Source organism: Granulicella pectinivorans (assembly GCF_900114625.1).
Lineage (GTDB): Bacteria > Acidobacteriota > Terriglobia > Terriglobales > Acidobacteriaceae > Edaphobacter > Edaphobacter pectinivorans.
Genome location: NZ_FOZL01000001.1, coordinates 114,283 through 171,953, shown reverse-complemented (window position 1 = coordinate 171,953; position 57,671 = coordinate 114,283). Strand labels below are relative to the sequence as shown.

The window sequence follows — 57,671 nt, the reverse complement described above, 5'->3', positions numbered from 1 at the left end:
AACCAGTCGCCCCCGTAGTCTTCAGCGGAGGCTCCCCCACGCTCCTCCACAACATCGTCGAACACAACGACCTCACCGCAGCCCAGCCCATCTCCGCCGGAATCGCCCTGACCGGCGCGCAAGCCACCCTCCAAAGCAACATCCTCCGCGAGAACCTCACCGGCAACGACGCCCCATCCGCGATCTTCACCAGCGGTACCCAACCCATCCACTTCGAGCAAAACCTCATCAACGCCAACTCCAGCCACTGCGGCCCCGCCGTCTCCATCGCATCCCCCGGCACATTCCTCAACAACACCGTGGCCGACAATGCCACCTGCGACTCCTCTGCCGAACTCACCCTCTCTTCCCCCCAACTCATGGTGGTCAACAACATCCTCGCCACCTCATCCAGCCACCCCGCCCTCGCCTGCTCGCTTGAACCAGCTGCCTTCCACCACAATCTCCTCCACAACGCCTCCGGCCCAGTCCTCGCCGGCGCCTGCCCCGATCCCGGCACCAACCTCTTCGCCGACCCCCTCTTCGCAAACCGGGTCCAGGCCGACTATCACCTCTCCCCCCACTCCCCGGCCCTCGCCGAAGGCACAACCGCCTTCGCCCTCGCGCAACACGATCTAGACGACATCCTCCGCATACAAGACGGCCGCATCGACCTCGGCCCCTACGAGCACGCTCTCCCAAAAATCCTCACCGCCAGCACCATCATCCTCAACGCAACGCCCAGCCCCGCCGAGGCCTTCCAGTCCATCACCCTCACCGCGCAGGTCACCGCCCAGAACGCCACGCCCACCGGCTCCATCGTCTTCACCGCCAACTCCCAACCCCTCGCCACCCTCCCCCTTGACACCACCGGCCGCGCATCCTTCACGACCACCGCCCTCCCCGCCGCAACCCTCCCCTTCAGCGCCACCTACAGCGGCTCCGCCACCATCGCGCCCTCATCCGACACCCTCACCCAGCGCATCGCCCCCGCCACCACCCTCCTCTCCTTCGCCGTTACCCCCTCCACCGCCGACGAAACCCAGTCCGTCACCCTCTCCGCGACCGTCGCAGCCCCACTCTCCACCCGTTCGCCCACCGGACAGGTTCAGTTCCTCGAACTCACCACCCACAACGTCCTCGCGACCCTTCCCTTGGACCCGACCGGCCACGCCTCCGCGACCCTCCCCACCCTGCCCAACGGCACCTGGCTCATCGACGCCATCTACCTCGGCTCCGCAAACTTTTCCCCCGTCACCCTGCCCGCCTCGAACGCCCTCACCCTCACCATCGCCAACCGGGGCTACGTCCTCTCCACAGCCAATCAGACCATAACGATCCAGTCCGGCCACCATGCCCCGGTACCCCTCACCTTAGCCAGCATCGGAACCTTCGCCGCTACCCTCATCCTCTCCTGCGCCAACCTTCCCGCCAACGCCACCTGTACCTTCTCCCCCGCATCCCCCAGCCTCACCGCCGGATCCACCCTCCCCGTCACCCTCACGCTCGACACCGATGCAATCCCCGGTTTCCTCGCCCTCACTCACCCCGCCGCCGGACCCACCCTTGCCTTCCTCCTCGTCCTCACCTTCAAACGCCGCCGCCAAGCCCTGTCATCCCTGTGTCTCCTCACCGCCCTCACCGGCTGTACGTCGCAGTATCCGGCTCAGGTTCCCAGCGGAACCTACCCCATTCAGGTAGTGTCCCAGGCCGTTGGGTCGTCTACAAAACAAACCCTTTCCCTCATTGTTGTCGTTACAAACTGAAGACAAGTTTCTCGCAACTTTATTTTCAGATACGCGTCTATTTGAGAACCAAGGGCCCCACGCACTCCCCATACCCTTGATGCGGCTTCAAGGGGCTCTGTTTAAAGTCGTCTTGTCGTATTCGAAAGACGAAGGCAAACGTTTCCGCCAGCAATGGCATCTCTTCATTCGCGAGGATCTGGATGAGTCTTAAAGCGCTCTACACCGCAGTTAACATCGCATTCTTCGTTGCACTGGCCGTCTTCTTTGAGCGCCCGGCCCACGCCTATACCGATCCCGGCACCGCCCTGCTTGTCTTCCAGAGCGCCTCGGCTGCAGTCACCGCCAGCCTCTTTTACTTCCGCCGCAAGATCAAGGCGCTCATCACCAAGCCGGCCCCGCAGCCTGCCGCCGCCAAGCTCGAACAGACCAACGGATAACTGGCATTGTTGAAGACCTTTCGCGACCCCGCCGGCACCCTCGAACTACGCGCCGACGCAGCCTACCGCACCGTCTATCCCCCGCATGATGCGGAGATCCTGGCCTTCCTCGACACGCCCCTGGCTCATCGGCTCGTCGAGGAGGGCAGTCTCGTCTCCAGCACCGTCATCCAGGCCCCCACCCCCGATCAGCCTCTCGTCCTCCGCCACCCCCGCATCCCCTTCGTCTCCTACCACTGGGAGTGGAGCCCAGGCATGTGGCTCGCTGCCGCAAAGCTCACCCTCTCGATCTGCGCCGATCTCCTCGCCGTGGGCTACATCCTCAAGGACGCCACCCCGTCGAACATCCTCTTCGTCGGCACCAGGCCCATCCTTGTCGACGTGCTCTCCGTCGCGAAGGTCGACCCCACCACACCCATCTGGTTCGCCTCCGGTCAGTTCATCCGCACCTTCCTGTTGCCTCTTCTCGCGTCCGAAAAACTAGGCTGGCCTCTCCAGGCGAGCATCACTCGCCGCGATGGATATGAGCCCGAAGAGATCGGCCGGCATCTCCCCTTCGCCACCCGCTGGAGCCAGCCAGCCCGCTCCGCCGTGACGCTTCCTCTCCTTCTCTCCGGCAAGCGCAAGAGCGGCCCAGCTACCGCACCCAAATCCCCCAAAGTCGACGCCGAAGCCGGAACCTACATCCTCGGCAAAACCATCGCCGGCCTCCGCAAACAGATGGAGCTCCTCACCCCGAAGCAGCACGCCTCCACCTGGTCCGACTACACCGAGACCGCTACCCACTACACCACCGCCGAACAGGCCGAAAAGCAGACCTTCGTCAGCCGCGTCCTTGGGGCCGTCAAGCCCAGCCGCGTCCTCGACATCGGCTCCAACACCGGAACCTTCTCCGAGATCGCCGCCAAGTCCGGCGCGCAGGTCGTAGCCCTCGACACCGACCAGCAGGCCGTCGACATCCTCTTCGCGCGCCTCTCGCAGTCGCCGTACGCCGCCGCGATCCTGCCCCTGCACATCGATCTCTCCCGCCCCACGCCCGCGGTCGGCTGGCACAACCAGGAGAACGCCTCCTTCATCGACCGAGCCGAGGCTCACTTCGACTTCGTGCTCATGCTCGCGGTCATCCACCACCTCTTGCTCCAGAGCCAGATTCCGCTCGAGCACATCGCCGGCCTCGCGGCCGAGATCACCACCTCCGGCCTCATTATCGAGTGGGTACCGCCCACCGACGAGAAGTTCCGCGAGGTCCTCCGCGGACGCGACGCCATCTACGCGCACCTCACCGAAGAGGCCTTCCTGGCCGCCTTCGCCCCCCACTTCGACATCGTCCAGCAGGTCACCCTCACCAACGCCCGCATCCTCTTCCACATGAAAAAGCGCGTCATCCTCCCGTCGGCCGGAGTCTAGTCTCCGAGCAACGCAAGGACCGGCAGAGTGTCAGCTGGCAACACCGGCACACGGGTCACGAAGTGCCCGCCGCCCGCGAAGGGCCCTCTACATCTCAGCCCAGCGCCGCATCAGGTTGTGATACACCCCCGTCAGCGCCACCGCCGCGCCGCTCCCCGGAGCCTCCGCCGACACTCGCTGAATCCCCTGATCCAGATCGAACAGCAGCGCCCGGTCCGCATCCGAGCGAATCATGCTTTGCAGCCAGAAGAAGCTCGAAACCCTCGCCCCGCGTGTCACCGGAGTCACCCGGTGCAGGCTCGTCGAGGGATACAGCACCATGTGCCCCGCTGGCAGCTTCACCGAGTGCGCCCCATACGTATCCTCGACCATCAACTCGCCGCCGTCATAGTCCTCCGGCGCCGTCAGAAAAAGCGTAGCTGAAATATCTGTCCGGATGCGCCCGCCCGTCCGCTCATCCTGCCGGATCGAGTTGTCCACATGCACCCCAAACGACTGCCCACCCGCGTACGAGTTGAACAGGGGAGGGAAGACCCGCAGCGGAAGCGCCGCCGAAACAAACAGCGGATTCGCCCCCAGCGCGCCCAGAATCATCTCTCCCAGCTCCAACGCCACCGGATGCCCCTCCGGCAACTGCATATTGTCCTTGGTCCGCGCCGACTGGTGTCCCGCCGTCACGCGTCCATCCACCCACTGCGCCGCGTCCAGCTTGGCCCGCGCATAGCTCACCTGCTCTGCTGTCAAAACATCCGGAATCGTAATCAACACGGCAACATCCTCCAAAACGGGGTAAGTCGCCAGTTCTGAGTTGCAAGGAGAACCAACCCAGAACTGGCAACTGAGCACTGACAACTTAGAACTTGTAGTTCACTCCGAACAGTGCGCTCCGTCCCGCTCCCGGTACGAGATGGCTCGGATGCGGCTGGTCGATATAGTACCGGTTCAGGATATTGTTCACATTCACCTGCAGCGAGATCTTCTCCGTAATCGGACGCGAAACCACACCATTGAACGCCCAGTACCCGGGGACCTGCTTGAGAGCCGTCGCGGTCACCACGGCATTCGCCGGGGTCGTTCCCGTCCAGGCCGTAGCCACGTAAGGAATCGTAGAACTCGCCGAACGCGAAGCCACATAGTTGCCGCCCAGTCCGCCTGTAAACCGCCATGCCAGCGCTCGGTTCAGCCACACGTTGAAAGTCTGCTTCGGTACGTTCGCCAGCGGTGCCCCAATCGCATTGGGGAAGTACTGCGACGAGATCACCTCGCTATGCAGATACGCATAGCCCGCCAGGATGTCGAACTGGTTCCGCAGCCGCCCGGTCACCGAGACCTGCGCCCCCTTCACCACCTGGTTACCCGCCAGCACCGTGATCGTCGAGTTCGCCGGAGACGTCTCGCGAGCATTGTCCTTCTCCGTCCGGAAGATCGCACCGGCTAACGAAAGCTTCTCGTTCAGGAACTCCCACTTCGATCCAATCTCGTACGTCTCGTTCTCTTCCGGAGGAAGAACGCTCGTCGTCGCCGATAGCGAAAGTGACTCTGCCGAGGGGTTGAAGCTCGTGCCGTAGTCGAAGTAAACACTTCCATGCGAGTTTGGCTTCACCACAAACGCTGCCCGGTACGAAGGCTTGCGATCGATACGCGAGTAGAACGGAGCCAGCCCCGTGCTCGCCGTGTATTGCCTCTGCTGCGTGTAGAAATAGTCGTATCGAATGCCGCCCGTCACATCGATGTACCGGCCCAGGTGAACCGTATCGACGAAGAAGAATCCAGCCGAATCCGCCGCCACATGCGTCACAGTGTTCAGAACCTTCGTGCCCATGAACGGAAGGTCCTCGTTCGGGTTCAGCAGCGTCGCGGGGGTCACGCCCGTAGAGGTATAACGAATCGGATTCGACATCTCCCGGCCACCCTCCAGACCAAACACCATCGAGTGACCGATGTTCAGGAACTTGAAGTGCAGAATCGCTTCATCCTGCTGCCACAGATCGCTCTCCACACTCTTCACGGAGATCTGGTTACGATTCACCAGGATCGTCGCCGGATCGCTCGCGACGCCGTTGTTATAAGGGCAGAGCTGCGCGGAATTCAGAATGTTCGTCGGTGCCAGAATCTTGCCGGTCGTCGGCGAAATCGCCCCGTTCGAGCAGATCTGCGGCTCCGTAATCTGCGTGTTGCGTGGATAGTTCGCAAAACGCGTAATGCTGCGCAGGCTCACATGCTCATTCACATCGTGGTCCAGCCGGAACGTAACGATGTCGTCATGCGTGTTCAGGAAGTTCGAATGCTTGAACCCGTAGTACGCGCTCCGCACCGCGGCAGAGGGCCTGTTCAGCAGCCACGGAATACCGTAGTCCGGAATATCGTTCTCGCCCAGGTGAACATAGCTCAGCGTGCCCCGCGTCCTCGTGCCCATTCCGAAGCTCAAGGATGGGGCCACACCGAACCGGCGGTTCACCACCACATCGCGCCCCGCCACGTTGGAGAGGTTGCCCATCAGGTTCAACCGGAACGCTGTGCCTCCGCCCATCACCTCGCCCAGCGGCTTGTTCACATCCAGCGTAAACCGGCGCGTCACATCCGTGCCCAACTGCACCGTGCCTGCGACGAACTTCGTGTCCGTGGGACGCTTGCTCTCCTGGTTAATCACGCCACCCGTCGAACCGCGGCCGAACTCGATGCCTGCCGGCCCTTCCAGTACCTCGACCTGCCCATAGTTGAACGAGTCGCGGTAGTAGCTGCCAAAGTCGCGAATCCCGTCCAGGAAGATGTCGTTGCGTGCCGTAAACCCGCGAATCGTCAGGCTGTCTCCCTGCGCACCACCCTCACCCGCCGCCAGACTGATCCCCGGAACGTTTCGCAGCGAATCGCGCAGCGTCGTCACCGCTTGCTCCTGCATGATGAACTGCGGCACCACCGCAATCGTCTGCGGCGTATCCTTCAGCTCTTCCGTAAACTGCGACAGCGGCATCGAGGCCTTCGCCGTCACGGTAATGTCTTCCTGCGCGGCCAGACCGACGACGATCGTCGCCTCATCTTCCATGCGCGACTGCAGACCGGTCCCCTCGAGCAGAAGCTTCAATGCCTCACCCGACGGAAGCGTACCCGTCACACCCTTGGTGGTGAAGCCGGCCATCACGCCAGGCGTCAGTTGCGTCTTCACATGGATCCCGGACTGCGCTTCAAACTGCTTGATCGCCGCATCCAGCGGACCCTCCGGAATCGCAAAGGTCTTCGCTGGCAAACCCGCCTCGAGCGAGGACGGTGCGGCGGCGGTACCCGGCTTCGCCGAAAGAGACCCCATCGCTAACGCGTCATGCGCGGTGCCCACCATCGAGAACGCCAGCGCACCCGCCATCAGCGTCCGCCCGCCCACCGAACTCACGCCCGACACCCGCTCCACACGTGCAGTCGTCTTGGCGACCGTCTCCGTGCTCTTTACTCCCTGATGCTGATAGCCCCGAGCCTCAAACCGCGTCTTCGTACGCTTCATGTCGTTCTCTCCTCCATCCTGCCGCCGCGCTAGGAAACAGGCGCGGGTTCTGGCAAGCGGGCCGTCTCACCATTCACGCGCCAGAAAAACACGCAGAAGGGCTCCCGAACCGCTCAACCCGCCAACGCGGGCTTCCTTGGAAAATGTGCAAGTTGAAAGAGCCGCGGACGCGACCCTATACTAGGAGGCGTCGTCGCTTCAAAGCGCTTCGTCCCAGGTCCTCGTGGTCTCTGCCAGGAGATTCATCCACGGGGATCTGAGCTTTCAACTCGATCCAGCCTCGCGAAATCTACCGCGAGCATCGTGCAAATCCGATAGATTGAATATACGACAAGACTAGTCCGAGTTCAATCGAAAATGACAACTTCGTCATAAACGTCATGCACATCCCGGATTCTCCACGCAAAAAAGAAGCCCTCCAAGACGGAGGGCTTTTACGAGAGATCGAAACCTCGTTCCGCGCGGCTAGAAGATAGCCCGCAGCGAAAGCTGAATCTGCCGGTTTGCGCCGATCCCCACCTGGTTCCCCACGGTCGAGGTCAACGCACCGAACGCGCCCGCGTTCGATAGCGTAAACGGCGTCCCCGGCTGCGAGCCGTTGCCCGGAGCCGTCGCCAGCGTCTGGGTCAACCGCACCGTACCCGGATTGGCGTAGTTCGGATGATTCATGATGTTGTACACATCCGCGTGGAAGTCGAACGACATCCGCTCCGCCACATGGATCGACTTCGCCAGCGTCAGGTCGAGCTGCGCCAGCACCGGTCCCGTATAGTCGTTGCGGCGCGAGTTGCCGAACGTCCCCGGAGCCGGAGTCGAAAACGCCGCCGGATTCAGGAACTGACGACCCGTCTTCAGGTACGGGCTCACACCCGCCACCACGTTCGGCCGGCGAATGTTCCGCGTGTTGCCGCCGCCCGGAACGTTCGCCACCGCGGTCGTCTGCACCACGCCCCCAACCAGCACCGGGCTCGAGAACGTCTGCCCCGCATACGCCGTGCCCACCTTGCCCACGTACGCCACATCCGGACGCGTAATCAGCACATCGATCGGCAGCCCTGCGCGGAAGTTCACAATCCCGCCCATCTGCCATCCGCCCGCAATCGCATCCAGAGGACCCGAAAGCGAGAACTGCCGACCCCGTCCGAACGGAAGGTCATACAGCACCGTCGCGTTCAGCGAGTGGCGAATATCGAAGGTGCCGCGACCATATTCCGTATTGAAGTCATACGGATTCTGCGCCGTCGTCGCCTCATTCGAACCGCTCGAATTGCCCAGCTCCTTCGCCCACGTGTACTGCGCACCCAGCGAGAGTCCGCGCGCAAACCGCCTCTGCAGGCTCGACTGCAGCGAGTGATACTGGTCGAATCCGCCTGACGTCTTGTAATCGATCTCGGCGAACCGTCCGCCGAACTGCCGTACCGCCGTTCCCACACCGGTCGTGGGATTCGTCGTCACGCTCGTGATCAGGTTGGTGATCGAACGCAGGAACAGGTTCGAACCCGTCGACCCCACATACGCCACCATCATCTGCATCTTGCCCGGAAGCTCCTGCTGCACGGAAGCCGTATACGTCGTCACCCGCTCCGGAATGCTGTATCCCGGTGCATACGCACGCGGCTGATAGCCCAGCGTCGGGCTGTTGATGTCATACCCCTGGTACACATCCGTCGCCGGAAGAATCGGATACGCCTTCCCCGTGGTAAACGTACGCGACACGCGGTCGTTCGCCTCCGGCTGAATCTGGTCCTCCGTCTGTCCCGGCCCATAGAACATGCCCGCGCCCAGACGCAACACCGTATGGTTCTCCGACCAGCGTGGCGACCACGTCAGACCCACACGCGGCCCGAAGTTCGTCTTCTTGCTCGTGTACCAATCGCCCGCATACTTCGGAATAATCGTGCCCGCGGTCATATCGAAGAACACGTTCTTGTTCCGCGTCTCATGCAGGGGCGAAAAGTACTCATACCGCATGCCGTAGCTCAGCGTCAGGTTCGAGGTCACCTTCCACTCGTCCTGTGCATAGCCGATGTAATACGCCTGCTTCACCAGCGCATTGCCGCTCAACCCGGTAAACGGGCTCAGGTCGCTCAGATCGCCGAAGAACTGGATCTGCGCCGGAGCATTGGCCACAAACAGAGCCGGCGTGTTGTACGTATACGTCGTACCGCCAATCTGGTTGTTGTACAGCGACAGCGGACGAACCTCCACGCCGAACTTCAGCGTATGGCTCCCCCGAACCAGCGACAGATTGTCGATGTACGAATAGCTCTGTGCCGTATACGGCGCACCCACACCGTTGAACGAGCTCGAAAGGCTGATCAGCGCACCGATGTTGGTCAGTCCCGCAATCGAGATACGCGCCTTGCTGATGTCGGCATTCGGGCTCGGCCCGGCAATACCCTGCACCCGCATCTTCGCCCCGTTGTAGCCGAACTTCGTCTCGTTGAACACCCGCGGCGACCACACCTGCGTCACGCCGATCACCCCGTTCTGCGGAACCTCCACCTGCCCGAACTTGCTCAGCGAGGCATCCTGCACCTGCGTCGAGACGCCCTGGTCGCGGTTATAGCGAGCGAACACGCTGAACCGGTCGTTTACGTGATAATCCAGCCGGATCGAGCCGAAGTCTTCGTTGATCTTGTTGTTCCCCACCACCACCGGCGAAGAGGTCGACGTAGCCGTCTCAGCCGAAGCCGGAGTCGGATCGGTCGGGAACGCCGCCAGCAGTCCATACAGCGGAGAGGTCGTCGGAATCTGCGCACGGTAGAAGTTCGTCAGCGTAGGCGTCGAAAACGCCGTCGGATAGATCTGCCGCAGACCCTCATAGTTCGCGAAGAAGAACATCTTGTCCTTCATCACCGGTCCACCGATCGATCCGCCGAACTGGTTCAGCCGGAACTTCGGCTTCCTCGTCGTCACAAACGTGTTGTGCGCGTCGAAGAAGTCGTTCCGCACATACTCGAACAGCGACCCATGAAACTTGTTCGTGCCCGACTTCGTGATGAAGCTGATCTGTCCACCCGTACCCGTTCCCATCTCCGCCGGATAGCTCGAAGAATCCACACGGAACTCCTGCACCGCCTCCAGCGACTGCTGCAACCGAAACGTCGAAGTAAGCTCCCCGTTCAGGTTTCCCGGAGACGTATCGATGATCGAGGTCGCCTCAATCCCATCCAGACGCAGAATATTCTGCTCCACCGCGCGCCCTGAAAACCGGATATTGTCGAACGTTCCGGTGCCCGCATTCGTCGCGCCCGGAACCAGCAGGTAAAGCTGCGAGATCTGCCGTCCATTGATCGGCAGGTTCTCAATCTCGCGGCTGGAGACGTTCGCGCCAATCTTCGCCGAAGACGTATCCAGCGCGATCGCCGCTCCCGCATCGATCGTTACGTCCTGCGTCGCACCCGTCACCGGCAGCTTGAAGTCGTGGATCAGCTCCTGCCCAACCGTCAGCACCAGGTGCTTCACCTCGCTGCTGGAAAAGCCCGTCGCAGAGACCTTCACGTCATACTCGGCCGGCGGCAGGGACACGGCGGTGAACTGTCCATCGCCGCTCGTATAAACCGTCCGGACGATGCCGGTTCCCTCGTTGGTGATGCTCACCTCCGCGTGGCTCAACACAGCGCCGGAGGCATCGGTCACAGTCCCGATCAAACGCCCGGTCGTCATCTGGGCATGGAGGGAAAGTGAAGAAAATAAAAGGGCAAGCGATACACCCTTGGAAAGTTGAAGAAGTCTCATATGCTGCGATCATTCGCGGCGAGTGTTACTGTCCCATGAACAGTCGATTAACTTAAAGTGTTAACCGCAACTACTGATCCATCTGGGGGTTAAAAGCCGTCCGCAAAAAAACAATCGTCCATGAGGCGGGAAAACCGGCCCCAAAGCAAAGGACAGCGCCTCCGGATCGCCACTCTCAGGCCGTCGGGGGCGCGCCATCGGCGACGCGTCGATGCGCACAAGCGCCACGGCCTCAGGCCGCGTGGGAAGAAATTGGGTTTGGTGTCGTCTCGTGTGCAGTCATCCCCGCAAGGGATCTGCATGTGTCTTGACTTCTGCCTTTTTCGGCAGAACCGGGCTTACGCCCCGTGATCTCAGCCGTTCGGTCTTCGCCAAACGGGCTTCGAACACTATCTCTCGCTCTCTACCTTAGCAAACCCAGCCGTTTTTTGTGCGATCTGAGATCGACGCAAGTCCACGGAGGCATCGTCCGAGCACACGACCAAAACCGTCCTCGAAGGGAAGGAGCATTCCGCGTTACCTGCGAAAACCGTGCATGCTCGCTGCTCAAAGCCGATCGCAAGTCTCTTCTCGAGACCCTCCGTCTACCGCCCAGCCGTGCTCTGCGCGAGCAAATACGCCCCCCAGAACCGCATCTTCTCCCCGCTCGTCACCGGGCGTGGCCCGATCACCGCCCCCAGTTCCATCGTTCTATGCTCTCCGGCCTTCACCGCCTGCCACATCGGCAGGCTCCCCCCATTTGGATCGCCCGTCCGCACAAAGTTCACCCAATACCCCGAGGCCACCTTCTCCAGCGTCGAATCCGTCGACGTATAAGGCCTCTTCAGCACCGCAAGGTTTCCCAGCACATACGGAATCTCCCCAGAGTGAAACGCCTGGTACTCCGGATGCTCCGGCCATGGAATAGCCCGGTCGAAGTAATAGGTGTAGGCTGCCGTCCGAGCCGTCTGCCCCCTCTTCTCCGCCCATAGGTTCATCGACACCAGCCCCATATCCCGCGCACTCGCCTTCATCGACTCCCCGGCCTCCGCGTCCGTCTTCCCCGGATACAGCCGCAGATAGTCCGCCACCTGCGCCCCATAGGTCTTCTGCGCCATCGCCGCATACTCCGCGACCGTCGTCTTCCCATAGGTCTTCGACGAACTCCCCTCATCCGCCACCATGCCATCGATCGTCGGAACATCGTTCTGCCGTCCCGCCGCGAACGCGCTGCTCACCGTCTCCATCAGCATCCACCCATCCACATCCGGACGGAAGTGAACCCCCGCCCGCGCATACAGCGCAACCAGTGCTCCCGCATCCATCGCACGCAGATCCTTCAGTGTCTGTGCCCCCGCCGCCCCGGCGAACGCTACACCCTTCTCCTCGGCATCCTGCAACGTGTCGCTCATCGGCGGCGCCAGGAAAGCCCCACTCTCGATGATCGCCCCCCGAAACAGCCCCTTCGCCATCGGCGAAGCCGTCAGGTCCACCACAATCTGTGCCCCCGCCGACTGTCCCGCCACCGTCACCTGCGCCGCATCGCCCCCAAACGCGCCGATATTCTCCTTCACCCACTTCAGCGCGGCGACCACGTCCATCAGCCCATAGTCTCCCGAAGCATGCTGCGGAGACTCAGCCGTCAGCGCCGGATGCGCCATGAACCCGAACGCGCCCAGTCGGTAGTTGATCGTCACCACCACGATCCCCTTCTTCGCCAGCGCCTCACCGTCATACACCGCCGCCGCGCCCGACCCCTCCACGAACGCTCCCCCATGAACCCATACCAGCACCGGCCTCTTCATCCCTCCACCCGCCGGAGCCCACACGTTCAGATACAGGCAATCCTCGCTCGGCGCCTCCTGCGCCAGGAACTCCGTCGTCCATGGCAGCCCGTCCTTCCGGATCGTCTGCATGCAACTCGCCGAAAAATGGTCTGCCTTCTTCACCCCGGTCCACGGATCGACCATCATCGGGGGCCGCCACCGCAACTCCCCCACCGGAGGAGCTGCAAACGGAATCCCCTTGAAGCTGGTGACTCCCTCCATCTTCACTCCGCTCACCAGCCCATCCCGCGTCCGCACCGTCTGCCCCGCCGCCGGGATTCCCAGCGCCAGCACACCCACCGCCAAAACCGCCATTCTCATCCGCATATCCGTCAAGCCCCAACTCCTTCTTCCAAAGGCACTATACCCCCATTTCAGCGCATAAAACACCGATCTCCCCATCCCCCGCGAACCCCGCGGCCTGGACCCGTTTTCACACACAAAACCCTCTATAATGGAGGGATACGTTATGGCTGACGATCAAAACCCAGAACTCCCCCTCGGACCCAACGACACTCCTGAGAACGACGACGCAATCGGCCAGTCCGGCCCGACCAATGACCCGTCTTCTCCCCCCGATCCACCGGCCTCGACCGTCCAGGGACGTGGCGCCCTCTCGATGTTGTCCATCAACATCGAGGACGAGATGCGCCGCTCTTACCTCGACTACTCCATGTCGGTCATCATCGGGCGTGCGCTGCCCGACGTACGCGACGGCCTCAAGCCCGTACATCGCCGCATCCTCTACGGCATGCAGGAGATGGGCCTCCAGTACAACAAGAAATATACGAAGTCGGCCAAGGTCGTCGGACACGTCATGGGTAACTATCACCCCCACGGCGACTCCGCCATCTACGACACCATGGTCCGCCTCGCCCAGCCCTTCTCCCTCCGTTACCTCATGGTCGACGGCCAGGGCAACTTCGGCTCCGTAGACGGCGATCCACCAGCCGCCATGCGTTACACCGAGTCGCGCCTCACCCGCATCGCCGGTGAAATGCTCGCCGACATCGACTCCGACACCGTCGACTTCACCCCCAACTACGACGAGTCCACCCTCGAGCCCACCGTCCTCCCCGCGCGCATCCCGAATCTCATCGTCAATGGTTCGTCCGGTATCGCCGTCGGCATGGCGACCAACATCCCGCCGCATAACCTCACCGAGGTCATCAACGCGGCCATCGCCCTCATCAACGATCCCCACGCCGGCCTCGAAGAGGTCCTGAAGCACGTCCAGGGCCCCGACTTCCCCACCGGCGGCACCATCTTCGGCCGCGCCAACATCCCCCAGACCTACAAAACCGGCCGCGGACGCTTCATGATGCGCGCCAAGTGCCGCATCGAAAACATCTCCGGCGGCCGCCAGGCCATCATCGTCGAAGAGATCCCCTACCAGGTCAACAAGTCCAAGCTCATCGAGCGCATCGCCGAGCTCGTCACCGAAGGCGTCATCACCGACATCGCCCGCGACGAGTTCCGCGACGAGTCCGACCGCGACGGCATGCGCATCGTCATCGGCCTCAAGCGCGGCGCCGAGCACCAGATCGTCCTCAACCAGCTCCACAAGCACACCCAGATGCAGGAATCCTTCTCGATGATCTTCCTCGCCGTCCACAACGGACAGCCCAAGGAACTTCCTCTCGACAAGGCCATCCGCGCCTTCCTCGACCACCGCGTCGAAGTCGTCCGCCGCCGCACCGCCTTCCTCCTCGCCAAGGCCCGCGACCGCGAACACATCCTCCTCGGCTACCAGATCGCCCTCGACTATCTCGATCAGGTCATCCGCATCATCCGCCAGTCCAGCTCCCGCGCCAACGCCCGCGAGAACCTCTTCACCTTCTTCTCCGGCAAGGCGATCGCCCTCCGCGGCACCGAGCTCGCCGGCGTCACCCTCGACGCCGGAAAGTACGGCATCGACACCCGTTTCCTCCCCACCGGACTCGACGGCGTCGCCACCCTCATCCTCTCGCTCCGCCAGATCGACGCGATCCTGGAACTCCAGCTCTACCGCCTCACCCAGCTCTCCATCGACGAGCTCCTCAACGAGCTCCGTCAGATCCGCGACAACATCGCCGAGTTCGAGTCCATCCTGGCCTCCGAGCCCAAGCTCCGCGCCGTCATCGTCAAAGAGCTCGAAGACATCCGCGACAAATACGGCGACGCGCGCCGCACCGTCATCCTCGACGACTCCGCCGACCTCACCCTCGAAGACCTCATCACCGACGAGCAGGTCGCCGTCACCGTCTCCCACACCGGCTACCTCAAGCGGACGCCCATCTCTACATACAGACAGCAGCGTAGAGGCGGTACGGGACGCATCGGCATGAAGACCCGCGACGAAGACTTCGTCTCGCAGCTCATCATCGATTCCACCCACGCCTACCTGCTCTGCTTCACCAACACCGGCCGCGTCTACTGGCTCAAAATCTACGAGATCCCCGACGTCGGCACCACCGGCAAGGGCAAGGCCATGGCCTCGCTCGTCGACCTCCAGCCCGGCGAAAAGGTCGTCACCATCCTCACCGTCCGCGACCTCAACGAAGAGGGCAAAAACATCCTCTTCGCCACCCGCAACGGTACCGTCAAGAAGACCGCCCTCAAGGACTACTCCAACGTCATGGCGCGCGGCGTCATCGCCATCAACATCGACAAGAACGACGAACTCATCACCGCCAAGATCACCGACGGCAACCAGATCATCTTCCTCGCCACCCACGAGGGCATGGCCATCCGCTTCAACGAGCGCGACCTCCGCATCATGGGCCGCCCCGCCACCGGAAACCGAGGCATCAACCTCAAGAAGAACGACTACGTCATCGGCGCCGCCGTCACCCCGTCCCCCGAGGCCCGCGAAAAACAGCGCCGCGAACGCGCCGCCGCCCTGGGCCTCACCGCCCAGCTCGAAGACGTCATCGGCGCCGAACCTGCCTCTTCCGGAACCGGAACCGAAGGCCCGGGTGCCCCATATCTACCGACAGATGCACCGTCGGGAGATGTGGGATCCGCAGACGTCAACTCGCCATCCTTCAGCGACGTAGCCAAGCGCGAGTCCGCCCCCGACGGCCAGGAGATCCTCGGCTCCGACACCGAAACCGAGATCGACCCCGCCGCCCAGGCCAAGCTCGACAAGCTCGACGAAAAGCTCGGCCTCACCCCCTGCCTCATCCTCACGGTCTCGGAAAACGGCTTCGGCAAACGCACCGACGTCGACCGTTACCGCCTCCAGTCGCGCGGCGGCACCGGCGTCAAGAACATGAACACGACGCCCAAGGTCGGCAAGGTCGCCGCCATCAACCTGGTCGACGACACCACGGAGATGATGTTGATCAGCCAGTTCGGCAAGATCATCCGCATCGACACCAAGCAGATCCGCGCCGCCGGCCGGGGCACCCAGGGCGTCAAACTCCTCGACCTCGAGCAGGGCGACAAGGTAGCCGCCGCCATGACCATCCCCCCCGAAGACCCCAAAACTCAACCGGAGAACGGAACGCTGATCTAATCGAGGTTGAGTAGATCAGCGCTGCAGGGTTATGTATTAGGAGCCGCCGCGCATCTTCCCAAATGGTCTGTAGGATTTGTCTAGATAGTGTCGACGATTTTTGAGTTGGCTCTGCTGTCTTGAAATTCCACGGGGCCTTTTGTAGAGGCATCTAGGACAGTCTCGACAAATGAGTCTCCAGCTGCGAGTGCTCGCGCGCTGAATGCCATAACGATTGCTGATGCCATCGTTTCTACTCTGTAGCCCGATTCATCGGCTACCTGCTGGAAAGAAGCTTGGTAAAGGCGCAGCAAAAGTTGTGGCCCCACCGCCCTTCTGGTTAGTTCACGGAATGCCGCATCTCCGACCAGGACAACTACTCCGGGAGCCGCCCGTTCCACCCCGGAACGAGACCTGTGGCCCCGGAGAGTATTTCCGATAAGAGCGTCATAAAAAATACTGCCGCCATAATAATCTTGGAGCCGTTTGAGTTGTTCACCTAGCCGTTTCCCATCTCCACCCTTAGCGGAGCCTGTTTTGCTCTTGACTTGATGGAATCGGAGTTGGGAATTTGTATCGAAAGGAGGCTGTACTACGTCGGCACCTGGGAACGGATTAGTCTCCAGATCGAGCATCTCCTGGTGAGTTCCTCTGGGTTCAGGTACCCTCACGTTACCCCGCATTTCGCCGACGATGTCTTCATGGAGATGTCCAAGGAGGCCTTCGATGATCATGATAGCTTTATGTCCCACCGTGGTCTCAATGGCCTTCTCAAAATCTCCACCATGAAGCAATATCTGACTAGCAGCCAAGATATAAGGGTCGAGGACATCCCCAGGATTACGTCCGCATTCGATATCTTTTTCCGTCTTTGGGAAAGTCCGAACTATATCGGTTACTTTCTTCGTAACACGTGTCAAGACTGCATTCGGATCGGAAAAAGCAGCTACTAATTGCAAGCGCTGAGAGACCAGTGCCGCCTGCTGAGTTATAGATTCATTTGGCAATCCACTAGATTGCAATATAGTACTTACAAGTTCGATAAGATTTCTGAAATCCATATCAGCCAGATGAGCCGATGGGGAATCGCTCAATTCTGCAGGAGCCGATATGGCTAACTTTAGGTCAGCAAATACTTTGTCGAGAAGATCGGCGGATGTCCCAAACTCCTTGAATAAGTGATCGTCCTGCGCGCTCCTTAGTCTGGCAAGGAGCTTCGCATTCACTCTTTGAATTGGGTTCTTCTTAGGTAGGAATAGGAGATCTGTCATGGCTATACAAATAGAAGTTCTTCTGACGCCATCACTTTCTTTGCACCCGCTTTGTGGTTCCGGGCGGAGTTACGCAAACGCTTAGCGGCAGCTTCAAGAAGGACGTCAAAGCCGAGCGGTTCGCGTAATGTTTTCCGCTGAGCGACAGCCAAACCAATCGCTTCTCCCATTGCTACTGGGACAGCATTTCCAATTTGCTGGTATTGCTGATTCATCGGACCATCAAACCACCAATCATCAGGGAAGCCCTGAAGTCGCGCGCATTCTCTTACAGATAGTGGCCTTAGTTGGGTGGGATGACAAAGCCCTGTGGCTTTCCGGTTCGCCCGGCCAGGTATTGTTGGGCTTTGATTAGCCCAATCTAGACGTCTAAAGAACCCTGTCTTTCCTCCACCAGATGCGAAAGAATCACCCATAGCGGAGCGCTGATGTTCCTTCGGTAGAGATCTCCAATTACCCCCCGGATGGATCAAATTGAAAAAATACTTGATCTTAGGGGTGTATTCAGAATGTGGCCCGGGATTGTGTTCGAGGTCTGATATCGAATCTTGAAGCGTATTGAAGGGTATTTTGCCTTCGCCGTGTGTTGGTGTAGGCAATGCGAGTTGCTTTCCGTCTCTACTGCCGAGCAGAACAAATCTCAAGCGTCGTTGGGGAGCGCCAAAGTCACGAGAATCGAGTATGCCGAAGGTGACGCCATATCCAAGTTCATTAACTCGGGCTAAAATAGCTCGTATAACAGTCCCAGATAATTCATCTTCGTCAAGAAGGCTAGCCTTCCCAGCTTTTCTTATGTCTCCATATTGTTTCAGATTCCAGTGTTGTCCGGGACGATCCTGGATGGCTCTGTGTCGCAATGCGGAGGTAATGAGATTTGCCACATTCTCAAGAATGAAAAATTTGGGTCTAATCTCTTCTATTAGGCGAAGATATTCCATCACCAGATTGCCACGAGCGTCGGTCAATGACTGCCGTTTTCCTCCGGATGAAAAGCTTTGGCATGGAGGACCTCCTGCCATAAGGAAAACGTCGCCGGTAACTCCGGTCAATTCGCGGAGCGAGGCTCCTGATAGAGATGCAATATCTTTCTGAATGAGCGCTACATCCGGCCTGTTCCGCCTGATTGTCTCGCAACAAAAGCCATCCAACTCAACGCACACACTCGGCGCTAGGCCTGCTTTCTCCAGCCCTAGATCCAACCCCATTGCGCCTGAGAAAAATGACCAAACATGCCGCATATTGGAGACTACCTCGTTTCTTAAACTGTGTTCCGCTTGTCGTCAGAGTCTCCTGACTTCCACTGTTTGAGACTATTCGCGCTCTTCTTGTTGGGCTCATAATCTGGGAGCAATGATAACCGCAGTTTCAAGTGCTGGTTGTGCCGCACCTTGTCAGCCATCACCTAGTTTGCGCTTCTATCAGGAGAAGTTCGTCCTGCGCATCCACCATTTCGCGCGTCACGCGATCATTTCCGATTTTCGTATTGCCATACGCAAAACTGCGTCGTTGCGCCTGATGTTCCTCTGGGGACATCGCGCGAGAGCGGGCGGCATCGATAAGGCTTTGGAGATGATCAGGCATGCTTAGTTCCTCTTCCCCTAACGACTTTATCACCGTTCCTGATGTCCCAACATGTCCCTCTACGTCCATCTATGCCCGCCTGGATAACCGAAATCCCGATAAGGTACATCTCCTCTGGCGCCACGTACATCCAGTTAACAGAACCCGAAAGAGGAACACGTGTCCGACGAAATCATCGCATCCGCCATTCTCTTTGAAGAAGAGCCCCACAAGGGCCCCCACGTCAAGAGCCCGCACAACCCCGACGAGATCAACCCCAGGATGGCATCCGACATTCCCCCGCTAGCATAGCGCAGAACGGCAGAAGCTTAAGCCGACTTCATATCCTTCAACATCAACTCCCGCAGCATCCGGTTTGCCCGCGTCTGATATCCCTCGCCATCTCTCTTCAGCCATGCGATCACATCCGCATCCAGACGCAGACTCACCGCCTTCTTCACCGGCCGGTAGAACTTCCCGCGCACCGCGGTCTTCCAGGCCTCCTCGGACAACTCCGGAATATCCGACGTGTCGATCACCCGATTCGGATTCGCCAGCAACTCCGCGATATTGGCCTTCTGCCGCTCCGTCAGCGGGTCGCCTGGATTCCGCCGATACACCACCATCTTCGGTTCTTTAGAAGTGTCTGCCTTCATACTGTCTCCTCTCATGGGTAGTCACCTCCCGCGCTGAAATAATTCGAATGATCTCCTCGCCTTCGTCATTGTGGAGCGTGTGCGCGACGATCACGAGGAAGAGTCCTTCGACCCATCCGGTCGCTTGCCACCGCGCCTCCCCATCCACCTCGCGATCCTGCACCATCAGGCAGTGTGGATCGTCGAAGACGAGGGCCGCGGTTCCAAAGTCCACGCCATGCTTCCGATAGTTGCTGCGATCCTTCGCCTCATCCCATTCAAAGCGCACGAGCACCGCCTGTACATATATGTATATACGATTCGCGGTCGCTTGGGACAAGAACGGCATCCAACTGTCTGTAGCCCGAAAGAGGAACAATGTCCGACGAAATCATCGCATCCGCCATTCCCTTCGAAGAAGAGCCCCACAAGGGCCCCCACGTCAAGAGCCCGCACAACCCCGACGAGATCAACCCCAAGATGGCATCCGACATCGCCTATTGGTCCAAGGAGTTCGGCGTCACCGGTCAGATCCTCCACGAGGCCATCCGGACCCACGGCACCCACGTCGTCAAAATCCGCGCCGCCCTCGCCAAACACGAAGTCAACCTCACCTAAACCAGGACGATCGTGCCCGCCTTCGCGACAGCCCACCGTCGCGAAGGGGGTGCACCACCGAACCCTGAAGAGAGCGGAAAACGGAAGGGCCTGGCTTCAGCCAGGCCACAACCCGTCAGCCTTTGCGCTCCTCCACGGATTCCCGAAAGGGAATCGTACCGCCGCCACCCACCCCGCAGCCCCATCCGCACAACGTACGCGCTTTTCACCACCCAATGGCCACGTTATCCATACAAAATCCCAAAAATTAGCGTCCAAAATGAACAAAAATCTTCTGGTGAAACATTGGGATTTTCGCATCGCGCTCGGCGAAGTCCTTTAGAAGACCACGATTACAAACGGTCCTGGAAGCTGCACCAAAAATGGTGCAAAACCCCTACTTGGGAGTCGGCTCGTCCGGCATGATCGCGCCCGCCCGGATCCACTCCGTAATCGTCTGAATATCGGCATCCGAAAGCTTCGACTTGGGAGGCATCGGCATGGGATCGTCCTTTGGTCCTTCGTGCCGGATCAGCTTGACCAGCAACGACTTAGCCGGGTCCCCCGGAACGATCACCGGTCCGTCCGTCCCACCCTTCAGCATCCCCGCCCGAGTCTGGATCGAGAGCTTCCCCCGATGGTTCATCCCCCCATGGCAGCGATAGCAATTGCTCTCGAGAATCGGCTTGACCTTTGTGGTGTAGTCCGGCCCCGGCCCAGCAAACCCCAATCCCACCAACGACATACCCACAACACCTAAACCCATCCAAACGCTCCGCACATACCCTCCTAATAACCACCCAGTAAACAGAACCCAACCTAATACTAGTGAAAAACCCCAATAAACAATAGGGTTAAACGTGCTCTGGTGCCTTTACGCGACCTCCCCACAACCAAGATGCCGAACGGCCCCCTGCACACCCTCGCGGTCATCGCCGCGTTGTCTTTACTCCCCGCATCTGTTGCAGCCAAACGACTTCCGCAGCATGTCGATCAATCCCACTGGGTCCGTGCCAAGCACCGCGTAATCGAACCGGTGCCGGTCAAGTCGCGCCACGCCAGGCCCGAACCAAAACCCCACGACACGCTGGCTAAATCCAAGATTACAAAGGCCCACAACCGACGCGAAGCCGTCGAGCGGGTGAAGCTAGACAAGCATCGCCGCAAATCCGAGTCGCGGGTGGAAATCGCTGAAAAGAAAAAGGTTATTGAGCTTCCGAAGGCTGAGCCCAAAAGGCCCGACGCCCCGGTCATTGCCGTCGCCGAGCCGCTCAAGCTGTCAGCGCCCGTTTCGGTGGTGAGCGTGGTGCGTGAAAACACCGAACACCCCAAGCTCGACCCGGTAGGAGAGGTCGCTTCGACACCGCAGATTCTGCCGCAACTCTATGATTCTGGAGGACGTTTGAATGTCCTGCCGGCGATGCGCGGGTCGCATGACATCCTCGTACGGCAGAATGTGATGGCCGACCTCGATGGCCTCTCGCGCATCCAGGACGACGAAGATCTGGCACGCATGCGGGAGAAGCGTATGCTCGTGCAAATCCCTTCCAATGAGGGACTTAGGATCGATGAGCGCCTTCCGGACAACCGCCGCTATACGCGTCCGTGGGCGGCGCAGTTTCTTTTGACGTTGGCGAGGGCGCATTATGCGCAGTTTCATTCGCCTTTGCAGGTGAATTCGGCGGTGCGTACGGTTTCGTTTCAGCTTCGGTTGATTCGGACCAATGGGAATGCGGCTCCGGCGGAGGGCGAAGATGCCTCGCCGCACCTCACGGGGCAGGCGATCGACATTGCCAAGAAGGGCCTTTCCCAAGCGGAGGTCGCGTGGATGCGTCTCTATCTCACGCCTTTGCAACAAGATGGGAAGCTGGACGTGGAAGAGGAGTTTCAGCAGGCCTGCTTTCACATCAGCGTGTACAGGCGGTATGCGCCGGTCAGCCCGGGCACGACGAAGATCGCTGTGACCCACCGTAGCGCCGTTCCTGCGTCGATTGCGGTCGATGATGAGGAGTAAACGTTGCACCTAAAATGGTGCAGCTTCCAGGACTGTCTGTAATCATGGTGTTCTAAAGCAGTTACAGATCGACGATGTAAAAATCCCAATGTTTCACCAGAAGTTTTTTGTCCGTTTTGGACGCTCTTTTGTGGGATTTTGTATGGATAATGTGGCCACGATGCGGTGAAAACGCGGTTAGTGGACGACACACGCGAATGCCCCCTGGAAGGACCAGGGGGCATTCGTTTTTTCAGGCTTCGCGATTGGTTAGTGAGCGTCGTTTTTGAAGATCTGCTCGGCGAAGAAGTTTTCGACCTTGGACTGGTCGCGGAGCATCTCGAAGTAGGCGGCCTTCAGGAGTTGAGCGCGGCCGTCGTGGAGCTGCTGGCGGATGGCCTGTTGGACACGAGGGTCGTTCAATTCACGCTGGCCGGCGGGTTCGCGGGAGACGAGTTTGTAGATGGTGTAGCCGGCGGGCTTGTGGGTGTTGGGGTCGATGGGGCCCTGGATGATGCCGGTGATCTCGCCCGCCTTGAGCTTGGTGATGGCGGCGTAGGTGGTTGGGTCGACGCGCATGGCGGACTCGGCGACGAAGCCCATGTCGCCTCCGCTGGAGGCGGTCTCAGGACGCTCGGAGAAGTTCATGGCGATGGTGCCAAAGTCTTCGCCGGAGTCGAGGCGGGCTTTGAGGGCCTGAATCTTCTTGCGCGCTTCCTCGTCGTTGGTGGCTTTGGAGCCCTGAAGGTTACCGGCCTGGGCGGCTGGCTGGCTGGTGACCTGAACCTGAGCCAGGTGGTACTGGGTCTCGGTGAGGTTGAACTCGGCCTTGTGCGCGTTGTAGTAGGCGGTGACGTCGGCGTCGGTCACGGTCACCTTGGAGTTGATCTCCTTGTTGAGGAGCTTCTCGATGGTGAGGTTGCGGCGGATGGAGTGCTTGAGATCGTCGAGGGTCTGCTTGTTGTCGTGCAGACGCTGGGCGAACTGCTCCTCGGTGAAGGGAGTCTTCATCTCGGCGAGCTTGGCGTCGACCTCTTCGTTGGTCGAGGTGAGGTTCATCTTCGCGGCGCGCTGCTGGACGATTTCTTCGTCGATGAGCTCGCGGAGGGCGTTCAGGCGCAGGGACTCGGCGGCTTCGCCGGAGGGCGGTGCGGCGGCCTGGGCTGAGTCTCCGAGCGCGGCGGTGTACGCCTTGTCGAGGTCAGCGCGCATGATGGCGTGGCCGTTTACGGTCGCGACGACGTCCGCGTTGTGCGGCGTCTTGCAGCCGGCGAGCAGGAGCGTGGGAACGATGGCGAGCGATAGAGCCCACTGATATGGAGTGAGATTGGTTCGAACTGGGAGAGAGTGCATACGCTTCACGATGGGGTCTTCCTTATTTCCTGCAACAACTAAGCTTACAGCGATCCGGGCGATCTTAGTTTCCGGGTGCGGGCTGCCGGGGAAGGGGAGGGATGGGAACTGCCGGGGGAGGGGTCTTTCCCTCCGCGATCAGGGCGTTGTCGACGACGCGGTAGATGTATTCGATGGGCAGGGCGCCTTCGACGCGCTGGCCGTTGATGAAGAGTGCGGGGGTGGCCTCGACACCGAGCGCCTCGGCTTCTTTGCGGGAGGCGGTGATGGCGGTTGCGTCCTGTTTGGCGATGCAGGCGCTGACGGGCTCGATCTTCACCTTATCGGTCTTGGCCTGGGCGAGGGCGAGGTTGTCGAGGGCCTCGTTGGCCTTGGCGAGGGAGTGGTCGGCACCGCCGAACTCGCTGGCGTGGGAGTGGATGTAGTCGACCATGGACCAGTAGCCGTTGGGGCTTTCGTCGGCGAGGCAGTTGGCGTCGATGGCGGCGCGAAGGGCCCAGGGGTGCTGGTCGAGAGGGAAGTCGCGATAGACGATGCGGACCTGATCCTTATAGCGATCGGTGAGTGCGGGGAACATTTGCGCGTGCATTTTGGCGCAGAAGGGGCATTCGAGATCGTCGAAGAGAACGATGGTGACGGGAGCGTCCTTGGGACCGCCGCGGGCTGGGCGTCCGGCCGCGGAGACGAGCGTTTTGGGATCCTTGCTGATGTCGTAGGAGGACATTTGGGCGAGGGTCTTGTTGTCCGTGGAGATGAGGAACTGTGCGGGGCGGCTGCTCTGTCCGTTGGCGGTGAAGACGACGGTGATCTGGTCGTATCCGGGGAACTCGCTCTTGACACGTCCGGAGATGCTGATGACGTAGTCCGGGGGGATGTTGGACTTGGACCGGATGAGGACTTCCACGCGGCGGGCTGTCTCAGGCGAGAGCGGTGTTCCCGCAGGGGGAAGCTGCGCATGGCAGCTTACGGCGGTCAGCGAGAGGGCAAGAAGTACGGCGCGGATAGGGTTCAGAGCATTCACCACAATGTTTGATTATCGCATGTTGGGGCGACAGAGCCTTCGTTTTGGGCCTTTGGGTTCGACTCTGAGCGTGCTCAAAAGATTGTGGGGAAGGGCGGAAAAAGCGGGGAAAAGACACAAATGCAAAGACCTGGATCTGAGCGTGCCTCGGGTGGGCATGCAGCCGGATCTTTTGCTTCCCTCATGGTCTCCTTGCCTGCCTGTTGCTTTGATGAAAGGCAAAAGATTGTGGGGAAGAGACGGAAAGAGCGGAAAAAGAAACAACGGCAGGAACGAGGAAAAAAGTCAGGAGGTGGTGCTGGCCGGCGAAGGGTGCTCTGAGGTCGCTCACGGCGGGCTTGCGGCGAGTTTATTTGACGTCGAACTCGAGCCCTACGGGGATGCCGTCTCCGGTTTTTGCCCAGGTGATGCTGCCGGCCGTGGGAACGATGACGCCGTCACGCATGATGACGACGTGGGTCTCGTCTTTGGGGCAGGTGACGTCCTGGGCGCGGCCCGATGCGGGTACCGCGATGGTTCGATTGCCGTCCATGACACCGATGCAGGGCACCGTGACGTGTCCGGTGAAGCCAGTGGGAACGACCACGCGGAGGGTATCCTGGCGGGTGCAGCCGAGGGCTGCGGTGGCAATGGTAAGGGCTGCAAGGCCGAATCGAACGATGGTTTGAGCACGCATGGTGAATCTCCACGCTACCACAGGAGGCGGATCGGCCGTCCGGCGGTGTTGACCGAACAAACATGCTTTTACTAGAAGAGCCGTTCGGCGCGACGGAGATTGCCGGCGGTTCCTACGTTGGCCAGCGTGAAGTTGAAGCGGTAGGCGTTTTCGTTGCGGACCGAACCGAGCTCGTACTTGCGGTACTCGACCGAGATGCCGCAGCAGTTCCAGTTGTAGGAGGTCTGGAGGGCTGCGTACTGGAGGGAGCTGACTTTGAGGTCGAGGCCCGCGTTGGCGGCCACGGAGAGGCCCTCTTTGGTGGGCATGCCGTAGCCGAGGAGAACGCGCATCTGGCTGAAGTCGGAGGTGGCGGATGGGATGCCCTCGTTGTAGGCGCGTCCAGGTGCGTTGAGGCGCGCGTAGCTGAGGCCGGAGAAGATGCGGCCCTCGTGGACGTCAACGAAGAAGTTGTTGGCGGTGAACTTCTTGGCACCGGTATCGAGGTCGAAGTCCCACTCGACGTCGACCTTTTCGGAGGCGCGAACGCGGAGGCGGGAGACGAGCGGGGAGATCTCGCGGGCCTCGGTGAGGAAGGCGATGCCGGAGAGGTCGAGGGTGGAGTCGAAGAGGTTGCGGCGACCTACCTGGACGGCCCCGCCGAAGCTCTTGTCGAAGTAGTGTTTCTGGGTGACGCGCCAGGTGATCCACTCCTGGACGCCGCACTGGTGTTTGGGCTGCAGGCCGTCGCCGGTGCCGTCGGTGATGCCGCCGGGGAGGGTGTCGAGGAGGGGATTCTCGATGAGGGCGTCGGATTCGGTGGCGTCGGTGGTGCAGGCGCTGGGGTGGCGCGGCTTGAGGTAGAGGCGCTGGGTGACGCCGTACTGCAGTTCGTTGGTGTTCGCGGCGATGTCGTGGTCGTCGAAACGGAGGATGCCGTTGAAGTTGTCGATGCCGGAGACGTAGCGAAAGGTGAAGGCGGGTTCGACGGTGTGTTTGAAGTCGGTGCGGAAGAGGTTGCGCAGCCATCCGGAGGTGAAGGTGCGCTCGATGACGGGCATGCGTCCATCGACCTGGGCTTCGAAGTCGGCGCGGTTGAGGCCGGTGACGCTTTCGGCGGGGACGGGGCCGAGGGGGGTGACGCGGGAGCGGCTGTAGAAGGTCTCGCGGACGGCGACCATGGGACGGAGGTTCCAGCCGCCGCCGTGGAGGGGGTAGGCGAGCTCGGGGCGGAAGTCGTAACGCTCGATGACTCCGGAGGTGGTGAAGTTGGGTTGAACGCGCTTGAGGCCCGAGGCGGAGGCATCAACATCCCAGACGAAGCCGCTGTGTCCGAGCATGTGATCGACGGAGGAGAACTCAAGGGAGGGGACGCGGAAGATGCGGATCTGCTGGGCGGGTGTGACGATGTTACCGAGGGCGTCGGTGATGGCGATGCGCTTGATGCCCTGGTAGCGATCGTTGTAGAGGGAGGCCTCGTAGCCGTTCTGATTGTGAGTGAGGAAGGCCTTGGAGACGATGTCGGTGGAGACGGCCTGGTTGAAGTTCTCGGTGAAGGCGGCGCGGTAGATGAAGGAGGAGAGGTATTCGAGGTCGGCGACCATGCGGGTGTTGGCGTCGAGATAATGGCGTCCGGCGACGACCAGGTCTTCTCCACCCTGGTTTGCGTTGCCTTTGCGGCGATCGACCAGGCCGGTGTAGTGAACCTTGAGGAAGGTGTCGCCGGGGCCGCGGTAACGGAAGGTGGCCATCTGGTACCAGCCGCGCATGGAGAAGTAGTCGGTGCCGACGGTGAGGTCCATGGATCGATTGATGACCATGTAGATCTGCTCGCCGATGATGATGCCCTTGGTGGAGGTGTCTCCGAAGACGGGGATGAGGAAGCCGGACTGGCGCGCTTCGGCGTCGACGGAGTGGGTGACGTAGGGGAAGTAGAGGAGGGGGATGTTGAGGAGGCGGAAGGTGCTGTTGCTGGCTCGGGCCTGCTTGTCGTCGATCTGGAAGTGAGCGGCGGAGAGGAGCCAGTCGGGTTTGGGCAGGAGGCAGGAGGTGACGGTGCCGTCGTAGAGATCGTAGTTCTGGGGGCCGGTCTTGACGACCATGCGGCCGGTGAAGATAAAGGGGTTGCCGTTGGCGTAGATGGCGCGTTTGCCCGGGGAGGCGGGGGTCTTGATGCCGACGGTGCCGGTCACGTCGTAGAAGCGGCCGGTCTGGGTCTTGGTGTTGAGGGTTCCGTGGGAGGCCTGGATGCGCTCGCTGTTGAGGCCACCGGAGGCGATAAGGTGGCCGGTGGCGACGAGATCGCCGGTGGCCTTGTCGTATTCGACGTGGTCGGCCTCTACGGTGCGGTTGCCGTAGGTGATGACGACGTTGCCGTCGAGGACGAAGTGTCCGCCCTGGGTGGATTGGGTGTCGGCGGCGATGATGACGTCGGATGGCTGGTCGGGCGCGGGGACGGCACGGGCGAGGGGATACTGCGAGGTCGATGCCGGTGCGTCCGGCAGAACCTCATTCGTCACCTGTTGCGCGTGGATATCCGCACGGTTTGCTGCGAACAGCATGATACTTAAGAAAATGAGGGATCGATGGCGGGAGTTCTTCTGCCGGCCTGCGACGGGGAATTCGACTCGATTCATGCTTGTTTCGGGCACCACCCCTTTGAGGCTAAACGATTTCACGGAAGCGAGCAGGAAGTTTGAGCAAAATGAGCGCCGCACAACTGGACATGTCGGAGCAGGATGAGACGTTTGGCAGCCCGCTGAAGCAGCAGGTGGCCGAACGGCTGGCGTCGCACCGTTCGCGAAGGATGCGGATGTCGGGTGATGCTGCGGCGAATGGACATCGTGTAGAGAGTGACGCGGAAGGAGCGCAGACGTCACGCGCGGCACAGATTGCCGCTGCGGTGGCGGCGCGCTACGCCGAGAGCGAGAGCTATCGCGTGTACCTGGCAGCCGAGGCGGAGAAGGCCATGGCGGCGGCCGCGGTGGCGGCACGGAGCGCTCAGGCGATTGCGCAGGCCCAGCGGGAGCTGCTGGATGAGCTGGATGCGCAGCAGGAGGCGAGGAGCGCGGCTCCGGTTCCCGTCCATGCTCCGTCCCAAGTGCAGGCGGGTGGGTTCAAGGTTCGGTTGTATGAGGATGTGGGGCGTCCGAATGTTGTGCCGCGGTCGGGTTCGACGGCGGAGGATATCGAGGAGAGCAGAGCGCTGGATGAGGAGCTGGAGTTCCGGCTGTCGCCGGATGCGGAGCATTATGCTCCGGCTCAGCCGATTCCGGGGAATCTGCTGGAGTTTCCGCGGCAGCTTGTGGCTGCGCGGAAGGCTCGTCCGCGCTATGCCGAGGGCCCGCTGGCGGCCGATGCCGCATTGGAGCAGGAGGGGGCGCAGCTTCGGATCTTCGAGGTGAATGCGACGCAGATTACGGCGGCACCGGTGGAGGAGTCGGCGGCTCCGGAGTGGTCGTCGATTTATCTGGAGGCCCCGGAGGTTTCGGTGGCGCCGGTTGTGGAAGAGGCTCCGTTTTCGGCGGCGATCCGTCCGCAGACGGCTCCGATGTCGCAGCGGGCGATGGCGGCTTTGGTCGATGGAGCACTGATTGCGGCTGGTTTTGTGGCGTTTGCGACGGTGGTGGTTTACCGGATGACGGTGATGCCTGCTCCGCTGCTGGCTGCGGGGGCAGCGGCGATTGCGCTGGCGGCTCTGTTTCTGATCTACCGGATGCTGTTCTTTACCTTTGCCGACTGCACGCCGGGTATGCGCTATGCGCGGATTGGGCTATGCACGTTTGCGGATGACAATCCCACGCGGGCGGCCATGCGGCGCCGGACGTTTGCGATTCTGCTGGCGGCGTGCCCGCTTGGGCTTGGTTTTTTGTGGGCGTGCCTGGATGAGGACCGGCTGGGGTGGCACGACCGGATCTCACGGATGTATCCGCGGGCATACTAAAGGCAGGGAGCGGGGATAAGGGAACAGGGATCAAACGCACTGACGTTTGGTCCTTTTTCCTGCTCCCTGCTCCCTTTTCCGTGTTCCCTGTATTCTGTGTTCAGGTCTCCCGTGCCAAACTTTCCTACCCATCTCTCCCTCGACCAACAGGTGACGGCATTTGCTGTCGGTGCTGTTGTTGTGGGCGCCGGGCTTTGGCTGGTGCTGCGGCGGAAACGTCTTACTCCGGAAGAGATTGAGCGCGCGCGGCGGGAGCGGCTGGTGCGGGTGGGGCGCATCACAGACGGCAGCCTGATGGATTCGGCGTATATCGACGAAGACCCGATCGGGTCGACGGCTCCCGGGCGGCTGGTGTTCCGTTACCAGATTGCCGGGGTGGTGTACGAGGCGGCTCAGGACGTGTCGGCGCTGCCGGACAAGGTGCGCGATATGCGCTTCGATCTGCCGATCCAGGTGCGGTACGACTATCAGAATCCTGCCAACTCCATCGTCGTTGCCGAGGAGTGGAGCGGGGTTCGGCTGCGCGCTTAAAATAAAGTTCATCCTATCCCAACTTTCTTCATCGCCTCCGCGTCTGATGGTTTACGCACTTCTTCCTGAAGCCGATAAACGACCAGAGGATCCGGACCATGAACGCGAAGACCACCACGACGCGCAGCCTTTGGGCTCTGGCCCTGTTGGTGTCGACTCCGGTGTTCGCGCAACTGCCGGCTGCTCCTGAGGAAACTCCGCGGTTGGTGTTGACCATCGCTTCCGCCTCCGACGGGCATGTTCATGCGGCCTCTGAGGCGACGGTTTCGGGGCCCTCGGATTCAAGTTCTCTGCCGGATGCGCCTTTGCCGGGAACGGGGATGCTGCATGCATACGATTGGACGCTTCCGGCGCCGCCGCCTGTGCTTCCTCCGTGCCCGAAGCAGAGAACGCTCGATACGGCACCGTGCCTGATCAATCCCTACCGGCGCTTTCTGGATAGCACGACGCCTACGCCGCTGACGGTGGGGCAGAAGGGCTATCTGGCGGTGCATAACTTCCTCGACCCGGGAAACATCGTTACGATCGTCGGCACCGCGGCGTTTACGGTTGGGGTAAACCCGCATACGGCGTATGGGCCCGGATTTGCTGGCTTTGGGTGGAATACGGCGTACAGCTTCTCGCAGGATGCGACGGGCGAGTTTTTTGGGACGTTCCTGATTCCCTCGATCTTCCATGAAGACCCGCACTACCACCGCGAGCCGCATGCCCCGGTCGCCCACCGGATCGTGCATGCGCTGGCCCGGACGCTGATTGCGCAGAGCGATACGGGACGGATGATGCCGAACTATGCGGTGCTGATGACGTATCCGATTTCGGCGGAGACGAGCAATCTCTATGTTCCCGGCATCGCGGGGAACGGACCCTCGACCGTGAAGCGGATTGCAACCGGGCTGGCGACGGATCCGGTGAATAACCTGATTACGGAGTTTCTGCCGGATGTGGCGAAGCGCGTGAATATCCGGGTGATCTTCGTGCAGCGTCTGGTGAATATGATGACGGCGGGAAACGCTACCGGTGCCGCTGCGATGGAGTCGGGCGGCAGCTTCTAGGTTTCTGGGTGGGGGCTGAACATAGAAGACGCCCGCCGGGGAGATTCCTCGGCGGGCGTTCTTTGTTGGAAAGAGTTTTCTTTATTCCGTCCAGCGCTTGAACACCAGCGACCCGTTGGTTCCACCGAATCCGAAGGAGTTCGACAGAGCGTAGTCGATCTTCGCGGACTTGGGGGTGTTGGGGACGTAGTTGAGGCGGCACTGCGGATCGAGCTCGACGATGTTCATCGTCGGGGGCGCGATCTGGTTGAGCATCGCCATCACGGTGATGCCTGCCTCCAAGCCGCCCGCTCCACCGAGGAGGTGGCCGGTCATGGACTTGGTGCTGCTGACGAGAAGCTCATGATCGAGGGCGCGCTCGCCGAAGACGTTCTCGATGGCTTTCGATTCGAGGGCGTCGCCGAGAGGCGTCGAGGTGGCATGGGCGTTGACGTAATCGATCTGGTTGGGCTCGATGCCGGCTACCTTGAGGGCAGCCTTCATGGCGCGATAGCAGCCTTCTCCTTCGGGAGCCATGCCGGTCATGTGGAAGGCGTCGGCGGACATGCCGTAGCCGATGACTTCGGCGAGAATCTTCGCCCCGCGAGCCTTGGCGAACTCCAGCTCTTCGAGGATGAGGATTCCGGCGCCTTCGCCGACGACGAATCCGTCACGATCCTTGTCCCAGGGGCGACAGGCGTGTTCGGGGTCGTCGTTGCGGGTGGAGAGAGCCTTCATGGCGGCGAATCCACCGACACCCATGGGGGTGATGGCGGCTTCGGTGCCTCCTGCGATCATGGCGTCGGCATCGCCGCGCTGGATGATGCGGAAGGCGTCGCCGATGGAGTGGGCCGAGGAGGTGCAGGCGGTGGCTGTCGCTTCGTTCGGTCCGCGGGCCTTGTACTTGATACTGACGTGGCCTGCGGCGAGGTTGACGATGGAGCCGGGGATGAAGAACGGTGAGATCTTGCGCGGGCCACCGGCCAACATGGCGGAGTGCTCGCGTTCGATGACATCGAATCCACCGATGCCGGAGCCGATGTGGACGCCGAAGCGTTCGGAGTTCTGATCGGTGATGACGAGGCCGGAGTGGGCCATGGCTTCTGCCGACGCAGCCATCGCAAAGTGGATGAAGCGGCCCATCTTGCGGGCTTCTTTCTTGTCCACGAAGATGTGCGGATCGAATTCCTTGACCTCGGCGGCGAAGCGAACGGGATGGCCGGTGAGATCGAATGCTTTGATCTCGGCCATACCGCTCTTGCCTGCCAGCAGACCGGCCCATACCTCGGGCACGGTCTTGCCGACGCCGCAGATGAGTCCGAGGCCTGTAACGACTACGCGACGGGATTCCACGGCTTACTTGCCTTTCTGGTTCTTTTCGATGTAATCGACGGCATCCTTGACGGTCTTGATCTTCTCGGCGTCTTCGTCGGGGATCTGGATATCGAAGGCTTCTTCAAACTGCATCACGAGCTCAACGACGTCGAGCGAATCTGCGCCGAGGTCTTCCTGGAAGCTTGCGCCCGGGGTTACTTCAGCCTCATCCACCTGAAGCTGCTCTACGATAATCTGCTTTACCTTTTCGTCTACTGCTGCCATGAAATCTCTCCTGTTGCTTTCTTGGATGATGCTTTGGGGCTATGCGGTACAAAACTTTGGCGAAACGGACGCCTAGGTGAGTGTAAAGCAATCGGGGCGTTGATGGGGGGATTTCACTGTTTCCCGACCGGGGAGACAGCAAAAGACTGTGGGGAAAAGTCGAAAAAGACGGGAAAAAGGAGCCGAAACAAGGCCGATTTTGCCCCCTCTCCGGTCTAGACGAGGTTTTTGAGAAAGAGATACGCCCCGTACGAGCTTTTGACGGCTCGGCACGGGGCGTATGGGTCTGCTGCGGTTTTAGTGGGTTGGGGCTGGGGGAGGGGTGGCCGGCTTCGGGGTGCGGGTGAAGCGGCCGAGGAAGGTCTTCAGGATCACGTAGAGGACCGGGATGAAGAAGAGGTTGAGGAACGTGGAGAGCACCATACCGCCGACGACGGCCGTACCGACCGAGTGGCGTCCGAGGGAACCGGCGCCCGAGGCGAAGTAGAGCGGAAGCACGCCGAGGATGAAGGCGATCGAGGTCATCAGGATGGGGCGCAGACGAAGCTCGGAGGCGGTGATGGCGGCGTCGATGATCGACTTGCCCTCGGAGAGCTGCTGCTCGGCGAACTCGACGATGAGAATCGAGTTCTTGGCCGAGAGTCCGATGAGCATGACGAGACCGATCTGGACGTAGACGTCGTCGACCAGGCCGCGGAGCGAGACGAGCGAGAGCGCTCCGAGGATGGCTGTGGGGACGGCCAGGAGGATGATGAACGGGAGCGCGAAGCTCTCGTACTGGGCGGAGAGGGTGAGGTAGACGACCAGGAGGCCGAGTCCGAAGATGATGATCGCTTTGCCGGCGGACTCTTCTTCTTCGAGCGAGAGGCCGGTCCAGGAGTAGCTCATGCCGGGCAGCTTGACCTTGTTGAAGAGCTTGACCATGTTGGCGTTGCCCTGACCGGAAGAGAGTCCGGGGGCGGGCGAGCCGTCGATCTCGGCGGAGCGGAAGAGGTTGTAGTGGTTGATGACCTGCGGTCCGGAGGTTTCGCTGGTCATGACGAGGTTGGAGAGGGGTACCATCTGCCCGGCGTCGGTGCGGACGTAGTAGGCGCGGAGGTCCTGGACGTTGCGGCGGTACTGCTGGTCGGCCTGGACGTAGACGCGGTAGGAGCGGTTGTTGAAGTCGAAGTCGTTGATGTAGCTGGAACCCATGAAGGTGCCGATGGCTGCGGTGATCTGCGAGAGCGGAACGCCGGTGGCCTTGGCTTTCTCGCGGTCGATGGTGACGAGAAGCTGGGGATCGTTGGCGGTGAAGGTGGTGTTGAGCTGGGTGAGACCGGAGTCGGGCGAACGCGCCGCGCCGACGAGGGTGTGGGCGATGCGGTCGATATCGGTGAAGGTGTTGCGACCGGAGTCCTGGAGGATGAACTGGAATCCGCCCTGGGTTCCGATGCCGGCGATGGCGGGTGGTTCGGTGGCGAAGGCGATGCCGCCGGGGACGCCGAAGAGCTGCGGGAAGATGCGCGACACGATGGAGTGGGCGTCGTGGCCCTTGCCGAGCTTGGTGCGCTCGTCGTTGGGTTTGAGCGGGGCGAAGATGAGTCCGGAGTTGGGCGACGATCCGCCTGCGAGCGAGAAGCCCATGACGGAGAAGGTGCCGAAGACGTCGTTGTCCTTGCGGACCTGCTCGGAGACGCGGCCGGCGAACTCGGAGGTGTAGCTGAGCGAGGCGCCGGGAGGCGTCTGGATGACGATGAGGAAGTAGCCCTGGTCTTCCTGCGGGACGAAGGCGGTGGGCACGTGGACGTACATGTATCCGGTGGCCGCGAGCGAGGCGAAGAAGAGGACGAGGACGGCGTAGCGGACCTTGACGACCCAGGTGACGACGATGGCGTACCAGGAGATGACCTTCTTGATGGCCCTGTCGATGGGGTTGAGGATGAAGCCCTGGATGCCGGTCTTGTGCTGCTCCTTGCGCAGCAGGATGCCGGCGAGCGCGGGGGACAGGGTAAGGGCGTTGAAGGCCGAGATGGCGATGGAGAAGGCGATCGTCAGCGAGAACTGCTTGTAGAGGATGCCGGTGGTGCCGGGGAAGAAGCTGACCGGCACGAACACGGAGATGAGCACCAGCGACGTTGCGATGACGGCCGAGGTGACCTCGCGCATGGCGATGGAGGTGGCCTCCATGGGGTCGGCGACACCCTCTTCGAGATGTCGCTGGACGTTTTCGATGACGACGATGGCGTCGTCGACGACGAGTCCTGTGGCGAGGGTGATGCCGAAGAGGGTGAGGGAGTTGATGGAGAAGTCGAAGATCTTGATGAACGCGAAGGTTCCGATGAGGGAGACGGGGATGGTGACGGCGGGGATGATGGTCGCGCGCCAGTCCTGGAGGAAGAGGAAGATGACCACGATGACGATGATGATGGCTTCGGCGATGGTGTGTTCGACTTCCTTGATGGAGTCGGAGACGACCGTGGTGGTGTCGACGGCGACGATGCCCTTCATGCCAGGGGGGTAGGACTTCTGGAGCTCGGCGAGGACGGCGATACACTTGCGCTCGACGTCGAGGGCGTTGGCGTTGGAGAGCTGCTGGATACCGATACCGATGGCTTCGCCGCCGCCGAAGGAGTTGGCGAAGAATTTGAGGTCGGTGTTGTAGTTTTCAGCGCCCAGCTCGGCGCGTCCGATGTCCTTGAAGAGGACGAGGCCGGCGCCGTTGGTGGTGGAAGCCGCCGTGGCGGTGGCCGCGGAGGATTTGATAATGATGTTGTCGAACTGTTTGGGGTCGTTGAAGCGGCCGGTGACGCGGACGGCCATCTGGTAGACCTGCTTGGGGTCGGAGGGCGTCTGTCCGAGCTGTCCGGCGGCGACTTCGACGTTCTGCTCGGCGAGGGAGTTGGTGACGTCGAGGGCGGTGAGGCCGCGTGCGGCGAGCTTGTTGGGGTCGAGCCAGAGGCGCATGGCGTACTTGCGCTCACCGAAGATGACGACGGCACCGACGCCTGGGACGCGCTTGAGGGCGTCGGAGACGTAGACGTCGAGGTAGTTGGAGATGAAGGACTGCGAGAGCGAGTGGTCGGGCGAGATGAAGCCGGCTGCGAGGACGAAGTTGGCGTTGGCCTTGGTGATGGAGATACCGGTCGAGTTGACGACGGCGGGCAGGCGGCCCTGGGCGGTGGCGACGCGGTTCTGGACGTCGACGGCTGCGATGTCGAGCGAGTAGCCGGTGTTGAAGGTGACGGTGATGGCCGAGGTGCCGTCGTTGGAGCTGGTGGAGGACATGTAACGCATGCCCTCCACGCCGTTGATGGCCTGCTCGAGGATGGTGGTGACGGCCGATTCGACGTCCTTGGAGTTCGCGCCGACATAGTTACAGGTAACGACGACCTGGGGCGGAGCGAGCTGGGGATAGAGCGAGATCGGAATCGACGGCACGGAGACGGCGCCGGCTAGAACGATCAGCAGGGCGCAGACGGTGGCGAAGATAGGGCGGCGGATGAAAAACTCAACCAAGGGAAACTCCTCAAAAGCAGGGCTCAGGGCTTAGCGCCCAGGGCTCAGGAAAGACAAAAGACGGTGCCGCGCGCATTTAGCTTGCGGGGGCGGCTGCTGGTGCGGCTCCGGCAGGGGACGGCGGCAGGGGCATGACGGGGACGCCTTCCTGCAGCATCTGGATGCCGGAGAGGATGACCTTGTCGCCGGGGTGCAGTCCGGAGAGGACGGGATAGTTGTTGCCGATGGCCTCGTTCAAGTTGACGAGGACCTGGTGTGCGACGAATCCCTTGTCCTTAGGGGCGGCGATGTAGACGAAGGACTGTCCGCCGACGCGGGTGACGGCGAGGACGGGGACGGTGGCGGCCTGCGTGGTGGACCAGGTGACGCGGGCGTTCACGATCTGCTGATTGCGAAGCTTGCTGGAGGCCGGGATAGGAGCCTTGGCGAGGATGCTCTGGAGGCCGTTATCGACCTGCGGCGAGACGAAGTTGATGGCGGAGTTCGCGAGGACGTTGCCGGCGGTGTCGGTCAGCTCAACGGCGAGTCCGTTGTGAACGTCGGCGGCGCGTTCGGTGGGGATGTAGATATAGGCCTCGAGGTCCTTGTTCTCATCGACGGTGGTGAGCAGCGTGGTGGGGGAGACATAGTCGCCCTGGTGGACGGGGATGTCGCCGACGATGCCGGCAAAGGGCGCGCGGATCTGGTAGTAGGCGAGCTGCTGCTTCTGGGTGACGGTGAGAGCGGCTGCGGAGTCGACGGCGCCCTTGGAGTTCTGGAAGGACTGCACGGAGATCTCGTAGGCCTGCTTCGAGATGACGCCGGCCTCGAAGAGGGCCTTCTGGCGGGCGAGATCAGCCTGGTTGTAGCTGAGGGTAGCGCGCTGCTGCTGCTCGGTGCCCTGCTGCGACTGAACGGTCGCGAGCTGCTTCAGGGGGTCGATCTGCATCAGGATCTGTCCGGCTTTGACGGCCTGGCCGCTGACGACGTAGATGCGGGTGATGTTGCCATCGACCTGGGGCTGCATGGTGGCGGTGCGGCGGCTTTTGACGGTGGAGACGTAGGTGTCGGAGAGAGGTACGCCGGTAAGGGCCACGGAGGCTACAGCAACGGGCATCGCCTGGGCTGCGGGCGGGGGGGGCGCTGCGGTCTTGCAGGCGGTAAGCGCAAAGGCGAGGGAAGTGGCTGCGGCCGTGGCCCAGATACGGTTCTGCGTGAACTTGCTTGGCACGATGGTCTCCTGAAACTTGTCCCGGTTTTGGCCCGCGAACGAACGCATGGGGCTGCGGCAATTCGTATTTCGGCGGGTCCTTGGGGTTCTACGCAGTTTAGATGAGGCTCGATGCGAAGAGGTTCGAACTCTTTTCTGCGCAGGGTAAGTATTTCTGTTTGTTCGCGATGCGGGGAGGGATACAGACCCAGAAAGGCGGAAACGGAGGGCTGCGGCAGGAGGCCTCCGGTCTCTTGCCTGCAGCCGTTTCAGGCCGGGATGGCGGGAGCACGGAGGAGGCGGTAGCTCGACCAGGCCCAGAAGACGAGGATGGCGAGGGCTCCGATGCCTCCGTTGGCTACCGAATCGCGGTGGCGGATGAGGAAGAAGAGGGCGGGGATGACGAGCGCCAGATACAGCGGCAGGGAGAACTTCAGCGAGAGGGGCCGGACGAAGACGAAGAAGGCGAGGGGGAAGGCGACGCAGAAGTCGTAGTACTCCAGGCGCGGGTTGAGGAAGAGGACGCCGAGCAGCACGAGGGCATACCACGGCGGGGTGCGGTCGCGGCTGCGGAGGAGCCAGAGGACGGTCAGGACGGTGAGGGCGAGGACGGCGTAGGCGAGGGCCGGGAGGACGATTTGTCCGGGCAGGTGCAGGTTGTGGAGCAGGTGGAAGACCAGACCGAAGAGGCTGACTCCCACGTCGCCGACCTCCGTGGTGCGTTTGGCGAGGGTTTCGGTGAAGCGGGCGTAGAGTGCGGGCGTGAGCCAGCGCTGGGAGAGGAGGGATCCGGTTGCGAGCAGGCCGGTGAGGACGGACCTGAGGATCTGCCCGCGACCGAAGAGGAGAGGAAGCAGGAGGAAGGGCAGGAAGCTGGGTTTGGCGAGGGCCAGAAGGAGGAGTGCGACGTAGAAGAAGAGCCACCGGTTGCGGCGAAGGCCGGGAACGGCGGCGGCCAGCAGAAGCGCATAGCCCAGGACGGCGATGTTGCCGGTCTCGGTGGCCAGCATGCCGATGAAGCCGGGGGCGGCAAAGTACAGGGCGTAGACGGCCAGGAGGCTTACGTTCCTGTCCTGGAGGTAGAAGCGGTGGAGGATCCAGGGGAGGGCTGCGGTGGCGAGGAGGTGGATGGCGACGTAGAGGATCCAGCCGCCGTGCAGGGTGAAGAGGCGGGCGAAGAGGGCTCCGGCGTAGAGGAAGACGGGCGGGTAGACGAAGGGGAGGTCGTCGCCGGAGACGAAGCGGTAGGGATCGCCACCGGCCATCCAGGTCTTGATGGCGTCGGCATAGACGCCGCAGTCGATGAGGATGAGGTGGAAGGCACCGGGGCGCAGGTGATAGTAGATGGCCGTGATGAAGAGGGCCGCGAGGAGAAAGGGCCAGCCGCGGAGAGAGGGTTTTTGCTGCATCGGTGGCATGGGCCTCGCGGTGTGGGGGAGAAGGATGGTTCGTGGTGTGGCGTTGAAGAGAGGATACCTCAGGGGCTGAAGCCCTGGAGCTGGGGTAGCCAGGACGCGCAAGACATTGTGGATGTGATGGTTGCGGACGGTGGCGCCTCCGGGAGGGCGGGCATGAGGAGGGTGGTGCCTGTTTGTTATGGTTATCTGGCACTGCGGAAAGCGTTGAGGGGGCGTGGGTCGATGAGGTTTTCTGGAATCGTTTCGATGGCCGGGATTTTGATGATGAGCCTGGGGGCCCTCGCGCAGGATGGCTACAAGCTGGTGGACATGCGGATTGGCACCGCGCATGAAGGGCAGACCGTCCCGTTTGTCGCGCCGCCGTTCGCGATGACGAACTGGACTCCGCAGACGCAGGCGAACGAGACGAAGTGCGTTGCGCCGTACTACGACAAGGACAGGACGATCTCCGGCATACGCGCCAGCCACTGGATGAGCGGGAGCTGCACCCAGGACTACGGCAGCGTGACGCTGATGCCGGTGACCGGGCGGCTCGACGATTTGACCGCCGAGGCGCGCGGATCGAAGTTCAGCCACGCCGATGAGGTGATGGAGCCGGCGTACTACTCCGTGAAGCTGGCGAAGTATGGATTTACCCGTGCGGAGGTGACCGGTACGCTGCGTACGGGGATTTTGCGGTTTACGTATCCGGCGGCGGAGCAGGGCACGGTTGTGATTGAGCCCAATGTAAAGCTGCATGAGGGCTATATCGAGGTGCGGCCGGACGGAACCATCGCGGGCTACAACCCGGTTCGCCGGATCTATCAAGGGGCCGGGCAACTGGCTGGGTTCAATGGTTATTTTGTCGTGAAATTTGCGCGCAAGGCGGTGGCTTCTGGGACGTGGTGCGGACCGAAGACAACATCGGGATCGGCGAAGCAGGAGGGTGGGTGCCCGCGGATGGGCGCGTACGCCACGTTTGCGCCTTCGAAGAAGCCTCTGCTGGTGAAGGTGGGGACGTCGATGACCAGCCTGGTCGAGGCGGAGAAGAATCTGAACGCGGAGCAGCCGGGGTGGGACTTCGCGGCGACGCGTGCGGCTGCCGAGGCCGCGTGGAAGGCGATGCTGGACAAGATCGTGGTGGAGGGCGGAACCGAGGACCAGCGCAAGACCTTCTATACGGCGCTGTATCATGCGACGCTCGCGCCGCGGCTGGTGAGCGATGTGGACGGCACGTATAACGGCTTCGCCAACGAGGGGAAGCTGCACCATATCGACGGCAACTACTATGACGACTTTTCGCTGTGGGACACCTTCCGTGCGGTGCATCCGTTGATGACGATCCTCGATCCCAAACGGGAGGAGGAGATGGTGCAGTCGCTGGTGCTGAAGGGCGAGCAGGCTGGCTTTCTTCCGATCTTTCCGGCGTGGAACAGCTTTACGTCGGAGATGATCGGGGACCACGCGGTGGCTGTGATGGCCGATGCGGTGGCCAAGGGACTGACGCATTTCGATGTTGAGAGTGCGTACCGGCTGGCGCGGCAGAACGCAGTATTGACTCCACCCTATGCGGACTATAAAGACGGCAAGGGGCGGCGGGCTCTGGACTCCTATGTGAAGTATGGGTATATCCCGCTGGAGGATCCGGTTCTGGATGCGTTTCACCGGGGTGAGCAGGTCTCACGGACGCTGGAGTACGCGTATGACGACGCGATGGTCGCGGTGATGGCGGAGCATCTGAAAAAAGCTGACGATGCAGCTTTTTTTCGGAAGCGCTCGGAGAGCTGGCGAAACGTGATCGATCCGGAGACGGGATTCGCGCGTGGTCGGCATGCGGATGGGACGTGGAGCAAACCGTTCGACCCGGCGGTGCCGTATCCGTACATTACCGAGGGGATTCCCTGGCAGTACACGTTTTACGTGCCCCAGGACGTTCCCGGACTGATCGAAGCGGTGGGTGGACGCGAGAGATTCATCGGGAAGCTGGATGGGCTGTTCCACCGAAAACTCTACGACCAGGGGAACGAGCCGAGCCACGCGATCGCCTTTTTGTACGAGGCGGCGGGCGCGCCGTGGAAGACGCAGGAGCGCATTCGCTCCGTGATGGCCGAGTACAACTCGACCGTCGACGGCCTTCCGGGCAACGACGATGACGGCCAGATGTCGGCCTGGTATGTGCTGAGTGCGATGGGTTTCTACCCGGTCTGTCCGGGTGTTCCGGAGTACTGGACGGGGAGCCCGATCTTCGACCGGGTGACGTTGCATCTTGCAGGTGGCAAAGAGTTTTCAGTGGTCGCGAAGCATCAGTCGGGGATGAACAAATACATCCAGTCGAGTGCTTTGAACGGGCACCCCCTGGATGGTTTCAAGCTGCAGCACAAGGATCTGATGCAGGGGGGCGAGCTGGTCTTTGAGATGGGCCCGCAACCTGCGAAATAAGGGCATGCGTGCCAGAGAAACAAGAGGTGGGTTAGAATTCGATGTCTCGAAGGGCTTTTCGATGCGCAGAGAGAACAAACCGGGGTTGAGAATGGTCTAGGACAGATTCTCTAGTCACATCCGTCATCTCCCGTTACAATCAAACGGCAAGCAGCAAAACTCAAAACAGTTGTCTTCGCACACAATTCCACGTCTGAAGCAATGCGCGCCTCTGAAGGAGAGTACACGCCCCATGAAACTGACTGCACGGATTTTCGTTACGGCCGCACTGTTGGCGTTGACCCTGGGTAGCGCGACCGGCTGTAACAAGCTCAAGGCCCGGGACCAGCTAACCAAAGGCGTTCAGGCCTTCAAGGCAGCCAACTTTGAAGAGGCTGTGAACCACTTTCAGACGGCCATCGCGCTCGATCCGAACTACGAAGACGCGAAGCTGTACCTGGCGACGGCGTATGCCTCGCAGGTCGTCCCGAACCTCGACACCCCGGAGAACCTGAAGGTTGCGCAGAATGCGATCGACGGCTTCCAGCATGTGCTGTCGACCGATCCGAACAACCTGACCGCTCTGAAGCAGATCGCCTCCATCGACCGCAACATCAAGAAGTTCGATGAAGCGAAGGAGTACGAGAAGAAGGTGATCGTCGCGGCTCCGAACGATGCCGAGGCGAACTACACGATCGGTGTGGTGGACTGGATCCAGTCCTACAAGAACGCGCAGACGATTCTCGCCGCTGACGGCATCGCCGCCGACGACGGCAACGGCAATCCCAAGAAGAGCAAGGGTGCCTGCGCCAAGATGCAGGCAGCCAACACGGAGTTGGTCAACGAAGGCCTGCAGTACCTGCAGAAGGCTGTCGACATCAACCCCACGTACGACGACGCCATGCAGTATCTGAACCTCACCTATCGCCGCAAGGCCGATATCGAGTGCGGCGACGATGCGGCCCGCAAAGCCGACCTGGCGAAGGCCGACGAGTGGAGCCAGAAGGCGATGGGCGCCCGCAAGCAGAACGAACTGGAGAAGGAAAAGAAGAACTCCGGTGGCGTTACGATGAACTAGTTGTTTCCTGATCCGCAGCAGAACGATGGCCTCCCACACTGGGAGGCCATCAGTGTTTTGGGTCGCGTAGAATGGCTTCTTTCGAGGAGGAGCATGGGCAACCTGCGCAAGGTGCTGGTCGCGAACCGTGGCGAGATCGCCGTTCGTGTGATGCGGGCGTGCCGCGAGATGGGGATCGCGACGGTTGCGGTGTATTCGGATGTCGACCGCGCTGCGCCGCATGTGCTCGCCGCGGACGAGGCGTACCGGCTTGGTCCGGCTCCCGCGAGTGAGAGTTATTTGCGGGGCGAGCTGATTCTTGCGGCGGCACAACGGTCGGGCGCGGATGCGATTCACCCCGGGTATGGCTTTCTCTCGGAGAACGCGGATTTTGCCGATGCGTGTGTGGCGGCGGGGGTGATTTTTATTGGGCCGCCGGGGGCAGCGATGCGGACGCTCGGTTCGAAGACGAAGGCTCGTCAGGCTGCGGATCGGGCGGGAATGCCGCGGGTGCCGGGGAGCGTCACGGGGCTTGGGTCGGTCGAGGAGGCTGTGCAGGTGGCGGGCGAGATCGGCTATCCCGTCATGCTCAAGGCAGCGGCTGGCGGGGGCGGCAAGGGCATGCGTGCGGTGTTTGCGCCGTCGGAGCTGCCATCGGCGTTCCTGGGGGCTTCCAGCGAGGCGGAACGCAGCTTCGGGTCGGGCGAGGTGTACCTCGAGAAGCTGATCGAGAGGCCACGCCACATTGAGATTCAGTTGATCGCCGACGCGCATGGGAACTGCCTGTATCTGGGCGAGCGCGAGTGTTCGGTGCAGCGGCGGCACCAGAAGGTCATCGAGGAGGCTCCGTCCGCGGTGGTGAGCCCGGAGCTGCGACGGCGGATGGGCGAGGCGGCTGTACGGCTGGCGCTGAGCGCGGGCTATGTCAACGCGGGGACGGTGGAGTTTCTCGTGGATGAGGCGCGGAACTTTTACTTTCTGGAGATGAATACGCGGCTGCAGGTGGAGCACCCGGTGACCGAGCTCGTGACGGGGCTCGACCTGGTGAAGATGCAGATCCGCGTGGCACAGGGCGAGCCTCTGCCGCTTGCGCAGGAGGAGATCGTGCTGCGCGGGCACGCCATCGAGTGCCGCATCTATGCCGAGGATCCGGACAACAACTTCTTCCCCTCGCCGGGGCTGATTACGGCGCTGCGCCAGCCGGCCGGGCCTGGGATTCGTGAGGACTCGGCCGTGTATGCCGGGTGGCGTGTTCCGCTGGAGTACGACCCGATGCTTTCGAAGCTGATTGCGTACGGAGAGACGCGGGAGGTGGCGATCGAGCGGATGCTGGGGGCCTTGAGCGAGTACTTTGTCGGTGGCATCCGGACGAACGTCGGGCTCTTCCGCCGCATTCTGCTCGATGAGGGGTTCCGGACGGCGGCGATCGACACGGGCTATCTGGAGCGGCTGCTGGCCATTGCTCCGCCGGAGGTGGAGTCGCCGGTTCCCGAGGACCTTGCCGCCGTGGTCTGTGCGCTATTTGCCGCAGCGGAGGCTTCCGCCCCGGCTGTCGTGCAGCAGGCAGAGAGCCGATGGGCCACCACCGGGCGTCGTGAGGGATTGCGCGCATGACGGTCTGGCTGGAGGTGGAAGGCAAACAACTTCGGGTCGAGCTACCCGCTGCTTCGGGACCGGGGCTGGTCTGCTCGGTGGATGGGCGTGAGCTTGTGGTGGACGCCTGCATGCTTGAAGCGGGCGTGCTCTCCGTTGTTGTCGAGGGACGCCAGTACCGCTGTCTGCTCGATGGCGATGCGGTGCTGGTTGCGGGACGCCGTATTGCGTTCTCGCGGTTCGATCCGCGTTCGCTGGCGGCTCGCCGTGGTGTCGCGGACGGTGCCGATGGTCCACGGGCCATCAAGGCTCCCATGCCGGGGCGCGTGGTGCGCATCGCGGTTGCGGCGGGTGAGGCGGTCGAACAGGGTGCGGCAGTGGTCGTGATCGAGGCGATGAAGATGCAGAATGAGCTGAAGTCGCCGAAGTCCGGCACGGTGGCGCGCATCGCCGTCTCGGTGGGGGATACGGTTGGCGTGGGGGATGTGCTGGCCGTGATTGAGTAGGCCGATTCTCCTTTAGCTTTGCCGGGGCTAGGGCTAGAATGCGGGCATCCCCTTGTGTTCGATCCCGCCGTCGCCGATCTTTCGCGGGAAGACTTCGCGAGGAAACTGAGATGAGGCCTCCCTATGACTGAAGAGCTGGAAGTAAAACCCCTGAGCGAGGTGGAGCGCGTCGTCGATGGCTTCGTCGCGCCCTCGAAGACATTTACCGACATCCTGCGCAGTACATCGTGGCTGGTGCCGTTCCTGCTGGCCACGGTGATGTCGATCCTGGTGACCTTCACCGTGGACAAGAAGGTGGGCTTCGAGGTGGTGGCCGCCAACCAGGTGCATCAGAGCCCCAAGTCTGAAGAGCAACTCAACCAGTTGCCGCCCGAGCAGAAGGCTGCTCGCCTCAGGATCTCCGGCGTGGTGACGAAGTACATCTCGTATGGCTCGCCGTTGCTGATCCTCATCGTGACGGCTCTTGGCTCGCTGGTTCTTTGGGGCTGCTTCAACTTCGGTCTCGGCTCGAAGACGACCTTCGGGCAGATGTTCGCGGTGTGGATCTATGCGTCGCTGCCTCGATTACTGTCGGGCTTGCTGACAATCTTTACCCTCTGTTTCGGCAACAACCAGGACAGCTTCACGCTGCAGAACCCGGTGGGCACGAACGTGGGCTACTACACGCCGGACGCGGCTCCGTGGCTGAAAGCGGCTCTGGGGTACCTCGACGTCATCGGCATCTGGAACACGATTCTGCTGATCATCGGGACGGCGATCGTGGCGAAGGTGAAGATGTCTTCGGCGGCTATCGTGGTGGTGGGGCTGTGGCTGCTGATGCTTCTGCTGAGCGTCGGAACGGCTGCCGCGACGAGCTAACCGCAGTCGCACAAAGAGCCTCCGGAGATGATCCGGAGGCTCTTTGCGTTTCTTGTGGCGCTCTTCGTTTAGTCGTTGTGTTTGTGGAAGCTGAAGAAGTTGATGTTCGGGAAGAATTCACTGACGGCGAATCCGAGAGCTGAGCCGCCGATGGAGCCGCCGAAGGTCTTGAGGACCTCGGTGTTGGACGTGTTGAGGTCGGGGTAGTAGGCCTTGGTCAGGTAGGAGCCGCCCAGATTGCCGCCCAGCAGGGCGATGTTCGGGGAGACGTGGCCCGAGTCGGTCCGGGTGATGAGGGTGCGGGTGACGGCGTAGCCGAGCCGGCGGATGACGTTATGGCCGGGGCCCATGCGGTAGTAGCGCGGATCTTCACGGGTGACGGAGGCCATGATGGAGTCGGAGAAGACGCCTTCGGATGAGGCGCGCGCAACGGCGGCACCGAAGCGCTTGCCGAATGCGGTCGCGTTGGTGCCGTAGTTGGGGCTGCCGTTCGTGACCTGGGAGTAACCTGCGGCGACGACCCATCCGCCAAAGGACGAGAGTGAGAAAGCGTCCTTGAAGCCGAGCGCGAATTTGTTGCCCATGCTGAGGCTGGGTGCAGACTCACCGGGCTCGATGTACTTGTCGGTGTGCGAGGCCATGGAGGGCGTCCGGGCGCTGATATAGCTGGCGCTGGACTGCGGACTTTCGCCAAGCGCGAGGCTGGAACTCACCCCTGCGGGGGCTTCCGTCCTGGACGTCATGCCCGGTGCGTCCGGAAGTTCGACGGAGGCGAGAGCAAACGTGGGTGCCGTCTGCGCGAAGGCGGACGGAGCAAATGCGAGGGCCATGGCGAGACCGAGGTGCAGGGTAGAGATGCGGAGAGAGTGTTGTGTCGTCTTGTTAGTCAACGGATATCCTCAAAAACCTTCAATGTGTCGTCAGATGCACAAAATCAGTGAGATGGGACCCGGTGTTGAAAGAATTGCCCTGGAGGGTTGGCGTATGGAGGGAGAAGGTGCAGGATCCATCTGCGCCGGGGCGAACGATAGACTCCTCATTGGGTGGGATTGACGTCGCAGGTTCTGGGCAGTCACTCATGCGTGGAATTTTTTTGGAAGTGGGTGCAAAGTAAGAGGGGACGCGGCACGTACGGGGAGGCCTTGCGATGGCTGGAGAAAGAAAACCGTGGGAGCAGAAACTGCACGAGGCCGGCACCCGCGTCGAAGAAGACCTGAAACGCCTGGTCACGTACATCAACGATGAGGTCGTTCCGGATGTGCGGCGGAATGGCTCGGAGGCTCTGAAGGCGGCTGCCGCCGAACTGCATCGGCTGGCCGAAAAGATGGATGACCGCCGCATACCACCACCGCCGCCGCCGCCTCCACCGCCAGGTACAGGGAGCTAACGAGTGCCGTTGAGGTTCGGGATCCGTCGTTGTCTGCCCTGTGGGATCGCCTTGGCGGTCACGCTGGGATTGGCCGGATGCGGGCAAAAGCGTCCACGCGCCGCGGCTCCGCCTCCACCTCCTACGACTTCTTCCGCGCCCGTGGTGCGCCGCCCCCCGCCTGCACCGGTTGAGATTCCCCGCAATGAGAAGCCGTTCTCCACCGAGGTGGGTGTGGCGAGTTGGTACGGTACCAGCGGACGCCGTGCCGCGAATGGCGAGGCCTACGATCAGGACGCTTTGACCGCGGCCAGCCGGACGCTTCCGCTCGGCACGATCGCGCGCGTCACGAACCTGGCCACGGGACAGGCAGTGGTGGTGCGCATTACCGATCGCGGTCCGTTCGTCCCGGGACGGATTCTTGATCTTTCGCTTGGTGCGGCCAAGGCGAACGGGCTCTACCGGTTTGGTGTCACGAAGGTCCGCGTCGAGGCCTTCCAGTCTGCCGACGTGGTGCTGGGGCCCGGACGCTGGTGTGTCCAGGTGGGCGCGTTTGCCGATCCCAACGACGCCACGCAGTTGAAGAACGACTTCCTGCGCCGCTATGGGCCGACGGCTAAGGTCATTACCTTCAAAGGAGATACGGGAAGCTGGGTGCGTCTGACCCTGGCGGTTCCGGATCGCGATAAGTCCGAGGAGGCCGCCTCGCAGGTACGGATTCCGGACCCGGGCGTGGAGGCGTACGTCACGCGAACCAACTGAAACCCGCGATTCGTGCGAAAACCGTGTTTGACCCGCTGTTGGGGGAACCCTATAATTCAGGTGTTCTGGTAGTCCTCTCGCTCCAATACTTCTCCATGCCCTGTTTTTGTGCTGGTAAGGGTTGCAGGCTAGGGTGGAACGAAGTATCTGGCAGCCGCGTGTAGCCAGCGCGAATTGGGTGAGTCCAACAGGAGCCGCGCAAGTGGCCTGTGCGGGCCCTTACCCTACAAACTTCTCGAATTTATCTGATTGCAAGGAGCTCTACCCCGCATGAATCGCACTCACCGTCTTGTCTCCGCGTTTGGCGCGGGAATCGTTGCGTTGTCCACCCTGTCGGGCATTGCCCAGACCGCACCGGCACCTGCTCCTGCCGCCGCCCCCGCAGCTCCGCAGGCGATCCCCGCGAAGATCGCGCTGATTGCGTTCGAGCAGGCTGTCGTCGCGACGAACGAGGGGCAGCGCTCCGTTCTGGAAGTGCAGAAGAAGTATGAGCCCAAGAAGGCGCAGATCGAGGCTCTCGGCAACGAAGTCGAGTCGCTGAAGAAGCAGGCCGCCGCTCTGCCCGCCACCACCTCCGAGGACGAGCGCGCTTCGCGTGCCCGCGTGATCGACACCAAGGAAAAGCAGCTTCAGCGCGATGCCGACGATGCGACCCAGGCCTACAACGCCGACCTGCAGGAAGCGCTCGGCAAGGTTGCGCAGAAGGTTTCGGGCGTGATGCGCGACTACTGCCAGAAGAACGGTTTCACGCTGCTGCTCGATGTTGGTGGTCAGGCCAGCAACGTTCTCTGGGCGAACCAGTCGACCGATGTTTCGCAGGCTGTCGTGACGGCATACAACACGACCTCCGGCGTGACGGCACCTCCTCCGGCTGCTCCCGCGGCTGCACCCCGTCCGCGTACGGCGCCTGCCGCTCCCAAGAAATAAGCACGTTTTATACGGTAAGAAAAGGAGGCCTTTCGAGGCCTCCTTTTTTGCGTTTCTGTGGAAAAGCATGTGGAACGTTTCTGCGGATCGGTGGAGGACTGGGGCTGGAATCTTTTCGTGCAATAGTGTTACGGCTTTCTACTTAGATTCTAAGTGGTTATTTTTGAATAGTTTATGCGATTCTCTCCGATGAGGCCTGGATGTTGGCCCGCAAAATGGATTTATTTCCGAAGATATGCGGTTTGCACAGGCGACGGTTACGAATTGGTGAATCATCGTCGCAAATTTGTGGAGATTAAAAGGGCCAAAAGGCGATCCGGCGCAGCTTCCTGAATGGTTCTCTCGAACAGCGAACGAGTCTTGGCTCTGGTGTCGCGGCACTCAAGTAAGATAGGAAGACAGGGAGTTTGCGCATGGATCATATGGTGTTTTGCACGAAGTACAAGGCTGAGATGAAGGGTTTGCCGGAGCCACCGTTCGACTCCGAGTTCGGCCAGAAGATCTACAAGAACGTGTCGGAGAAGGCGTGGGGCGAGTGGGTGGAGCGCCAGAAGATGCTTTTGAACGAGTACCGGCTGCAGCCGTGGACACGTGAGGCGCAGGAGTTTCTGGTCGAGCAGATGAATGAGTTCTTTTTTGGCGAAGGCGGAGCCCTTCCCAAGGAGTATGTGGCCCCGAAGTAGGCCTCGCTCGTGTACACTTGGAGATGCAGGATACCCCACTGCCGGCGCGATTGTGCGCGGGCGGTATGTAACAAGTCGGGACGTGGCTCAGCCTGGTAGAGCGCACCCTTGGGGTGGGTGAGGTCGCTAGTTCGAATCTAGTCGTCCCGACCATTTTTCTTTCAACTTTTTCATTTATAAAAGCATGATGGCTTCTTCCGTTGAGTTAGAGGACGCGATTCTGCGTTTGCTCGAAGAGCGTGGCGCAGACAAGACCATCTGCCCCTCCGAAGCGGCGCGCGTGGTGGCCGGTGAGGACTGGCGGGAATCAATGCCTGCCGTTCGCGAGGCGGCCCATCGGCTGGTGAGCCGGGGCTCGATTGTGGTGACGCAGGAGGGCGAGGTGGTGGACGGCAACACCGCGCGTGGGCCTGTGCGGCTTCGTCTCCGCTAGACTGTTGTGCATGGACGCCGAGAAGCTACGAGCTTTTGCGCTGAGCCTTCCGCATGTTGTCGAGACGCGCCAGTGGGGCGACAATCTGGTGCTGTGGTGCGGGGATAAGGCGATTGGCGGCAAGATGTTTGCGCTCCTGAATCTGGATGGCGATGGGCGTGGTGTGATCTCGTACCTGGCGGGGGCGGAGCACTTTGCCGAGCTGGTCGAGATCGAGGGGATTGTGCCTGCACCTTACTTTGCACGGATCTTCTGGGTGGCGGCGGAGACGTGGGGTGTGCATCGGAATCCGGTCTGGGAAGACGAGATACGGGCGGCGCATGGGCTTACCTTCGAGAGGCTGCCTCGCAAGGTGAAGGCGGTGCTGGCCTTGCCCGCCGGGGAGCGCAAAAAGCTGATCGCTGAGCGGCGGAAGGTGTTGGCGGCGAAGGAGGCCGCGAAACCCGCGAAAGGCAAGAAGGGTAAGCTGAAGGGATGAGTGTTGCGCTTTCGATGGATGGACGGGTGGTGCTGGTAACGGGTGGATCGCGGGGCATTGGGGCGGCTACGGTGCGGCTGTTTGCGCAGGCCGGGGCTCGGGTGGTGTTCAGCTATGTCTCGGCTGAGGAGCGGGCGGTGACGCTGGCCAGGGAGTGCGGTGCGACTGCGATTCAGCAAGCTCTTGATTCGGTTGAGGATGGGCAGGCTCTGATTGCGAAGGCCGTGGCGGTACATGGGCGGCTGGATGCTCTGGTGGTGAATCATGGGATCTGGCCTGCGCACGATGCTCCGATTGCGAGCATGACGCTGGAGCAGTGGCGGGGGACGCTGGGTACGAACCTGGATAGTTGTTTTGGTCTGGTGCGGGACGCGGTGGCGCAGATGCTTCGGCAGGAGAGCGCGGGTGGTGCGAGGGGGCATGTGGTGCTGGTGGCTTCGACGGCGGCGCAGCGCGGAGAGGCGTTCCATGCGGACTATGCGGCGAGCAAGGGCGCGATGATCTCGCTGACGAAGAGCCTTTCGAGCGAGCTGGCTCCGCAGGGAATTCTTTGTAACTGCGTGGCTCCGGGGTGGGTGGCGACGGAGATGTCGCAGCCGGCCTTTGACGATGTGGCGACGCGGACGAAGGTGCTGGCTACGATTCCACTGGGGCGGCCGGCGCATGTAGACGAGATTGCCGGTCCCATCGTCTTTCTTTGTACGCCGTATGCCGGATTCTGCTCGGGCGAGATCTTCAATGTGAATGGCGGCGCGGTTCTGGTCGGGTGAAGGGAGTCTATGAAGAAGCTTCTGCTGGCGGCACTTTTGTTGGTTTCGATGGGCTCCGGGGCGCAGGAACAGGATAAGAGGGGGCAGGCGCTGCTGGACCAGATGGTGGCTGCGCTGGGGGGCGATGCGTGGCTGCATCTTGTTTATTCGGAGGAGGTTGGGCGGGTGGCCAGCTTCGAACACGGGCGCCCTACGGGGTCGAATGTGCTGTTTTACGAGTACCGGCGCGAGCCGGGGATGGTGCGGATCGAGTACTCGCGGACACGGGACATTCTGCCGGGGTCGGTGAAGGATGTGGTGATCCTGTGGAACGCGACGAACGGGTACGAGATTACGTACAAGGGCAAGAAACCGCTGCTCGAGAAGGACGTCGCGGAGTACAACCGGAACCGGGCGCACTCGATCCGGACGGTGGTGACGGAGTGGATGAAGAGGCCTGGGGTGGTGATTGTGCCGGAAGGGACGGCGATGGTGGAACGCCGAATTGTGGACAAATTCACGATTCTCTCGCCGGATAACGATGCGGTGACGCTGTTTACGGATCAGACGACGCATCTGCCGCTGCGCCGGACGTATGAGTGGCGGAACCCGATCTTCAAGGATCACGACGAGGAGGTCGAGGAGTACGAGGACTACCACACGTACGAGGGGATCCCGACGCCGCTGTCGGTGACGCGGTACCACAATGGGGATATGAGCGCGCAGCGGTTCATTACGAAGGTGACGTACAACAAGGAGACGCCGCTTTCGATGTTCGATATCGAGCAGGTGCGGAAGAAGTGAGGTTGGCACCCCCACCCGGTCTTTCGGAGTAAAGTCTTCAGGGGATGAGACTTAGGGGTGGACTTGAGGGGGGCTGGAATTTTTTGGGGTCACTTTTTTTTAGTGACCAGCGTGGGTGTTTGAGGCGGCACGATTCCCTTCGGGAATCAATAGACGAGCGTAAAGATCGGTGCTTTGCGGCCTGGCTGAAGCCAGGCCCTTCCGTTCCTGCTTTTGGGAGTTTTGGCGGCACTGAAAAACCCCACATCTCAGAAGCGAGATGTGGGGCACCCGGAGTTGCGGCTAGGACAGGAAGGTGGCTACTACGTCAGTGGATTTGGCGAGGGCTGCGTCGAGGGCTCCTACGTTGGCGCCTCCGGCTTCGGCGAGGTCGGGGCGTCCGCCGCCGCGGCCGTCTACCATCGCGGCTAGCTGGCCTACAACCTTGCCTGCGGGGATTTTGGCCGTGAGGTCCTTGGTGACGCCTACGATGAGGGCTACCTTGCCTTCTACTTCGGCTCCCAGGACGACTACGCCGGAGCCTAGTTTGGTGCGGAGGGAGTCGACCAGCGTGCGCATCTGGTTCTTGTCGAGGCCGGAGACGCGCTGGGTGAGGACCTTGACGCCTTTGACGTCAACCGGAGCGGCATCAGCCGAGTTGGCGTTGGCGGCCTTCATGCGGGCCTGATCGAGCTCGCGGCGGAGCTTTTTGAGCTCTTCGTCGGCGGCGGCGAGGCGGGTGCGGAGGGCTTCGGCGTCGGGGTTGTTGCCGAGGCCTAGGGCCTGGGTGGCGGCGCGGGTGATGTCGTAGTCGCGGCGGAACTCGTGCAGGGCTCCGGTGCCGGAGATGGCTTCGAGGCGGCGGACGCCGGAGGAGACGGAGGACTCGCCGACGAGCTTGATGAGGCCGATCTCGCCGGTCGCGCGGGTGTGGGTTCCGCCGCAGAGCTCGGTGGAGAAGTCGCCGATCTTGACGACGCGGACGCGGTCTCCGTACTTTTCGCCGAAGAGGGCCATCGCGCCGAGCTCCTTGACGGCTACGTCGATGGGGACGTCGACGAGGGTTTCGACGTGGGCGTTGGCGAGGACCTGCTGGTTGACGATGGTCTCGATCTCGTCGAGCTCCTGGTCGGAGACTCCGGTGAAGTGGGAGAAGTCGAAGCGGAGGCGGTTCTGGTTGACGAGGGAGCCGGCCTGTTTGACGTGCTTGCCGAGGACCTCGCGGAGGGCGGCGTGGAGGAGGTGGGTGCCGGTGTGGTTGCGCTCGGTGGCGGTGCGGATCTCGCCGTTGACGGCGGTATCGACCGTGTCGCCGAGGGCGATGGTTTGCTTGGCGAGGACCTTGTGGGCGAAGACGCCTTGTACGGGCTTGGTGGCGCCCTTTACCTCGGCGACGACGGTGTGGTGGTCGGAGCCGTAGAGGACGCCGGTGTCGCCGATTTGGCCGCCGGAGTCGGCGTAGAAGCTGGTGGCGTCGAGGACGACTTCGCCCTGGTCGCCGGGGGCGAGGGATTGGACGCCTACTCCGCCTTTGACGAGGGCGAGGACGCGGGCTCCGTCTACGCGGAGGGCGGAGTAGCCTTCGAACTCGGTCTTGGGGAGGGTCTGGAAGACTGGGTTGGCGGATTTTTGGGCTCCGCCCTTCCAGGAGGCTCGGGCGCGGGCTTGTTCTTCTTCTTTGGCGGCTTCGAAGCCTTCGAAGTCGAAGTTTAGGTTTTTATCTCTAGCTGCGTCCACCATGAAATCGAGCGGAAGGCCGTACGTTTCGTAAAGGTAGAAAGCGGTCCGCCCGTTGAACACAAACGCTTTCTCGTAGCTCGCAAGCAGTTCTCTGAAGAGGACAGGACCAATCTTAGGGCCATAGAATTCAACAAAGGCCGGCTCGCAGCCTCTCAGATAAACACGATGTTCAGCTTGATAGGCCTGCACAAGGCTCCACAGCCCGGGTCGTGTTCTGCTTTCCAATTCAAGGATCAGATGGACAACTGAATCAACATGAGACTGCACGTCTGTAGCCAAAGCGTCTTCCATTTCCCGCGACGCGACCGCCAATACCCGGGCAAACTGATCTTCTTCCGCTTTAACTACTTTTGCCACGCGCTCGGCGCTCTCAGTCAGCTCGGGGTAAGCTACCTGCATCTCGTCGCGGACGGCGAGGACCATCTTGTGCATGAAGGGTTCGTTCTGGCCGAGGAGGCGGCCGTGGCGGATGCCGCGGCGGAGGATTTTGCGGAGGACGTAGCCTCGTCCTTCGTTCTGGGGCTGGACGCCGTCGTTGATGAGGAAGGTGGCGGCGCGGGCGTGGTCCGCGATGATGCGGAGGGAGGCGAAGCCCTTTTCGTCGCCTACGGCCCAGGCGGGGTTGTAGGTGGTCCCTTGGGGTTCACTGGAAACCCACATCCCAGATGCGGGATGTGGGGCACCCGATGCATCGACTTCGATGGAGAGCGGCGGCACCAATGCGGGGGTCTCTCCACTACGGCCTACGGCCTCCGGTCGAGATGACGCATCTTTGGGGGAGGACGGCTCCTTGGAAGATGGCGAGGCTTTTTGGGTGGGGGCGAAGTGTGTGAGTTCGGCGGCTTTGGCGATTAATGGGGTGAAGAGGTCGGTCTGGTAGTTGGAGATGACGCCTTGCAGGACGCAGGCGACCCGCTCGAGGCCCATGCCGGTGTCGATGCTCGGCTTGGGGAGGGGTGTCAGGACCGGGCCGTTGGGGCCGATGCTGCGGTCGAACTGCATGAAGACGAGGTTCCAGATCTCGACGTAGCGCTGGTCGTCCTGGGGGAAGGGGAGGTCGGCTCCGGTTTCGCTGGCTTCGAGGCCGAGATCGTAGAAGATCTCGGAGCAGGGGCCGCAGGGGCCGGTCTCGCCCATCTGCCAGAAGTTGTCCTTGGCGGACATCTCGAAGATGCGCTCTTTGGGGACGCCGGTCTCGATCCAGAACTGCTCGGCCTCGTTGTCGCGGGGGACGTTGGCGTCGCCTTCGAAGATGGTGACGTAGAGGCGGGACTTGTCGATCGCGAACCACTCGGGCGAGGTGAGGAGCTCCCAGGCGTAGGCGATGGCGTCCTTCTTGAAGTAGTCGCCGAAGCTGAAGTTGCCGAGCATCTCGAAGAAGGTGTGGTGGCGGCGGGTGAAGCCTACGTTTTCGAGGTCGTTGTGCTTGCCTCCGGCGCGGACGCACTTCTGACTCGTTGTGGCACGGGAGTACGGGCGTTTGTCCGACCCGAGGAAGACGTCCTTGAACTGGTTCATGCCGGCGTTGGTGAAGAGGAGCGTCGGGTCGTTCTGGGGGACGAGGGACGACGAATGAACGCGGCGGTGCTCTTTGCTCTCGAAGAAGCGAAGGAAGTCTTCGCGGATCTGGGTACCGGTGCGGGGGATCATGGTTCCAGTTTACAGGGGGGGAAGGGCAGGGAACAGGGATTAGGACCAGGGAACAGAGAACGGGGGTCTTCGACTCCGGTTGGCGCACCGTACGCGCGCATCTAGGCTCAGGATCACAAACTGCGCTCGGGATCACAAAACTCTCTTTCTCGACAGTGCGCGGTCAATGTTGGCCGGGCGACATAGGCGTGGGACGAGGGGGGTGGTGAGGTTTTTTTGCCAGTATGCAAAAACACCGCGGATATTGGGATTTCGGTGAGCTCGGGCGAACAACGGCCTGGCGTTGCGGTGCAACTGAAGAGATAGGCGTGGACAGAGACGACGAGTTCACGATGTGGAGATTCATGATGAGTGAGGAGTCGATAACGATGTCGAGGAGACAGGTGGTTGGCGGGCTGGGAGCGGTTGCGGCGGCGGTGGCTACGCCGGCTTTGGCAGAGGGCGGGCAGGGGACGGCGGCGCCGATGGAGGATCCGACGACGAAGTATCCGAAGCCGCCTTATCCTGCGCAGTCGCAGCCCTGGCCGGGTTTGGCGAGCCGGATGAATCCGCGTCCGGACCACGGCGAGACGAGCTATAAGGGCTCTGGACGGCTGGCGGGGCGGAAGGCTTTGATTACAGGCGGCGACTCCGGCATGGGGCGCGCGGCGGCGATTGCGTATGCGCGCGAGGGCGCGGATGTGGCGATCAACTACTTTCCGAGCGAGGAGCCGGATGCGCGGGAGGTGCTGGAGCTGATCCGGAAGGAGGGTCGCAAGGGGATCGGGATTCCGGGGGATCTGCGGAGCGAGGCGTTCTGCACGACGCTGGTGGCGGAGGCGATCAGCGGGCTGGGCGGGCTGGACATCCTGGTGAGTAACGCCGGGCGGCAGCAGACGCACGCTTCAATTCTAGAGATCTCGACGGAGGAGTTCGACTGGACGATGAAGACGAACATCTATGCGCCGTTCTGGATTATCAAGGCGGCGTTGCCACATCTGAAGCCGGGGGCGACGATCATTGCGACGACTTCGGAACAGGCGTATGACCCTTCGCCGGATCTGTACGACTATGCGCAGACGAAGGCGGCGACGATGAACTATGTGAAGTCGCTTGCGAAGCAGTTGGGGCCGAAGGGAATTCGGGTGAACGGGGTGGCTCCGGGGCCGATCTGGACGCCGCTGCAGGTAAGCGGAGGGGCTACGCAGAAGAAGCTGGTGCAGTTTGGCGGGCAGACGCCGCTGGGCCGGGCCGGGCAGCCGGCGGAGCTGGCTTCGATCTACGTGCAGCTAGCGGCGAGCGATGCGAGCTATGCGAATGGGCAGGTGTATGGGTCGGCGGGAGGGTCCGGGCAGCCGTAGCGTGGGCGGCGGCATCCCCACATCCCAGAGGTGGGATGCGGGGATGCCGTCCTGGGGGCGCTACCAGCGGAGAAGGACGAGTTCGAGGCAGAAGGCGGGGCCCATGGCGGCGAGGATGGAGTAGGTGCCGGGGTTGCCGGGGTGGATCTTGAGGTAGTCCTCCAGGACGGTGAGGACGCTGGTGGCGGAGAGGTTGCCGTGGTCGCGGAGGCTCTTCCAGCTTGGGGCGAGGGCGTCGGGGGGCAGGGAGAGGGACTGTTCCACTGCTTCGAGGACCTTGGGGCCGCCGGAGTGGAAGATCCAGGTGGCGATGTCGGCCTGGGTGAGGTTTTGTGCGGTGAGGAAGGCGTCCACGTCGGTCTTGAGGTTTTCGATGACGACCTTGGGGACGTCGGGGGAGAGGACGATCTTGAAGCCGTTGTCGCCGATGTCCCAGCCCATGATGTGTTGGGTGTTGCGGTAGAAGGTGCTGCGGGTGGCGAGGATGCGGGGGCCGGTGAGGCTCGGGTTGCGCGCGGCGGCTTCGTCTCCGGCGAGGATGACGGCGGCGGCGCCATCCGCAAATAGTCCGGTTGAGATCAGGTTGGCGATGGACTGGTCGTCGTCCTGCCAGGTGAGGGAGCAGAGCTCGACGGAGAGGAGGAGGACGATCTGGTCGGGGAAGGCGCGGAGGTAGTCGGAGGCGCGGGCGATGCCGGCGGCTCCGGCGACGCAGCCGAGACCGAAGATGGGGGTGCGTTTGACGTGGGTGGGGAAGGGAAGGAGGTTGATGAGGCGGGCGTCGATGGTGGGGGATGCGATGCCGGTGACGGAGGCGAAGAAGATCGCGGCGATGTCGGTCTCGGTGATGCCCAAGCCTTCTAACGAGGCGGCGATGCACTTCTGGCCGAGGGCCACGGCGGCTTCGATCCAGGCGTTGTTGGTCTGGGTGAAGCCCTTGAGGGTGGGGTAGTGCTCGAGGGGGTAGACGAACGAGCGGTGGTCGACGCCGCAGTTGGCGTGGAGGCGCGTGAGGAGGCGGGGCTCGGGGAGTTTGTCTCCCCAGCGTTCGACCAGCGCCTGGGCGATGTCGGATTGGGTGTAGCGGAACGGGGGGAAGGCGGTGCCGACGGACGCGATGTGCATTGGCGTCAAGACTATCCTGCCGGGCGTTCGCGCGGACATGGGCTTCTGGTGAATTTCCATGTGGTGAAGGTCGCTTTGCGATAGGGCGCGGGTGGGTGTTGTGTAATGAGGGTTATGAGTGGTGTGCGTAAGATTCTGATCTCGGTGCTGGTGGGCGGTTTGCTGGTTTGCATGGTCGCGGGTTACATGACGCGTGGGGCGCTGGCTACGCTGCCGTCTTTGCGGAGCGGGAATGTGAAGGAGGGTGTGGTCGACCAGAGTCCGTGGCAGACGGCTCAGACGCTGGCGTCGCTGGCGGTTTCGCGCGAAGAGAAGACGTTCGCCCAGGAGGCGGAGCGGCTGGCGGACCATGAGGTCGACCAAGCGTTTGCGCAGGCGCTGCGGCAGGCGAGCACGGAGGCTACGAATCTGACGGGCGAAGCGCTCGCGATTTCGAAGAAGGTGGCGGACGATCAGCAGACGGTGAAGGAGGACCAGGCGGAGGTCGACCGGCTGGCGGCGGCGGTGAAGGGTCCGAAGGGTGCGGATCTACAGGACGAGCTGGATGTTTCGAAGAGCGAGCTGGCGCTGGATAAGAGCCAGTTGGATGACGAGCAGGAGCATCTGGCAAGGGCGAGCGGGGATAAGCGCAGCCAGATTCAGCGGGAGTTGTCGGCGCGCGAGGCGGCGATGAAGAAGTTCGACGACCAACTGGCGGGCGGGGGCGAGGTGGCGGTGATCTCGACGCAGCGCTACGGCACGCTGTGGGGACGGGCGAGCGCTTGGTTCAGCCAGAGAAGCCGGAAGGTGTTGCTGGACCAGGCGGCGAAACAGTCGAGCGACGATGCTGCGGCGATCGGAAA

47 protein-coding genes and 1 tRNA gene (2 of these 48 only partly in view) are annotated in these 57,671 nt (G+C 61.7%); 26 read left to right on the top strand and 22 right to left on the bottom strand.

Annotated elements, in window-relative coordinates:
* The 3 genes from BM400_RS22700 to BM400_RS00680 form a co-directional block, all read left to right on the top strand.
* A protein-coding gene (locus BM400_RS22700; protein ID WP_089835686.1) for an Ig-like domain repeat protein crosses the window boundary here: on the top strand, positions 1-1,745 show its 3' portion. Its footprint begins 511 nt before the window's first position; only the last 1,745 of its 2,256 coding nucleotides appear in the window; the start codon falls outside the window, past its left edge; its stop codon occupies positions 1,743-1,745.
* Positions 1,746-1,927: 182 nt separating this feature from the next.
* Complete coding sequence (locus BM400_RS00685) at positions 1,928-2,164, top strand: hypothetical protein (RefSeq protein WP_089835685.1); 237 nt, start codon at positions 1,928-1,930, stop codon at positions 2,162-2,164.
* Between the two features lie 9 nt (positions 2,165-2,173).
* The gene (locus tag BM400_RS00680) at positions 2,174-3,571 is read left to right on the top strand and encodes a class I SAM-dependent methyltransferase (RefSeq protein WP_245781607.1); all 1,398 of its coding nucleotides are present in this window, start codon (positions 2,174-2,176) and stop codon (positions 3,569-3,571) included.
* A gap of 87 nt (positions 3,572-3,658) precedes the next feature.
* Here the strand turns inward: BM400_RS00680 and BM400_RS00675 are convergent, their stop codons facing one another.
* The 4 genes from BM400_RS00675 to BM400_RS00660 all read right to left on the bottom strand — a co-directional run bounded on the left by BM400_RS00675 (position 3,659) and on the right by BM400_RS00660 (position 12,931).
* Entirely contained in the window at positions 3,659-4,339 is a 681-nt protein-coding gene (locus BM400_RS00675) for a Fe2+-dependent dioxygenase (RefSeq protein WP_089841328.1), read from the bottom strand.
* Between the two features lie 85 nt (positions 4,340-4,424).
* Positions 4,425-7,064, bottom strand: coding sequence for a TonB-dependent receptor (locus BM400_RS00670; protein WP_245781606.1), 2,640 nt, complete (start codon positions 7,062-7,064; stop codon positions 4,425-4,427).
* 465 nt (positions 7,065-7,529) lie between these two features.
* Complete coding sequence (locus BM400_RS00665) at positions 7,530-10,733, bottom strand: TonB-dependent receptor (protein ID WP_245781605.1); 3,204 nt, start codon at positions 10,731-10,733, stop codon at positions 7,530-7,532.
* Positions 10,734-11,389: 656 nt separating this feature from the next.
* On the bottom strand, positions 11,390-12,931 hold the full coding sequence (locus BM400_RS00660; protein WP_175528798.1) for a carboxylesterase/lipase family protein: 1,542 nt from the start codon (positions 12,929-12,931) through the stop codon (positions 11,390-11,392).
* A 148-nt stretch (positions 12,932-13,079) separates the two neighbouring features.
* Between BM400_RS00660 and gyrA the strand changes: the two genes are divergently transcribed.
* On the top strand, positions 13,080-16,109 hold the full coding sequence (gene gyrA, locus BM400_RS00655) for a DNA gyrase subunit A (protein WP_089835676.1): 3,030 nt from the start codon (positions 13,080-13,082) through the stop codon (positions 16,107-16,109).
* A gap of 80 nt (positions 16,110-16,189) precedes the next feature.
* Here the strand turns inward: gyrA and BM400_RS21525 are convergent, their stop codons facing one another.
* The 3 genes from BM400_RS21525 to BM400_RS00640 all read right to left on the bottom strand — a co-directional run bounded on the left by BM400_RS21525 (position 16,190) and on the right by BM400_RS00640 (position 18,940).
* A complete protein-coding gene (locus BM400_RS21525; RefSeq protein ID WP_141223761.1) occupies positions 16,190-17,359 on the bottom strand; it encodes a hypothetical protein in 1,170 nt (389 codons plus the stop codon).
* A gap of 2 nt (positions 17,360-17,361) precedes the next feature.
* Positions 17,362-18,597: a DNA cytosine methyltransferase gene (locus BM400_RS00645; protein ID WP_089835673.1), complete on the bottom strand. Its 1,236-nt coding sequence runs from the start codon at positions 18,595-18,597 to the stop codon at positions 17,362-17,364.
* Positions 18,598-18,757: 160 nt separating this feature from the next.
* Positions 18,758-18,940 (bottom strand): hypothetical protein, encoded by a 183-nt coding sequence (locus BM400_RS00640; RefSeq protein WP_089835672.1) that lies wholly within the window; start codon positions 18,938-18,940, stop codon positions 18,758-18,760.
* Between the two features lie 159 nt (positions 18,941-19,099).
* On the opposite strand from BM400_RS00640, the gene BM400_RS22695 reads away from it, so the two are divergent.
* Complete coding sequence (locus tag BM400_RS22695) at positions 19,100-19,231, top strand: hypothetical protein (protein ID WP_281245471.1); 132 nt, start codon at positions 19,100-19,102, stop codon at positions 19,229-19,231.
* 17 nt (positions 19,232-19,248) lie between these two features.
* Here the strand turns inward: BM400_RS22695 and BM400_RS00635 are convergent, their stop codons facing one another.
* Positions 19,249-19,575 carry a BrnA antitoxin family protein gene (locus BM400_RS00635; protein ID WP_245781604.1) on the bottom strand — a complete coding sequence of 109 codons (327 nt, stop codon included), beginning with the start codon at positions 19,573-19,575 and terminating at the stop codon, positions 19,249-19,251.
* Entirely contained in the window at positions 19,556-19,843 is a 288-nt protein-coding gene (locus BM400_RS00630) for a BrnT family toxin (RefSeq protein WP_245781603.1), read from the bottom strand. Before BM400_RS00630 ends, BM400_RS00635 begins: the two co-directional genes overlap by 20 nt.
* Positions 19,844-19,932: 89 nt before the next feature.
* Between BM400_RS00630 and BM400_RS00625 the strand changes: the two genes are divergently transcribed.
* Complete coding sequence (locus BM400_RS00625; RefSeq protein ID WP_089835668.1) at positions 19,933-20,172, top strand: DUF3606 domain-containing protein; 240 nt, start codon at positions 19,933-19,935, stop codon at positions 20,170-20,172.
* A gap of 376 nt (positions 20,173-20,548) precedes the next feature.
* On the opposite strand, the gene BM400_RS00620 is transcribed toward BM400_RS00625, so the two are convergent.
* Positions 20,549-20,917: a c-type cytochrome domain-containing protein gene (locus BM400_RS00620; protein ID WP_089835665.1), complete on the bottom strand. Its 369-nt coding sequence runs from the start codon at positions 20,915-20,917 to the stop codon at positions 20,549-20,551.
* 102 nt (positions 20,918-21,019) lie between these two features.
* Here BM400_RS00620 and BM400_RS00615 point away from each other — a divergent pair, with 102 nt between their 5' ends.
* On the top strand, positions 21,020-22,165 hold the full coding sequence (locus tag BM400_RS00615) for a DUF5715 family protein (protein WP_089835663.1): 1,146 nt from the start codon (positions 21,020-21,022) through the stop codon (positions 22,163-22,165).
* 249 nt (positions 22,166-22,414) lie between these two features.
* Here the strand turns inward: BM400_RS00615 and BM400_RS00610 are convergent, their stop codons facing one another.
* The 4 genes from BM400_RS00610 to BM400_RS00595 all read right to left on the bottom strand — a co-directional run bounded on the left by BM400_RS00610 (position 22,415) and on the right by BM400_RS00595 (position 27,734).
* Positions 22,415-23,497, bottom strand: coding sequence for a SurA N-terminal domain-containing protein (locus BM400_RS00610; RefSeq protein WP_089835661.1), 1,083 nt, complete (start codon positions 23,495-23,497; stop codon positions 22,415-22,417).
* A gap of 64 nt (positions 23,498-23,561) precedes the next feature.
* Positions 23,562-24,521, bottom strand: a complete 960-nt coding sequence (locus BM400_RS00605) for a DsbA family protein (RefSeq protein ID WP_089835659.1) — start codon at positions 24,519-24,521, stop codon at positions 23,562-23,564.
* Positions 24,522-24,867: 346 nt separating this feature from the next.
* Positions 24,868-25,194: a hypothetical protein gene (locus BM400_RS00600; RefSeq protein ID WP_089835658.1), complete on the bottom strand. Its 327-nt coding sequence runs from the start codon at positions 25,192-25,194 to the stop codon at positions 24,868-24,870.
* Between the two features lie 71 nt (positions 25,195-25,265).
* Positions 25,266-27,734, bottom strand: coding sequence for an LPS-assembly protein LptD (locus BM400_RS00595; RefSeq protein WP_089835656.1), 2,469 nt, complete (start codon positions 27,732-27,734; stop codon positions 25,266-25,268).
* Between the two features lie 143 nt (positions 27,735-27,877).
* Here BM400_RS00595 and BM400_RS00590 point away from each other — a divergent pair, with 143 nt between their 5' ends.
* The 3 genes from BM400_RS00590 (at position 27,878) to BM400_RS00580 (ending at position 30,699) form a co-directional block, all read left to right on the top strand.
* A complete protein-coding gene (locus tag BM400_RS00590; RefSeq protein ID WP_089835654.1) occupies positions 27,878-29,116 on the top strand; it encodes an RDD family protein in 1,239 nt (412 codons plus the stop codon).
* Between the two features lie 111 nt (positions 29,117-29,227).
* Entirely contained in the window at positions 29,228-29,647 is a 420-nt protein-coding gene (locus tag BM400_RS00585) for a hypothetical protein (protein ID WP_089835652.1), read from the top strand.
* Positions 29,648-29,745: 98 nt separating this feature from the next.
* Positions 29,746-30,699 (top strand): hypothetical protein, encoded by a 954-nt coding sequence (locus BM400_RS00580; RefSeq protein WP_089835650.1) that lies wholly within the window; start codon positions 29,746-29,748, stop codon positions 30,697-30,699.
* 81 nt (positions 30,700-30,780) lie between these two features.
* Here the strand turns inward: BM400_RS00580 and fabF are convergent, their stop codons facing one another.
* The 5 genes from fabF to BM400_RS00555 form a co-directional block, all read right to left on the bottom strand.
* Entirely contained in the window at positions 30,781-32,031 is a 1,251-nt protein-coding gene (gene fabF, locus BM400_RS00575; protein ID WP_089835648.1) for a beta-ketoacyl-ACP synthase II, read from the bottom strand.
* 3 nt (positions 32,032-32,034) lie between these two features.
* The gene (locus tag BM400_RS00570) at positions 32,035-32,277 is read right to left on the bottom strand and encodes an acyl carrier protein (protein ID WP_014263586.1); all 243 of its coding nucleotides are present in this window, start codon (positions 32,275-32,277) and stop codon (positions 32,035-32,037) included.
* A gap of 297 nt (positions 32,278-32,574) precedes the next feature.
* On the bottom strand, positions 32,575-35,775 hold the full coding sequence (locus tag BM400_RS00565; protein ID WP_089835645.1) for an efflux RND transporter permease subunit: 3,201 nt from the start codon (positions 35,773-35,775) through the stop codon (positions 32,575-32,577).
* Between the two features lie 76 nt (positions 35,776-35,851).
* Positions 35,852-36,985, bottom strand: coding sequence for an efflux RND transporter periplasmic adaptor subunit (locus BM400_RS00560; protein WP_245781602.1), 1,134 nt, complete (start codon positions 36,983-36,985; stop codon positions 35,852-35,854).
* A 248-nt stretch (positions 36,986-37,233) separates the two neighbouring features.
* Positions 37,234-38,373 carry a glycosyltransferase 87 family protein gene (locus BM400_RS00555; protein ID WP_089835643.1) on the bottom strand — a complete coding sequence of 380 codons (1,140 nt, stop codon included), beginning with the start codon at positions 38,371-38,373 and terminating at the stop codon, positions 37,234-37,236.
* A 231-nt stretch (positions 38,374-38,604) separates the two neighbouring features.
* Here BM400_RS00555 and BM400_RS00550 point away from each other — a divergent pair, with 231 nt between their 5' ends.
* The 5 genes from BM400_RS00550 (at position 38,605) to BM400_RS00530 (ending at position 44,793) form a co-directional block, all read left to right on the top strand.
* Positions 38,605-40,800 carry a GH92 family glycosyl hydrolase gene (locus tag BM400_RS00550; RefSeq protein ID WP_245781601.1) on the top strand — a complete coding sequence of 732 codons (2,196 nt, stop codon included), beginning with the start codon at positions 38,605-38,607 and terminating at the stop codon, positions 40,798-40,800.
* Between the two features lie 232 nt (positions 40,801-41,032).
* A complete protein-coding gene (locus BM400_RS00545) occupies positions 41,033-41,857 on the top strand; it encodes a tetratricopeptide repeat protein (protein ID WP_089835640.1) in 825 nt (274 codons plus the stop codon).
* 93 nt (positions 41,858-41,950) lie between these two features.
* On the top strand, positions 41,951-43,450 hold the full coding sequence (gene accC, locus BM400_RS00540) for an acetyl-CoA carboxylase biotin carboxylase subunit (RefSeq protein WP_089835638.1): 1,500 nt from the start codon (positions 41,951-41,953) through the stop codon (positions 43,448-43,450).
* Positions 43,447-43,935: an acyl-CoA carboxylase biotin carboxyl carrier protein subunit gene (locus BM400_RS00535; protein WP_089835636.1), complete on the top strand. Its 489-nt coding sequence runs from the start codon at positions 43,447-43,449 to the stop codon at positions 43,933-43,935. The genes accC and BM400_RS00535 overlap by 4 nt, the downstream gene beginning before the upstream one ends.
* A gap of 123 nt (positions 43,936-44,058) precedes the next feature.
* Entirely contained in the window at positions 44,059-44,793 is a 735-nt protein-coding gene (locus tag BM400_RS00530) for a YIP1 family protein (protein WP_089835634.1), read from the top strand.
* Positions 44,794-44,861: 68 nt separating this feature from the next.
* On the opposite strand, the gene BM400_RS00525 is transcribed toward BM400_RS00530, so the two are convergent.
* Positions 44,862-45,683: a hypothetical protein gene (locus tag BM400_RS00525; protein ID WP_089835632.1), complete on the bottom strand. Its 822-nt coding sequence runs from the start codon at positions 45,681-45,683 to the stop codon at positions 44,862-44,864.
* Between the two features lie 257 nt (positions 45,684-45,940).
* On the opposite strand from BM400_RS00525, the gene BM400_RS00520 reads away from it, so the two are divergent.
* From BM400_RS00520 to BM400_RS00480, 9 genes are all read left to right on the top strand, one after another.
* Positions 45,941-46,180 carry a hypothetical protein gene (locus BM400_RS00520; protein WP_089835630.1) on the top strand — a complete coding sequence of 80 codons (240 nt, stop codon included), beginning with the start codon at positions 45,941-45,943 and terminating at the stop codon, positions 46,178-46,180.
* A 141-nt stretch (positions 46,181-46,321) separates the two neighbouring features.
* Complete coding sequence (locus tag BM400_RS00515; RefSeq protein WP_245781600.1) at positions 46,322-46,921, top strand: septal ring lytic transglycosylase RlpA family protein; 600 nt, start codon at positions 46,322-46,324, stop codon at positions 46,919-46,921.
* Between the two features lie 270 nt (positions 46,922-47,191).
* Positions 47,192-47,848, top strand: a complete 657-nt coding sequence (locus tag BM400_RS00510) for an OmpH/Skp family outer membrane protein (protein WP_089835628.1) — start codon at positions 47,192-47,194, stop codon at positions 47,846-47,848.
* Between the two features lie 413 nt (positions 47,849-48,261).
* Positions 48,262-48,531: an oxidative damage protection protein gene (locus BM400_RS00505; protein WP_089835626.1), complete on the top strand. Its 270-nt coding sequence runs from the start codon at positions 48,262-48,264 to the stop codon at positions 48,529-48,531.
* Positions 48,532-48,607: 76 nt separating this feature from the next.
* A tRNA-Pro gene (locus tag BM400_RS00500) sits at positions 48,608-48,684 on the top strand.
* A gap of 31 nt (positions 48,685-48,715) precedes the next feature.
* Positions 48,716-48,964, top strand: a complete 249-nt coding sequence (locus tag BM400_RS00495; RefSeq protein WP_089835624.1) for a DUF3253 domain-containing protein — start codon at positions 48,716-48,718, stop codon at positions 48,962-48,964.
* Between the two features lie 10 nt (positions 48,965-48,974).
* A complete protein-coding gene (locus BM400_RS00490; RefSeq protein ID WP_089835622.1) occupies positions 48,975-49,442 on the top strand; it encodes an MmcQ/YjbR family DNA-binding protein in 468 nt (155 codons plus the stop codon).
* Positions 49,439-50,212 carry an SDR family NAD(P)-dependent oxidoreductase gene (locus tag BM400_RS00485; protein ID WP_089835620.1) on the top strand — a complete coding sequence of 258 codons (774 nt, stop codon included), beginning with the start codon at positions 49,439-49,441 and terminating at the stop codon, positions 50,210-50,212. Before BM400_RS00490 ends, BM400_RS00485 begins: the two co-directional genes overlap by 4 nt.
* A 9-nt stretch (positions 50,213-50,221) precedes the next feature.
* Positions 50,222-50,995, top strand: a complete 774-nt coding sequence (locus tag BM400_RS00480; protein ID WP_089835618.1) for a hypothetical protein — start codon at positions 50,222-50,224, stop codon at positions 50,993-50,995.
* A gap of 282 nt (positions 50,996-51,277) precedes the next feature.
* Here the strand turns inward: BM400_RS00480 and alaS are convergent, their stop codons facing one another.
* Positions 51,278-54,364 (bottom strand): alanine--tRNA ligase, encoded by a 3,087-nt coding sequence (gene alaS / locus BM400_RS00475; protein WP_089835616.1) that lies wholly within the window; start codon positions 54,362-54,364, stop codon positions 51,278-51,280.
* A gap of 368 nt (positions 54,365-54,732) precedes the next feature.
* Between alaS and BM400_RS00470 the strand changes: the two genes are divergently transcribed.
* On the top strand, positions 54,733-55,704 hold the full coding sequence (locus BM400_RS00470) for an SDR family oxidoreductase (protein WP_217644054.1): 972 nt from the start codon (positions 54,733-54,735) through the stop codon (positions 55,702-55,704).
* Positions 55,705-55,764: 60 nt separating this feature from the next.
* Here BM400_RS00470 and BM400_RS00465 read toward each other — a convergent pair whose 3' ends face one another.
* On the bottom strand, positions 55,765-56,829 hold the full coding sequence (locus tag BM400_RS00465) for a type III polyketide synthase (protein WP_089835614.1): 1,065 nt from the start codon (positions 56,827-56,829) through the stop codon (positions 55,765-55,767).
* Between the two features lie 114 nt (positions 56,830-56,943).
* Here BM400_RS00465 and BM400_RS00460 point away from each other — a divergent pair, with 114 nt between their 5' ends.
* Positions 56,944-57,671: the 5' portion of a mechanosensitive ion channel domain-containing protein gene (locus BM400_RS00460; RefSeq protein WP_089835612.1), read on the top strand. 1,048 nt of this gene lie beyond the right edge of the window; the window shows 728 of its 1,776 coding nt (coding positions 1-728); it begins with the start codon at positions 56,944-56,946; its stop codon lies beyond the right edge, outside the window.

What these genes read in the sequence shown, in the direction of transcription:
- BM400_RS00550 (WP_245781601.1), top strand. Translation starts at nt 38,605, where the DNA reads ATGAGGTTTTCTGGAATCGTTTCGATGGCCGGGATTTTGATGATGAGC.
- alaS (WP_089835616.1), bottom strand. Translation starts at nt 54,364, where the DNA reads ATGATCCCCCGCACCGGTACCCAGATCCGCGAAGACTTCCTTCGCTTC.
- BM400_RS00495 (WP_089835624.1), top strand. Translation starts at nt 48,716, where the DNA reads ATGATGGCTTCTTCCGTTGAGTTAGAGGACGCGATTCTGCGTTTGCTC.
- BM400_RS00485 (WP_089835620.1), top strand. Translation starts at nt 49,439, where the DNA reads ATGAGTGTTGCGCTTTCGATGGATGGACGGGTGGTGCTGGTAACGGGT.
- BM400_RS00640 (WP_089835672.1), bottom strand. Translation starts at nt 18,940, where the DNA reads ATGCCTGATCATCTCCAAAGCCTTATCGATGCCGCCCGCTCTCGCGCG.
- BM400_RS00470 (WP_217644054.1), top strand. Translation starts at nt 54,733, where the DNA reads ATGTCGAGGAGACAGGTGGTTGGCGGGCTGGGAGCGGTTGCGGCGGCG.
- BM400_RS00635 (WP_245781604.1), bottom strand. Translation starts at nt 19,575, where the DNA reads ATGAAGGCAGACACTTCTAAAGAACCGAAGATGGTGGTGTATCGGCGG.
- BM400_RS00480 (WP_089835618.1), top strand. Translation starts at nt 50,222, where the DNA reads ATGAAGAAGCTTCTGCTGGCGGCACTTTTGTTGGTTTCGATGGGCTCC.
- BM400_RS00665 (WP_245781605.1), bottom strand. Translation starts at nt 10,733, where the DNA reads ATGACGACCGGGCGTTTGATCGGGACTGTGACCGATGCCTCCGGCGCT.
- BM400_RS00520 (WP_089835630.1), top strand. Translation starts at nt 45,941, where the DNA reads ATGGCTGGAGAAAGAAAACCGTGGGAGCAGAAACTGCACGAGGCCGGC.
- accC (WP_089835638.1), top strand. Translation starts at nt 41,951, where the DNA reads ATGGGCAACCTGCGCAAGGTGCTGGTCGCGAACCGTGGCGAGATCGCC.
- BM400_RS00535 (WP_089835636.1), top strand. Translation starts at nt 43,447, where the DNA reads ATGACGGTCTGGCTGGAGGTGGAAGGCAAACAACTTCGGGTCGAGCTA.
- BM400_RS00670 (WP_245781606.1), bottom strand. Translation starts at nt 7,064, where the DNA reads ATGAAGCGTACGAAGACGCGGTTTGAGGCTCGGGGCTATCAGCATCAG.
- BM400_RS00505 (WP_089835626.1), top strand. Translation starts at nt 48,262, where the DNA reads ATGGATCATATGGTGTTTTGCACGAAGTACAAGGCTGAGATGAAGGGT.
- BM400_RS00510 (WP_089835628.1), top strand. Translation starts at nt 47,192, where the DNA reads ATGAATCGCACTCACCGTCTTGTCTCCGCGTTTGGCGCGGGAATCGTT.
- BM400_RS00660 (WP_175528798.1), bottom strand. Translation starts at nt 12,931, where the DNA reads ATGAGAATGGCGGTTTTGGCGGTGGGTGTGCTGGCGCTGGGAATCCCG.
- BM400_RS00620 (WP_089835665.1), bottom strand. Translation starts at nt 20,917, where the DNA reads ATGGGTTTAGGTGTTGTGGGTATGTCGTTGGTGGGATTGGGGTTTGCT.
- BM400_RS21525 (WP_141223761.1), bottom strand. Translation starts at nt 17,359, where the DNA reads ATGACAGATCTCCTATTCCTACCTAAGAAGAACCCAATTCAAAGAGTG.
- BM400_RS00590 (WP_089835654.1), top strand. Translation starts at nt 27,878, where the DNA reads ATGAGCGCCGCACAACTGGACATGTCGGAGCAGGATGAGACGTTTGGC.
- BM400_RS00685 (WP_089835685.1), top strand. Translation starts at nt 1,928, where the DNA reads ATGAGTCTTAAAGCGCTCTACACCGCAGTTAACATCGCATTCTTCGTT.
- BM400_RS00610 (WP_089835661.1), bottom strand. Translation starts at nt 23,497, where the DNA reads ATGCACTCTCTCCCAGTTCGAACCAATCTCACTCCATATCAGTGGGCT.
- gyrA (WP_089835676.1), top strand. Translation starts at nt 13,080, where the DNA reads ATGGCTGACGATCAAAACCCAGAACTCCCCCTCGGACCCAACGACACT.
- BM400_RS00595 (WP_089835656.1), bottom strand. Translation starts at nt 27,734, where the DNA reads ATGCTGTTCGCAGCAAACCGTGCGGATATCCACGCGCAACAGGTGACG.
- BM400_RS00600 (WP_089835658.1), bottom strand. Translation starts at nt 25,194, where the DNA reads ATGCGTGCTCAAACCATCGTTCGATTCGGCCTTGCAGCCCTTACCATT.
- BM400_RS00570 (WP_014263586.1), bottom strand. Translation starts at nt 32,277, where the DNA reads ATGGCAGCAGTAGACGAAAAGGTAAAGCAGATTATCGTAGAGCAGCTT.
- BM400_RS00580 (WP_089835650.1), top strand. Translation starts at nt 29,746, where the DNA reads ATGAACGCGAAGACCACCACGACGCGCAGCCTTTGGGCTCTGGCCCTG.
- BM400_RS00555 (WP_089835643.1), bottom strand. Translation starts at nt 38,373, where the DNA reads ATGCAGCAAAAACCCTCTCTCCGCGGCTGGCCCTTTCTCCTCGCGGCC.
- BM400_RS00530 (WP_089835634.1), top strand. Translation starts at nt 44,059, where the DNA reads ATGACTGAAGAGCTGGAAGTAAAACCCCTGAGCGAGGTGGAGCGCGTC.
- BM400_RS00625 (WP_089835668.1), top strand. Translation starts at nt 19,933, where the DNA reads ATGTCCGACGAAATCATCGCATCCGCCATTCCCTTCGAAGAAGAGCCC.
- BM400_RS00645 (WP_089835673.1), bottom strand. Translation starts at nt 18,597, where the DNA reads ATGCGGCATGTTTGGTCATTTTTCTCAGGCGCAATGGGGTTGGATCTA.
- BM400_RS00465 (WP_089835614.1), bottom strand. Translation starts at nt 56,829, where the DNA reads ATGCACATCGCGTCCGTCGGCACCGCCTTCCCCCCGTTCCGCTACACC.
- BM400_RS00490 (WP_089835622.1), top strand. Translation starts at nt 48,975, where the DNA reads ATGGACGCCGAGAAGCTACGAGCTTTTGCGCTGAGCCTTCCGCATGTT.
- BM400_RS00545 (WP_089835640.1), top strand. Translation starts at nt 41,033, where the DNA reads ATGAAACTGACTGCACGGATTTTCGTTACGGCCGCACTGTTGGCGTTG.